This is a genomic window from Streptomyces sp. KL109B (assembly GCF_030766935.1).
Lineage (GTDB): Bacteria > Actinomycetota > Actinomycetes > Streptomycetales > Streptomycetaceae > Streptomyces.
The window spans coordinates 168,338-223,556 of record NZ_JASERL010000001.1 but is presented as its reverse complement, the minus strand read 5'-3'; the positions used below and the strand labels follow the sequence as shown (position 1 = coordinate 223,556).

Below are 55,219 nucleotides of genomic sequence, written 5' to 3'. Positions count from 1 at the left end.
AGCGGTCGGCCGCGACATGCAGCCCGTACCGGGAGAGCACCCGCGCCCGGCGCATGCCGAGCTCCTCGGCGACCGACGCGATCGAGCCACGGGTCGGGGCCACCGGCAGCGCCGCCACCGGGCCCTCGGTGACCTCGACGTCCTCGGCCTCGACGAGCTCCGCCATGTCCTCGGACACCGGCGAGTTCGGCGGCGGCGTGTCCTCGCCGGTGAAGCCGGGCTCCAGGCGCAGGTCGTCGGACTCGGTGGGGAGCAGGTCGCCGGGGCCCAGGTCGCCGGGGCGCAGCCGCTCGCTCCACGGCACCCACTCGGGGGCGAGGAGGGCGTCGGGCCCGGGAAGGAGGACGACCTCGTCCAGCGTCACGTAACGGGCACGCGAAGCCCGCGCCACCGTCGCCGCCCAGCGCCAGCCGCGGTAGCCGAATTCCTTGCACTCGAAGAGATGCGTGACCACGCGGTCGCCCTCGACGACCATGTCGACGTGCTCGCCGACCACCCCAGGCGCGGCGGCCTCTTCTGCCGCGGCCCGGGCGATGTCCACCGCCTCCGCGCACAGACGGTCAGGGGTGCGGCTTCGCGTTGTCGCTGCGCTCACAGGTATCGCTTCTCTCCTACGCCGTCTCACGGGTGCGCCGCTTGCTTGTGGCGGGAGCGCGGACGGAGCGGACCGGAGGGCCGCGTCGACGTTCGCGCCCGACGTTCCGGGCGCACCTACGCCATCCATTCTGCGGGATGGCCGAGAGGCGCGCGGCCGAGAACAACCGCCGCGGGCGCGCTACGCACGCTACCTCTTCTCACGCCCTGCGCCCACACCGACGTACGAGCCGCACCTGGCCGGAAAGCCGACCAGCCTGTCCATATCCGCACTAGTACGCCCGAACAAGGGGCACCATGGCGGGGTGACAGCCGGTGGGTCGTCGTCCCGTTCGCCCCGTTCGTCGGTGCGCGCGTCTTCGCGCACGACGGACGCGCCGACGGCCGTCCGCAGAATCGGCCGCGCCCTGCACCTCCCTTTCACCGGCACCGCACGTGGCATCCGCAAAGCGACGCACGCGCACGGCGCGGGCGAGTCGGGGCTCGGGAAACTGATCGAACTGCACGCGCTGAACGGCGCGGGCGACGTCATGGTCACGGTCGCCCTCGCCTCGACGGTCTTCTTCGCCGTGCCGACGGACGAGGCGCGCGGCCGGGTCGCCCTGTACCTCGCGATCACGATGGCCCCCTTCACGCTCCTCGCCCCCGTCATAGGTCCGCTGCTCGACCGGCTGCCGCACGGGCGGCGCGCCGCGATGGCCGCGTCGATGCTGGCGCGGGCGCTGCTCGCGCTCGTCCTCGCGGGCGCCGTGGCCGGCGGCGGGCTCCAGCTGTATCCGGCGGCGCTCGGCGTCCTCGTCGCGTCGAAGGCGTACGGCGTGGTGCGCTCGGCGGTCGTGCCGCGCCTGCTGCCGCCGCGCTTCTCACTCGTGAAGGCGAACTCGCGGGTGACGCTCGGCGGGCTGCTCGCCACGGGCGCGGCGGCGCCGGTCGGCGCGGGCCTCCAGGCGATCGGACCGCGCTGGCCGCTGTACGGGGCGTTCGTGCTGTACGTGTGCGGGGTCTTCCTCTCGTACTCGATGCCGCCCAAGGTGGACTCGGCGCGCGGCGAGGCGAAGGCGCTGCTCGCGGCGGACGAGGCGCATCTGCACGGGCCGGTCAAGCGGCAGCGCAAGCCGGGGCTGCGGACGGTCGGCCCGGCCGTCACCCACGCGCTCGCCGCGAACGCCGCGCTGCGCTGCCTGTCCGGATTCCTGATCTTCTTCCTCGCGTTCCTGCTGCGCGAGCACCCGCTGAGCGGGCAGAGCGCGGCCGTCTCGCTCGGCCTCGTCGGGGTGTCGGCGGGGGCGGGGAACGCGCTGGGCACGGCGGTCGGGGCGTGGCTGAAGGCGCGCGCCCCCGAGGTCATCATCGTGACCGTGGTCGCGGTCGTGCTCGGTGTGGCGATCACGTCCGCCGTCTTCTTCAGCGCGTACATGACGGCGTGCCTGGGCGCGGTCGCCGGCTTCGCGCAGGCGCTGGCCAAGCTGTCCCTCGACGCGACGATCCAGCGGGACGTCCCGGAGGCGGTGCGTACGTCGGCGTTCGCGCGTGCGGAGACGTTGTTGCAGATGGCGTGGGTGGTGGGCGGGGCGATCGGGATCGCGCTGCCGCTCAACGGAGTGCTCGGGCTCTCGGTCGCGGCGGCGATCGTGGCGGCGGGCTGGCTCACGACGGTCCGCGGTCTGCTCGCCGCCGCCCGGCACGGCTCGCCCGCGCCCCGGGCCCGTGTCGCCTGAGCCGCCCAAGTCACCTGAGCCGCCTGAGCCGCCTGAGCCGCCTGAACCGCCTGAGCCGCCCAAACGCGACACCCGCTCCCCCACCCTGAGCCGGACGGGCGCCGCCAGATAGCCTTCCGCCATGACCTCCCAGCGTTTCGTTGCGCGCCACCGCCGCGCCCTGGCCGCCGTCGGTGCCGTAGGCGCCGGACTGCTCGTCCTCTCCGCCTGCGACAAGCCGACTCCGCTGGCCACCGTCACGGTGGACCGCAACTCGGTGAACTCCGAGGCCAGCTGCTACAACGACGGCGACGCGCTCAAGCCGACCTCGCTCCAGGGCTGCCTGAAGGACGCGAAGGACGCCAAGTCCATCAAGGTGGACCCGGACGCCACGGTCCGCTTCGGTGTCGACCCGGAGATCGCCGACAAGGGCTGGACGCTCCTGATGAACGGCCAGCCGCTCACGGACTCCAGCAAGAAGACCTACCGCACCGTTCCGGGCAGCGTCTTCTTCAATCAGCAGTACGGCGCCTCGGGTGGTGCGACCACCGTCACCATCCTCGAGGGCGGCAACTCCAAGGCGTACGGCCTGTGGTCGTTCAAGCTCGAGAAGGACTCCTGACGAACACCGACGCACCCCGCGTGCTCATCGCCACCGCCGTCCCGGCCGAACGGGACGCGGTGGCGGGCGCGCTGCACGACCATCCGGCCCTCGATGTCGTGGCCGTCGGCGTGGGCCCCGCCGCCGCGGCGGCCGGCACCGCGACCGCCCTCACGAAGGCCGAACTCGCGGGCTCCCCCTACACGCTGGTCGTCTCGGCCGGTATCGGCGGCGGCTTCACCGCGGCCCCCGGCGCGGTCCTGGTCGCGGACGCGATCACCGTCGCCGACCTGGGCGCCGAGACCGCCGAAGGCTTCGTCCCGGTCACCGAACTCGGCTTCGGCACCGTCACCCACACGCCGCCCGAGTCCCTCGTACGAGAACTCGCCGCGGCCTCCTCCGCCACCGTCGGCACCGTGCTCACCGTCTCCACGGTGACCGGCACCGCCGACCGCGCCGCGCTGCTCGCCCAGCGTCACCCGGGCGCCGTGGCCGAGGCGATGGAGGGCTTCGGGGTCGCCGAGGCCGCCGCCGCGCACGGGGTGCCGGTGGCCGAGATCCGCACCGTCTCCAACGCCGTGGGACCGCGCGACCGCGACGCCTGGCGCATCGGTGACGCACTCGCCGCGCTGGCCTCCGCCTTCGGGAAGACCGCGCCCGTACTGGAGAGTTGGAAGAACACATGACGGACACCACGGATACGACGGGCACGACGGGCACGACGGCCCCCACCCGTATCGCCTTCTCGCCCTGCCCGAACGACACCTTCGTCTTCGACGCCTGGGCCCACGGCCGCGTCCCCGGCGCCTCCGCGCTCGACGTGACCTTCGCCGACATCGACATCACCAACGGCGTCGCCGAACGCCGCGAGGACGCGTACGAGCTGCTCAAGGTGTCGTACGCGGTGCTGCCCTACGTCCTCGACGACTACGCGCTGCTGCCGTGCGGCGGCGCGCTCGGCCGGGGCTGCGGACCGCTGGTCCTGACCCGCGAGCCGGGCGTGGACCTGAGCGACAAGCGGGTCGCGGTGCCGAGCGAGACCTCCACCGCGTACCTGCTGTTCCGCCTGTGGGCGGCCGATGTCGTGCCCGGTGGCGGGGTCGGCGAGATCGTCGTCATGCCGTTCCACGAGATCATGCCCGCCGTGCGCGACGGCAAGATCGACGCCGGACTCGTCATCCACGAGGCCCGCTTCACGTACCAGGACTACGGCCTGCACAAGCTGGCCGACATGGGCGAGCACTGGGAGGCCACGACGGGCCTGCCGATCCCGCTCGGCGCGATCATCGCCCGCCGCTCGCTGGGCGCGGAGAAGCTGCGCGGCTACGCGGACGCGGTGCGCACCTCGGTGCGGATGGCCTGGGAGGACCCCGAGGCCAGCCGCCCGTACGTCATGGCGCACGCGCAGGAGATGGACCCGGCCGTCGCCGACCAGCACATCGGCCTGTACGTCAACGAGTTCACGGCCGACCTCGGCGAGGACGGGTATGCGGCGATCCGCGGTCTGCTGACGCGGGCTGCCGCGGAGGGGTTGGTTCCGGCCCTTGCGCCGGATGCGCTCGCGTTCCCGTAACGGCGGGCCCCAACGGGGCTGAGGTCCGGGGCTCTGCCCCAGACCTCGCTGCTCAATCGCCGCAGGGGCTCAAAAGGCGGATGGGACGGCTCAGACGTCCAACTGGTCGGCCACCGCCCGCAGTAGACCGGCGATCTTCTTGCCCGCCGCCTTCTCCGGGTAGCGGCCGCGCTCCAGCATCGGCGTGATGTTCTCGAGGAGTGTCGTCAAGTCCTGGACGATCGACGCCAGTTCGTCCGGCTTGCGGCGCTGCGCCGCAGCGATCGACGGCGTCGGGTCCAGGATCGTGACCGAGAGCGCCTGGTCGCCGCGCTGCCCCGCGACCACCCCGAACTCCACCCGCTGACCGGGCTTGAGGGCGTCCACGCCTGCGGGAAGTACGGAGGAATGCACGAAGACGTCACCGCCGTCGTCGCGGGAGAGGAAGCCGAAGCCCTTCTCGCTGTTGAACCACTTGACCTTGCCGGTAGGCACGTGAAGTCCTCGTCCTCGTACTAGAAGAAATCGCCGGGATAAACGGGGTGAAGGGGTCTGGATAGCAGGACAGCGGGCCGTGGTCCGACCCGCCGTCACCAAGACTATTGGTCTCGGGCCGGGTGACAAGATGCGGTCTGCGCTTGGCCCGTGGTTGTCTCTCTGCGCTGGGAACTACCCTGGCTGGGTGCGCGACAAAACCCAAGCCAATTCCGCGGCGGCCGAGACCGGCCCCGGCGACGGCCTCGTGAAAGCCGGCGGCATCGTCTTCATCGTGGGGGCGATCGCCACCCTGGTCACGGTGGCGCCGCTGTTCCTCCACACCGACCCGTTCCCGCCCGTCGCGTACGCGGTGTGCATGCTGATGGGCGTCGGGTTCCTCATCGCCGCGGCGGGCGTCCTACGGGGCGTCGCCGCGCAGCGCCGTCAGGCGCGCTCCGCCACGTAACCCGCCAGCCAGGCCGGGAACCCGGTCAGGTCGTCCAGCACCACGTCGGCGCCGGCTTCCCGCAGCTCGGCGGCGTCGCAGGGCCCTGTCGTGACACCCACGGACAGGGCGTTCGCGGTGCGGGCTCCGCGGACGTCGCCGACGTGGTCGCCGACGTAGACGCTCGCGCCGTGCTCGCGCAGCGCGTGCCCCTTGCCCTCGGCCCACAGGTCGCCGATGACGGCGTCCGCGTCGATGCCGAGGTGCGCCAGGTGCAGCTTCGCGTTCGGCTCGTACTTGGCGGTGACGACGATGGCCCGGCCGCCCGCCGCATGCACGGCGTCGATGGTCTCGCGGACCCCCGGCATCGGCAGCGTCGGCTCGATGCCGTATGTGGGATACATCTCACGGTAGAGGTCGGCCATCGCCGGGATGTCCTCCGGCGGGCACCAGTACGCCAACTCCTCGGTCAGCGGCGGCCCCAGGCGCGAGACGATCAGATCCGGGTCGATCCGCAGCCCGGTGCGCTCGGACAGCGCGACCCAGGTGGCGCGGATGCCGGGGCGGGAGTCGATGAGCGTCATGTCGAGATCGAAGCCGACGGTGGGACCGGTGGGGGTGGCGGGGTCGGTGGGGTCTGTGTGGGGAGCCATGGGGATCATTCTCCCTCCCCGGTGACGGCTTCCCCGAAGGCGATCCCAAGGGCACCATGGGCCCCCATGAACCACACCCGCCTCGCGATCGGCGCCGCGCTCGCCCTCTCGCTCACCCTCTCCGCCTGTAGCTCGGACGACGACGAGAACGCCGCCAAGCCCGCCGCCAAGGCGACCGGCAGCCATACGGTCAGGACCGCCATGGGCGACGTCAAGGTCAAGGACCACCCCGAGCGGGTGGTCGTCCTGGACGGCGCGGAGCTCGACTCGGCGGTCACGCTGGGGGTGCGGCCCGTGGGCGCGGCCTCCGTCCCCTCGTACCTGCCCACGTCGGAGACCAGCGGCATCAAGAAGGTCGGCGGGGCGGCGGGCGCCCCCGACCTCAAGAAGATCGCCGGGCTCAAGCCCGACCTGATCCTCGGTACCGAGGCCGCGAACGGGAAGCGCTACAAGCAACTCAGCGCCCTCGCACCGACGGTCCTCACGGGGAACGCCGGTGGCTCCGGTGGCTCCGGTGGCTCCGGTGGCTCCGCGTGGAAGGAGGACTTCCTCGTGCACGCCTCCGCGCTCGGGGAGCAGTCGCGGGCCGAGCAGGTGGCCGCCCAGTACAAGAGCCGGGTCGCCGCCGTCATCAAGGCCATCGGCGGCAAGAGCCGGGCGGCGCGGACCGACGTCAACTTCGTCCGGTTCGTCGCGGGCTCCGACATCCACGTGTACGGGAAGCAGACGCCTCTCGGCTCGATCCTGTCCGACGTGGGCGTCGGCGGCCACGGAGCCTCGTTCGAGGTGGGCGCCGAGCAGGTCGGCCGGGCGGACGCGGACGCCATCTTCACGTCCACGTACGGGAATCCGGGCCGCGCCCAGGTCACCGAGGCGACGACGAGCGCGCAGTGGCGCGGCATCAGGGCGGTGCGGGACAACCGGGTCTACACGGTCGACGACGAGCTGTGGGGTCAGGGGGCCGGGTACACGGCGGCGAAGCAGATCCTCGCGGAGATCGAGTCCGACCTGTCGCGGTGACCCGCGGGGGTCAGACGCGAGGTGAGCGCGCCCGCCACACCAGGTACAGCGCGGAGGCGAGCGCCGCGCAGCGCAGCACCCACGGCCATGTCTCGTCGAGCGCGCCGCTCAGCCGGCCGCCGGGTATCGGCTCGCCCCACCGCCCGTCGCCGCGCCCCCACAGCCAGACGATGCCGGTGATCGCGGCGATCCCCGGGAGGCCGAACACCGCCCACTTCTTCTGTCCGACGGTCAGCTGCCGGGAGAGGTAGACGACGGCCCAACCGATCAGCAGCACGAGTACGTTGCCGAGCACGGCGCCGACGACCAGGGCCGCGGCGGCGAGCAGGAGGAGCGGCTGGGTGAAGGACGTACGGCCTCCGAGGGCGGCGCGGGCGGCGCGGCGGGGAAGCAGCCGACGGGCCCCACGGGCGCGCCCGCCCTCTGCCTCCACCTCCCCTTCTTCCTCGTCTTCCTCGTCGTCGTCCACTGCAGCGACGGGTTCCGGGAGTGGGCGCTTACGGAGGTCGGGGCCGCCGGTGGCGGCGCCCGGCGGCCTGAGTATGTCCGGGATCTCCACGCCTCCGACGAACCCCGGCACGTCGTCGATCTCGGTGCCGGGCCGGCCGTCCGCCGCCCGCCACCAGTCGACGGGTTCGACCGTGCCGAGTTCGTCGGTGCCCGCGAGGTGCGGCGGCGCGGGGCCGTCGTCCTCGACGACGGTGCCCTCCAGGGGTTCGGGCGGGGGCGGTTTGCGCAGGGCGCGGGGGAGGCGGGGGACGCGGGCCTTGGGGACGACCCGGCCGAGGGTGCCCTTGCCCTTGCGCTGCTCGGGCTCCTCGGCCACGCCGCGGAAGTCGAAGGTGCCGTCGCCGCCGTCGGCGTCGGCGACGATCCGGTCGGGGGTGCCGAGGCGGCCGATCAGCTTGCGGACGGCGGCCGGGCTGTCGGCGGTGCCCGCTGCGCGGCGCCGGTCGATCTCGCCTCGCAGCTCCGCGACGAGGCGCATTCTTGTCGACGACGGCAGTTGCCGTGACTGGGCCAGGTCTCCGACCTTGCTCAGGTAGTCGAGGACGATCCGATCACTCTCGATCCCCACGAAGTCCCCTCCGGGGTGGCGCTGTTGACGTTCCGACGGTATCGCGGATGCGCGCGCCCGTCCGGTCCCCCGCCCCGGGGCTCTGCCCCGGACCCCGCTGCTCAATCGCCGCAGAGGCTTGATAAACCAACCTCCGCTCAAGCCCCACCGGCGCAATCAAGCCCCGCCGGCGATTGAGGCGCGGGGTCCGGGGCGGAGCCCCGAGGCCGTAACGACGGTGCGGGAGGCGAAGACCGCTACCGTGGGTGGGATGAGCAGCGACGAGCAGACGACCGCGGCAGCACCCCGCTCCCTCGCGGAAGCGCTCCGCGCATGGGACGACGCCTCCCTCGCACGCCTCCTGCGAGCCCGCCCCGACCTGCTCGGCCCCGTGCCGAACGACATGACCCAGCTCGCCACCCGCGCCGGCACCCGCGCCTCCGTCATCCGCGCCCTCGACCGCCTCGACCGCTTCACGCAGCAGGTGGCGCAGGCCCTCGCCGTGGCCCCGGACCCGACGACGTACGAGACCCTCCAAGGCCTCCTCCCCGGCGAGGACGCCGCCGCCGCGCTCCCCGGCGCCGTCGCCACCCTCCGCGACCAGGCGCTCGCCTGGGGCGGCGACGGCCAGCTCCGGCTCGTACGCACCGCGCGCGAACTGCTCACCCCCACCCCGCAGCACCCGTCCCCCACCGGCCTCGGCCCGACCGTCGCCGAGGCCACGTCCGGGATGTCGCCGGGACGTGTGCAGGAGATCGTCGCGGCGGCGGGCCTGCCGTCGACACACGACCCGGTCTCCGCCGTGGCCGCGCTCACCGCCCTGTTCACCGACCCGACCCGGATGTCGGCGCTGCTCGACGAGGCGCCGACCGACGCCCTCGACGTACTGAACCGCCTCGTGTGGGGACCCCCGTACGGCCAGATCACGGCCCAACCGGCGGCGCACCTGCGGTGGTTGCTCGACCGCGGCCTGCTCGTCCCGACCACCCCCGGCACCGTGGTGCTGCCCCGCGAGGCGGCGCTCCACCTGCGCGGCGGCCACGCGCACCGCGAGCTGGAACCGCTCGCACCGCCCGTACGCGAGAAGGCGACGCACCGTCCACAGGTTGTGGACGCCACCGCCGCCGCCGAGGCGTACACGGCGGTGGCGACCGTCGAGGAGCTGCTGAAGGACTGGGACGAGGGCGGCCCCGCCGTGCTCCGGGCCGGCGGCCTCAGCGTCCGCGACCTCAAGCGCACCGCCGTCGCCCTCGACAGCACCGAGCCGACCGCCGCGTTCTGGGTCGAACTCGCCTACGCCGCGGGCCTGTTGGCCTCCGACGGCGAGGCCGACGAGCGGTACGCGGCGACCCCCGCGTACGACGAGTGGGTGCTGCTGCCGCCCGCCCAGCGCTGGGAACGGCTGGCCGCGGCCTGGCTCCCGGCGACCCGCACGGCGGGCCTGGTCGGCGGCCGCGACGGCAAGGACCGGACGCTGTCGGCCCTCGGCCCCCACCTGGACCGTTCGGCGGCTCCCGAGGTACGCCACCGCGTCCTCACCCTCCTCGCCACCGAACTGCCCGAGGGCGCCGCCCCCGACCCCGACTCGATCACCGACCGCCTCACCTGGGAACGCCCCTCGCCCGCCTCCCTCGACCTCCGCACCCACCTCGCCCACTGGACCCTCACGGAGGCCGAACTCCTCGGCATCACGGGCCGCGGCGCCCTCTCGTCCCACGGCCGAGTCCTGCTCGAACCGCCTGTTTCAGGTGCCCCCACTTCGGGCGCCTCCGCTTTTGGAGCCCCTGCGGCGCTTGAGCAGCGGGGCCCGGGGCAGCGCCCCGCCTTTGAAGCCCCTGCGGCGATTGAGCAGCGGGGTCCGGGGCAGAGCCCCGAGACCGCAACCCCGGCCGCCCGCGCCGCACAGCTCCTCGCCCCTCTCCTCCCCGACCCCCTCGACCACGTCCTCCTCCAGGCCGACCTCACCGCCGTCGCCCCCGGCCCCCTCGAACGCCCCCTCGCCGACGCCCTCTCCGTCCTCGCCGACATCGAGTCGAAGGGCGGCGCCACGGTCTACCGCTTCACTCCCGGCTCGGTCCGCCGCGCCCTCGACGCCGGCCGCACCGCATCCGACCTCCAGACCTTCCTCGCCGAACACTCCCGTACGCCCGTCCCCCAGCCCCTCGCCTACCTCATCGACGACGTCGCCCGCCGCCACGGCCACCTCCGGATCGGCGCGGCCAGCGCCTACGTGCGCTGCGACGACGACGCCGTACTCGGCGAGATCCTGGCCGACAAGCGGGCCGCGCCGCTGCGCCTGCGCCGCCTCGCCCCCACCGTCCTCGCGGCGCAGGCCGACCCCGGCACGCTCCTCGAAGGATTGCGCTCCATGGGCTTCGCCCCGGCCGCCGAAACCCCGGAGGGCGACGTCCTGATCGCCCGCGCGCACGCCCACCGCACCCCGCCCCGCACCGCCCCGGAACCGGTCCCCGACGGCCCGCCGCTCCCCGACCCCACGCTCGTCGACGCGGCCCTGCGCGCCATCCGCGCGGGCGACGCCGCCTCCACGGCTCCCCGCAAACCGGCCCCCGCCCACCCCGGCAACGGCGAACTCCCCCGCACCACGTCCGCCGAGACCCTCGCCACGATGCAGGCCGCCGTCCTCACCGGCGAGGCCCTGTGGATCGGCTACGTCAACGCGGAGGGCGCCGCCAGCCAGCGCGTCATCGCCCCCGTCCGCGTCGAGGGCGGCTTCGTCACCGCCTACGACCACACGGCCGACGAGGTCCGCACGTATCCGCTGCACCGGGTGACGGGTGTGGCCGAGCTCTCGGAAACGTAGGCACGCGGGGATCACGCGGGGATGCGGCACACTGGACGTTTGGCCCGCGCCTTGTGCCGAAGCCTGTGCCGAAGGGATGTGCGTACGTGAACGGTCCACTCATCGTCCAGAGCGACAAGACCCTGCTCCTTGAGGTCGACCACGAGCAGGCCGACGAATGCCGCCGGGCGATCGCCTCGTTCGCCGAGCTCGAGCGTGCTCCCGAGCACATCCACACGTACCGGGTGACGCCGCTCGGTCTGTGGAACGCGCGGGCCGCCGGGCACGACGCGGAGCAGGTCGTGGACGCGCTCGTGCAGTTCTCCCGCTACCCGGTGCCGAACGCGCTGCTCGTCGACGTCGCCGAGACGATGGACCGCTACGGGCGGCTCACCCTCAGCAAGCACCCGGCGCACGGGCTCGTGCTCACGACCACGGACCGGCCGATCCTGGAGGAGATCCTCCGCTCGAAGCGGATCCAGCCGCTGGTCGGCGCCCGTATCGACGCCGACACCGTCGCCGTGCACCCCTCCGAGCGCGGCCAGATCAAGCAGACGCTCCTGAAGCTGGGCTGGCCTGCCGAGGACCTCGCGGGTTACGTCGACGGCGAGGCGCACACGATCGACCTCGACGAGTCCGAGTGGTCCCTGCGCCCGTACCAGAAGCAGGCGGTGGAGAACTTCTGGCACGGCGGGAGCGGTGTCGTCGTGCTGCCGTGCGGCGCCGGTAAGACGCTGGTCGGCGCCGGGGCCATGGCCGAGGCGAAGGCGACGACGCTGATCCTCGTCACGAACACCGTCTCGGCGCGGCAGTGGAAGCACGAGCTGGTGAAGCGGACCTCGCTGACCGAGGACGAGATCGGCGAGTACAGCGGTACGAAGAAGGAGATCCGGCCGGTCACCATCGCCACGTACCAGGTCCTGACGACGAAGCGGAAGGGTGTGTATCCGCACCTGGAGCTGTTCGACTCCCGTGACTGGGGGCTCGTGGTCTACGACGAGGTGCATCTGCTGCCGGCTCCCGTCTTCAAGTTCACCGCCGACCTTCAGGCGCGGCGGCGGCTCGGGCTCACGGCGACGCTCGTACGTGAGGACGGGCGCGAGTCGGACGTCTTCTCGCTCATCGGGCCGAAGCGGTTCGACGCGCCGTGGAAGGAGATCGAGGCGCAGGGGTACATCGCGCCCGCCGACTGTGTCGAGGTGCGGGTGAACCTGACGGACTCGGAGCGGCTCGCGTACGCGACCGCCGAGACCGAGGAGAAGTACCGGTTCTGTGCGACGACGGCGACGAAGCGGAAGGTGACCGAGGCGCTGGTGCGCAAGCACGCGGGTCAGCAGACGCTTGTCATCGGCCAGTACATCGACCAGCTCGACGAGTTGGGTGAGCACCTGGACGCGCCCGTCATCAAGGGGGAGACGACGAACGCGGTGCGGGAGAAGCTTTTCGACGCGTTCCGGGAGGGCGAGATCAACGTCCTCGTCGTGTCGAAGGTCGCGAACTTCTCCATCGATCTGCCGGAGGCGACGGTGGCGATTCAGGTGTCCGGGACGTTCGGGTCGCGGCAGGAGGAGGCGCAGCGGCTCGGGCGGGTGTTGCGGCCGAAGGCGGACGGGCACGAGGCCCGTTTCTACTCGGTTGTCGCCCGCGACACGATTGACCAGGACTTCGCGGCGCACCGCCAGCGGTTCTTGGCGGAGCAGGGGTACGCCTACCGCATCGTCGACGCGGACGACCTCCTCGCGGAAAGCTGACCGGGCTCCCTGTTCACGGTCACCCTCCCCCTACGCCACGGGGCTCCGCCCCGGACCCCGCGCCTCAAACGCCGGCGAGGCTGGAAAAGATCGGGGCTCCGCCCCGTGCCCCGCGCCTCAAACGCCGGCGAGGCTTGATTGTGGTCATCCACCACCGAGGCCCAAAAGATCGGGGCTCCGCCCCGGACCCCGCTGCTCAAACGCCGCAGGGGCTTGGTTTGGCCGGCCATCTCCCACCACCCGCCCCCTACCGCCTTGGGCAATCTGCCGCCTTGGGCGGCAGGGTGGGCAAGGCGGCCCCCGGTGCGGCGCACGCATCACGGCGGGGTCCGGCCGCGGCGTAGGCGAGGAGGAGGACGACGACGCCGAGCAGGGGGTACGGGGAGGCCAGGGGCTGTTGCCACCAAGGGAGGTGGAGGTCCAGGTTGCCGGTGTGGGGGAGGAGCCACATCGTGCGGGCCGTGAAGAGGGCCGCGGTCACGCACGCCGTCCGCCGCCACCCCTCCCCCCACAGCACCACGATCAACGGCACGCACCACACCCAGTGGTGCGACCAGCTGATGGGTGAGACCAGAAGCGCGGTGAGTGCCGCGAGGACCACCCCACTCGCCGGTGCGCGGCGCGCCGTGCGCACGGCCGCGTACAGGCCCACCACCCCGACCACCCCGGCCGGCACCAGCCACAACAGACCCGGCTGCTCGACGTGCAGCACCCGCCCGACCAGCCCCTGCAAGGACTGGTTGTCGACGATCCACGCCTTGCCGACCCGCCCCGTCTCGTAGAGCCTGCGCGTCCAGAACTCCCAGCTGGCGAACGGCAGGACGAGCGCCCCCACCGCGACCGTGCCGAGACAGCCACCCACCGCGTACGCGGCCTCCCGCCGTCGCCCCGCCAGGAACAGGTACACGATGAAGACGGCGGGCGTGAGCTTGATCCCGGTCGCGACGCCGAGCGCGAGGCCCTTGCCCGCCGCCCCGGCCGGCCGCGCCAGGTCCCAGAGGATCAGGCAGGCGAGGACGAGGTTGATCTGCCCGAACAGGACCGTCTGGAAGACCGGTTCGAGCCACAGCGCGAACGCCGCGCCCCCGCACACCACCGCCCACGACACCCGCCGCAGCCCCGCGAGACGAAACGACAGCCGGACCAGTACCACCACCAGCGCCACGTTGCCGAGCAGAAAGACCGCCTTGAGCACGGGCAACGGCACCCACGCCGCCGGCACGAACAGCAGCGCCGCGAACGGCGGATACGTGGCCGGCAACCGCCACTCCGTCACGGCGAACCCGTACAGATCCCCACCGTTGACGACCGCGGCCCCCTCGGCCCGGTACACGAGCACGTCCGCCATGGGCGTGGGCCGCGTAACGCAGAGGGCGAGGAGGCCGAGGAGGGAAAGAGCGAACAGGAGGCAAGAAAGGCGGACATAGAGTGTTCCAACGGTCACACCAGGCGACGCTAGCGCCACCTCACGCCCGGATAGCGTCTTTCCAGCCCCTGCGGCGTTTGACCAGCCCCTGCGGCGTTTGAGCAGCGGGGCCCGGGGCAGAGCCCCGCGACCCCAGCCACGTCGCCGCGCGCTCTAGTAACTCCCGCGGAACCTCCGCAGCCGCAGGCTGTTCCCCACCACGAACACCGACGAGAACGCCATCGCCGCCCCCGCGATCATCGGATTGAGCAGCCCCGCCGCGGCCAGCGGAATCGCCGCCACGTTGTACGCGAACGCCCAGAACAGGTTGCTCTTGATCGTGCCGAGCGTCCTGCGCGAGAGCCGGATCGCGTCGACCGCCGCCCGCAGATCACCTCGTACGAGGGTGAGGTCCCCGGCCTCGATCGCCGCATCGGTCCCCGTGCCCATCGCGAGCCCGAGGTCCGCCTGCGCGAGCGCCGCCGCGTCGTTGACGCCGTCGCCGACCATGGCCACCGAACGCCCCTCGCCCTGAAGGCGCTTGACGACGTCGACCTTGTCCTGCGGAAGGACCTCAGCGATGACGTCCGCCGGATCCGTGATGCCGACCTCCGCGGCGACGGAACGGGCCACGGCCTCGTTGTCCCCGGTCAGCAGCACCGGCCGCAGGCCGAGCCCGCGCAGCCGCTCGATCGCCTCGGCGCTGGTCTCCTTGACCGCGTCGGCGACCTCCAGGACCGCGCGTCCTTCGCCGTCCCAGGCCACGGCGATCGCCGTACGCCCGGCCTCCTCGGCCTCCCGCTTCACCTTCGCGAGCGCCTCGGGGAGGTGGATCTCCCACTCCTTCAGCAGCGCCTCGCGCCCGACGAGCACCGCGTGCCCGTCGACGACGCCCTGGACGCCGAGCCCGGCGACGTTCACGAAGTCCTCGGGAGTCGGGAGGGTACCGACCTCCTCGGCGGCGCCCGTCGCCACGGCCTGCGCGATCGGGTGCTCCGAGGCGTGCTCCAACGCGCCCGCGAGGCGCAGCACTTCGGCCCGCTCGACGCCTTCGGCGGTGTGCGCGCCGAGCAGCGTCATACGTCCCGTCGTCACGGTTCCGGTCTTGTCGAGGACGATCGTGTCGACCTTGCGGGTGGTCTCCAGGACCTCCGGGCCCTTGATGAGGATGCCGAGCTGGGCGCCGCGGCCGGTGCCGACCATGAGGGCGGTGGGGGTGGCGAGGCCCAGGGCGCAGGGGCAGGCGATGATCAGTACGGCGACGGCGGCGGTGAAGGCGGCCGTCAGGCCCTCCCCCTTCAGCAGCCAGAAGGCGAGCGTGGCGAGGGCGAGCCCGATGACGATCGGCACGAAGACGCCGGAGATCTTGTCGGCGAGCCGCTGGGCCGCGGCCTTGCCGTTCTGCGCGTCCTCGACGAGCTTGGCCATCCGGGCGAGCTGGGTGTCGGCGCCGACGCGGGTGGCCTCGACGACGAGGCGCCCGCCGACGTTCAGAGTGGCGCCGGTGACGGCGTCGCCGGCCTCGACCTCCACGGGCACGGACTCGCCGGTGAGCATGGAGGCGTCCACGGCGGAGGAGCCCTCGACGACGGCGCCGTCGGTGGCGATCTTCTCGCCGGGCCGTACGAGGAAGCGGTCCCCGACCTTCAACTCGCTTACGGGCACGGTCTCCTCGCGACGACCGCCGTCCCCCGCGTCCCGTACGACGGTCACGTCCTTGGCGCCCAGGTGCAGCAGCGCCCGGAGCGCGGCTCCGGCCTTCCGCTTGGAGCGGGCCTCGAAGTACCGGCCGGCGAGGATGAACGCGGTGACGCCCGCCGCGGCCTCCAGGTAGATGTTCCCGGCGCCGTCGGTGCGGGCGATGGTCAGCTCGAAGGGGTGCGTCATGCCGGGCATGCCGGCCGTGCCGAAGAACAGCGCCCACAGCGACCACAGGAACGCGGCGGAGACGCCGACCGAGACCAGGGTGTCCATCGTCGCGGCGCCGTGCCGCGCGTTGGTGAAGGCGGCCTTGTGGAAGGGCCAGGCGGCGTAGACGACGACGGGCGCGGCGAGCGTCAGGGACAGCCACTGCCAGTACTCGAACTGGAGGGCCGGGATCATCGACATCGCGATGACGGGGACGGCGAGCACGACGGCGGTGATGAGCCGCTCGCGCAGCGTGCGCAGTTCGCGGCTGTCCCCCTCGGAGTCTTCCCTGTCCTCCTGATCGCTGCCGCCCGCCCCGGACGTGGCCGGGGGCTCGGGCTCGCGCGCCGTGTAGCCGGTGGCCTCGACGGTGGCGACGAGGTCCGCGACCTCGATCCCCTCCGCGTAGCTGACCTTGGCCTTCTCGGTCGCGTAGTTGACGGTCGCCTCGACGCCGTCCATGCGGTTCAGCTTCTTCTCGACACGTGCGGCGCACGACGCGCAGGTCATGCCGCCGATGGTGAGTTCCACCTCTGCGGGCGGGACGACGGTATGCGCCGACATGATGCCTCCTCGGTTGACGGGAGCGAGATTCGAAATTCCTCCGAGTACCCCCTATGGGTACCTTCTCACGAGATCCATTTATACCCCTAGGGGGTATGCAATGCAAGGGGGCCACCGAGGGTCGGACAGCGGTATCGGAAGTCGCGTCGCGCTCGCCCCGCGCGCGGCGTAAAGTGAGCAGGCGGACCATTGGACTAGACCTGTCTGGAGACCCATGAGCGAGCGTGCAGTCCTGGAGGTGATCGCCCTCGACGCCGAGGACGCGGTCGCCGCTCAGGCCGGAGGTGCGGACCGGCTCGAGCTGGTCACGGACATGGCCGCGGACGGGCTCACGCCTTCCGTGGAGACGTTCACGGCGATCCGGTCCGCCGTGGACATCCGGCTGCGCGTGATGCTGCGACTGGCCGACGGGTTCGCGGCCGGGGACACGGGGGCGCTGGTGCGGGCGGCACGGGAGCTGCGGGCCGCGGGAGCGGACGAGTTCGTGCTCGGCTTCCTCGACGAGCAGGGTGGGCCCGACCTGGCCGCCGTGGAGGAGCTCGTGGCCGAGCTCGACGGCTGCCGTTGGACCTTCCACCGGGCCATCGACCGGGCCGCCGACCGGGACGCGCTGCGCAAGCAGCTCGCCGATCTGCCGGGGCTCGACACGTACCTCACGGCCGGGTCGGCGGACGGGGTGGACGCGGGGCTCGACGTACTCCTCGCGGAGGCGACCCGCTCCGCGTGCGGCGACCCCGGTTACACGCAACAAATCCTTGTGGGCGGGGGGCTCCGCCTCGACCACGTGCCGGGGTTGCGGGCGGCGGGTGTCTCCGCGTTCCACATCGGCGGAGCGAGTCGCCCCGCGGGTTGGTCGGCCCCCGTTTCGGCGGACGCGGTCCGGGTGTGGCGAAACGCCCTGGACACCTAACCCGCCCCCACGCCTCGGGGCTCCACCCCGGACCCCGCGCCTCAAACGCCGGCGAGGCTGAAAACCGGGGCTCCGCCCCGAACCCCGGTCCTCAATCGCCGGACGGGCTTGATCGGGTCTGATTCCCGCCCGCATCCCAAGACCGCCGGTCCGGCAAATCCAGCCCCGGGGGGCGTAACGACGGTTCGGCATATCAAGCCTCGCCGGCGATTGAGGCGCGGGGTCCGGGGCGGAGCCCCGAGGCCGTAACGACGGTGCCGGTTACACCAGTTGCGGGGGGAGCGGCGCCGCGTGGGTCACCACTAGGCCCGACACGGCACGCGTGAGCGACACGTACAGGCGCCGCAACCCCGTCCGCTCATCCGGCTCCCCATCCACCACAGCCGCCGGCTCGTCCAGGACCACGTAGTCGTACTCCAACCCCTTGGCGAGCGACGCCGGCACCAGCGTCAGACGCGCCTCCGCCGTCGTCTCCTCACCGGGAGCGAGATACCGCAACCCCGCCCCGTCCAACTCCGCCCCCAGCGCCCCGCACCGCGCATCCGCCGCGATGAGCCCGACCGACCCCTCCCCGCGCAACGCCTCCACACACGCCGCCACCACCTCCCCCTCCCCGGAAACCTCCCGCACCTCGAACGCCCCCGGGTTCTCCCGCACCGACGCCACCGGCGCGAGCCCCGGCGCGATGTCCGGAAGCAGCCGGGACGCGTACGCGATGACATCCGTCGGCACACGGAAACCCGCCGTCAGCTCCTCCACCACCGCGTCCGCCTTGCCCAGATGCGCCAGCGCCTCGTCCCAACTCCGCGTCGCCCACGGCGTCGTACCCTGCGCGAGATCCCCGAGCACGGTCACCGAACCCGTCGTGGCGCGCCGCCCCACCGCCCGGTACTGCATCGGCGACAGGTCCTGCGCCTCGTCGAGCACCACGTGCCCGAGCGAGTGCGTCCGCTCGATGAGGTCCCGCGCCTCGTCGATCAACACCGCGTCCGCGGCCGACCACTTGGCGGTCTTGACGCTCCGCGCCGGCTTCGCCCACAGCACGGCCTTCTGCTCGTCCTCGCTCAGCACACCCTCCGCGTGCTCCGCCAGGAACTCCCCGTCCGACAGCAGCCGCAGCACCAGCTTCGCCGGATCGACCGCCGGCCAGACCTCCTTCACCACGGCCTTCACGGCGGTGTTCCGCGCCACCGCGTTCTGCACCCGGTCGTCCGGCGCCTCGCCCGCCCGCTCCATCTGTACGAGGACGGCGTGCGCGATCCGCTGCGGCAGCGCCTCACGCGCGGCCCCGTACCGCATGTCGCGCGCCATCAACTCCCGTACGATCTCCTCCAGTTCGCACGAAGCGACTCGCCAGCGCCGCGAACCCCGCACCACCACGACGCCCTCCCCCGGCAGCGTGATGTGCGAACGCAGCGCGCGCCGCAGCACCTCCGCCATCCGTGCGTCGCCCTTGACGAGCGCGGCGCCCGGCTCGTCGACGCCCCGCACCTCGACATCCTTCGCCACGAGGTCGTCGACCGTCGCCTGCTTGACCTCCAACTCGCCTAGCGCGGGCAGGACTTGCTCGATGTAGTGGAGGAAGGAGGCGTTCGGCCCGATGACGAGGGTGCCGGTGCGGGCGAGCCGCTCGCGGTGCGCGTACAGCAGATACGCGACGCGGTGCAGGCCGACGGCCGTCTTACCGGTGCCGGGCCCGCCCTGTACGCACACGGAGCCGGCGAGCCCGCTGCGTACGATCTCGTCCTGCTCGGGCTGGATCGTCGCCACGATGTCGCGCATCGGGCCGACGCGCGGGCGCTCGATCTCCTGCTGGAGCAGCTTGCTGGTCTGCTCGGCCTCGGTGGGGTCGGTGAGGTGTTCGTCCTCGTACGCGGTGAGGTCGCCGCCCGTGTAACCGAAACGGCGGCGCAGCGCGACGTCCATCGGGTCCTTCTTCGAGGCCCGGTAGAAGGGCTGGGAGACCGGGGCGCGCCAGTCGATGACCATGGGGTCGCCGTCGGCGTCGTGCACGTGCCGCCGCCCGATGTAGAACTTCTCGCCCTCGGCGCCTTCGGCCTGGTCCGCGCCGGGGGTGTGCAGGTAGTCGAGCCGTCCGAAGAAGAGCGGGGTGTGGCTGAGGTCGGCGAGCGCCTTGATGCGCTCGTCGATCTGGTGCTGCAGCACCTCGGCGTTCACCCAGTTCGCGGTGACGTCGCGGATGTCGAGCGCCTGCGCGTCCTCGCGCATCGCGCGGAGGGCGGCGCGGGACGAGACGAGGTGCGTGCGCTCGCGGTCGAGCGGCGAGGACGCGGGCGTGGGCGTGGGCGTGCTCACGGGGGGCTGCCTCCGGTTCCGGGTACGCGTGAGTGGGTCCCGGCCGGTTTCCGTCCGGTCGGCGGGCGCTCCTGCCGTCCGGCGGGGCGGGCGGGGAGGCGGGCAGACGCGCGAGTGTACGTGACACCTACCGGTGGGGCCACCGGTTTTCCCTCCCCCGGCACCGCGGTTGCACCCACGGGGCTCCGCCCCGGACCCCGCGCCTCAAACGCCGGCGAGGCTGGATTTGCCGGGGCGCGGTCAGCCGAAGAGGTTCAGTTCGGGTTCAGCGGCGCCGGCCAGTTCGTAGCGGGTGCCCACCACTGGTCGGCCCGCGTACAGCCGTACCAACGTCGCCGCACCCCCGATGTACCTCGCCGGAGGCGCCCCCGGCGCGCCGAGGAGCAGCGGCTCGTCCAGGTCGTCCACATCCGCGTGGAGCGGCACGCTCCCCCGCTCCCGGCTGACCCGCACCATCAGCTCGAGCGCCATCGGCAACCCCACCCCCGCGTACGCCCCCGGCTCCCCGAACGCCTCCCGTACGTCCCCGGCGTGCACCCACTCGCCCAGCGCCACCCCGTCCAGCACTCCACCCGCCGCCGCGATCGCCGCACCGGCCCCCGTCATGCCGCGCTCCAGTTCGTCCACCACCTCCTGGTGGGACCACTCCGCCCGCTCGGCGATGTCCCGGTCGTTGGACTCGGGGCTGAACACCCCTTCCTCGAACCGGCCCTCCACCACCCGCGTCAACGCCGCCGAACAGTGCGCGAGCACATCCCGCACCGTCCACCCGGGACACGCGGTGCGCAGCTCGAAGTCCGCGTCCGGCCTGGACCTCAACAGCGGTACCAGCACGTCCCGTTCGGCGGTCAGCAGGCGGCCGGGCAGCTCGGGGTCACGCGCTTCGTCTCGTACGGCACCTGTAGTCATGGGCACACGGTAGTCGTGGGCGCACGGTAGTCCTGGGCGCACAGTGGTCAGGGGCCCTAGGGTCGATGTCATGACGCACGACGACCACCCGGCCGCCGAGGACCTGCGCGAGCGCTTCGCCCGCACCCTGCGCGCGGCATCCGGGCACGCGGACGCCCCCGCCGACCCGTACCCGTACGCCGACAACCTCCTGGCCCGGTGGTCCGAACCGCACCGCAAGTACCACACGGTCACCCACCTCGCGGCGGTCCTCGACCACATCGACGTACTGGAGGAGCACGCGGCACGGCCCGAGCTCGTACGGCTCGCCGCCTGGTTCCACGACGCGGTGTACCGGCCGGACCGCTCGGAGAACGAGGAGCGGTCCGCCGCGCTCGCCGAACGGGCGCTCACGGAGGCCGGGGTGGGCCCGGAGGGCGTCGCCGAGGTGGCCCGCCTCGTCCGCCTCACCGTCACCCACGACCCGGCCGACGGCGACGCCAACGGCGAGGCGCTGTGCGATGCCGACCTGGCGATCCTGGCCGCGCCGACTCCCGCGTACGCCGCTTACACGAAGGCCGTACGCGCGGAGTACGCCTTCGTTCCGGACGAGGCGTTCCGCGAGGGGCGGGCCGGGGTGCTGCGCCAACTCCTCGATCTGCCAAGGCTGTTCAGGACCTCGTACGGCAGGTCCCAGTGGGAGTCCGCCGCCCGCGAGAACCTGACGGCGGAGCTGGACCTGCTGACTCCCTGAGGCCCTGTGGCCCTGAGCCCGCGTGAACGGGGTGCGAACAAGTCGCGACAAGTCGCCACGACACACCCGTGCGGGAATGCCACTTCCCAAGTCCCAGTTGGCTCCTTACATGTCCCCACAGCCCACCCCCACCCCCACCCCTAGTTCCCCACGCACCCGCATGCCCCTGGCCGTCTACATCCTCGGCCTCAGCGTCTTCGCCCTCGGGACCAGCGAGTTCATGCTCTCCGGGCTGCTGCCCGCGGTCGCCGACGACATGGACGTCACGATCCCGCAGGCCGGGCTGCTGATCTCGGCCTTCGCGATCGGCATGGTGGTCGGCGCCCCGCTGCTCGCCGTCGCCACCCTGCGGCTGCCGCGCCGGACCACGCTCATCTCGCTGATCACCGTCTTCGGCCTTGGCCAGGTCGCGGGCGCGCTCGCCCCGACGTACGCGGTCCTGTTCGCCTCCCGCGTCGTCTCGGCCCTCGCCTGCGCGGGCTTCTGGGCGGTCGGCGCGGCCGTCGCCATCGCGATGGTGCCGGTGAACCAGCGGGCCCGCGCCATGGCCGTGATGATCGGCGGCCTGTCGATCGCGAACGTGCTCGGCGTCCCGGCGGGCGCGTTCCTCGGTGACGGGCTCGGCTGGCGCTCGGCGTTCTGGGCGGTGGGCGCGGCCTCCGCGATTGCCCTCGTCGGCATCGTGACGCTCGTGCCGACCATTCCGGTACCGGCCGAACGTCCGTGCCTGAAGCGGGAGTTGAGCATTTACCGCGACCGTCAGGTGTGGCTGTCCATCGCCGTCACCGCGCTCGCCGCGGGCGGCGTCTTCTGCGCGTTCAGCTATCTGTCCCCGCTGCTCACGGACGTCGCGGGGCTGCCCGAGAGCTGGGTCCCGGCCGTTCTCGCCCTCTTCGGGATCGGCGCGCTCGCCGGTACGACGCTGGGTGGGCGGATCGCGGACGCGCACCTCTTCGGGGTGCTGCTGACCGGCATCACGGCGTCCACCGTCTTCCTCGCGGCGCTCGCCCTGCTCGGTCACTTCGAGATCGCGGCGGTGGCCCTGTCGTTCCTGCTCGGCTTCTCCGCCTTCTATACGGCGCCGGCCCTCAACGCGCGGATGTTCAACGTCGCGGGCGCCGCACCCACCCTCGCGGGTGCGACCACGACCGCGGCCTTCAACCTGGGCAACACGGGTGGGCCGTGGCTCGGTGGCACGGTCATCGACGCGGGGCTCGGTTACCCGGCCACGGCGTGGGCCGGTGGCGCGATGACGGTCGCCGCGCTCGCGTTGACGGTGGTGTCGTTGCGGTTGCACCGGCGTACGGGGGCGGGGTCGAAGGTCGTCACGGGGTCCGGTTCCGGGAGCGTGCCCCACGCCTCGGGGCTCCGCCCCGGACCCCGCGCCTCAAACGCCGGCGGGGCTTGATCTGGCCCACCGCACCTCAAGGGCCAGCGAGGCCTGAGGTCCAAGGTCGTCCCTTGGGGCGCCGCAACCCGGCCTCCGTAAGCCTGCGCACCAGTTCCTTCGAGCCGACCTCCACGGCCCCCGCCCGTACCGCGTCCGCGTACCGGTGCGACGGGAGGTCGTAGTGGTCGCGCTCGAAGGCGCGCGGCGGCACCCCCAACGTCTCGGCGAACGCGTGCAGTTCGTCGTACGACACATCACTGACCAGGTGCGACCACATCCGGTCGTGCCCCGGCCAGTTCGGCGGATCTATATAGACCGTCAACGCCCCGTCACCCCGCACCCACCGACCCGAGGCCGCCGACCGGCGCCACCACCACGCCCGCCTCCGAACACACCCAGTGCGGGTCCGCGCCCAGCTCCGGTTCGACGTCGAGCGCGTGCGGGGACCCGTCGGCCGTGTCCGGCCCGCACACCGGGCACAGCGGCCAGCGGCCGTGGTGCTCCAGGATCCCGTCCTTCACGTCCTGGGCGACGAGCCCGGTCACGAACTCCACCCCCTCCGGCCACTGCTCCACCCACCAGCGCCGCGAGACGATCGACTCCTCCACGAGCGAGACGATGTCCGAATCCGCGACGTCCCCCGCCTTCAAATCCTCGATCACGAGCGCACGGGCGGCGTGCAGGGCCTGCTCCAAGGGGCTGATGGTGTCCATACCCCAATTGTGCGCCCATCGAGAGCCCTGCTTTCGAGCCCCTGCGGCGATTGAGCAGCGGGGTCCGGGGCAGCGCCCCGCAACCGCAACCCCATCTCCCGGGCCGAAGGACCCTTGACCCCACCCACCCCCGAAAATATCTTTCATTACGTGAGCAACGACGTGAAGGAAAGTTTCGCCGGGGAAGCGCCGCCGGCCCCCGCCGCCCTCGCCGCCAAGGTCCGCACCCTGGCCCCGTCCATGACGCGGTCCATGCAGCGCGTCGCCGAGGCGGTCGCGGGCGACCCCGCCGGCTGCGCCGCGCTGACCGTCACGGGCCTCGCCGAGCTCACCGGAACCAGCGAGGCCACGGTCGTCCGCACCGCCCGCATCCTCGGCTACCCCGGCTACCGCGACCTGCGCCTCGCGCTCGCCGGGCTCGCCGCCCAGCAGCAGTCGGGCCGGGCCCCCGCGGTGACGGCCGACATCGCCGTCGACGACCCGCTCACCGACGTCGTCGCCAAGCTCGCGTACGACGAGCAGCAGACCCTCGCCGACACCGCGGCCGGACTCGACACCGCGCAGCTCGGCGCCGCCGTGACCGCCATGGCCAGTGCGGGCCGCGTCGAGATCTACGGCATGGCGGCGTCCGGGCTCGTCGCCCAGGACCTCGCGCAGAAGCTGTTGCGCATCGGGCAGCACGCGTACGCGCACTCGGACCCGCACCTCGCCGTCCACAACGCGGTCACGCTCCGCTCGGGTGACGTGGCGGTGGCGATCACGCACTCCGGTACGACGGGGGACGTCATCGAGCCGTTGCGGGTGGCCTTCGAGCGTGGTGCGACGACGATCGCGATCACCGGGCGGCCCGGGAGCCCGGTCTCCCAGTACGCCGACCACATACTGACGACCTCCATCGCGCGCGAAAGCGAGCTCCGTCCCGCGGCGATGTCCTCCCGTACCAGCCAACTCCTCGTCGTGGACTGCCTCTTCGTGGGCATCGCGCAACGCACGTACGAGACGGCGGCGCCCGCGCTCTCCGCCTCGTACGAAGCGTTGGCCCACCGCCACCAATCCGCTCCGCGGGGAGCCCGCCCATGACACGCCGCACCACCCCAACCCCCCGGGGCTCCGCCCCGGACCCCGCGCCTCAAACGCCGGCGAGGCTGGATTTTTTCAACCCCCTCCGGCGATTGGGGAGCGGGGTATGAGGCGGAGCCCCAGCCTTTGAAGCCGCCCACCCTTCAAGCCCCTGCGGCGATTGAGCAGCGGGGTTCGGGGCGGAGCCCCGTGACCGTCATCCCACCCTCGCGCAACGGAAAGAGCCGACCCGCAATGACCGCCACCCCCGACGCCGACGCCACCTACGCCGACCTCCGCGCCCAACTGGCCACCCTCACGACGGAGGCGTTCCGCCCGGAACTCGCCGAGATCGACCAGCTCTCCACCCTGGAGATCGCCAAGCTGATGAACGGCGAGGACGCCACCGTCCCCACCGCGGTCGCCGCCCAGCTCCCCCAGATCGCCGCCGCGATCGACGGCATCGCCGACCGCATGTCCCGCGGCGGCCGCCTCATCTACGCCGGCGCCGGCACCGCAGGACGCATGGGCGTCCTCGACGCCTCCGAGTGCCCGCCCACCTTCAACACCTGGGACGGCCAGGTCGTCGGCCTGATCGCGGGCGGCCCCTCCGCCATGGTCAAGGCCGTGGAGGGCGCCGAGGACTCCAAGGAACTCGCCGCCGCCGACCTCGACGGAATCGACCTCACCGAGAACGACATCGTCGTCGGCATCTCCGCCTCGGGCCGCACCCCGTACGCGATCGGCGCCGTCGAACACGCCCGCACCCGCTACGGCGCCCTCACCGTCGGCCTCTCCTGCAACGCGGACAGCGCCCTCGCCGCCGCCGCGGACCACGGCATCGAGGTCGTCGTAGGACCGGAGCTGCTCACCGGCTCCACCCGCCTGAAGGCGGGCACCGCGCAGAAGCTCGTACTCAACATGCTGTCGACGATCTCGATGATCCGCCTCGGCAAGACGTACGGAAACCTCATGGTCGACGTGCGCGCCTCCAACGAGAAGCTGCGGGCCCGCTCCCGCCGCATCGTCTCCCTCGCCACCGGCGCCGACGACGCCGCCATCGAGGCCGCGCTCGCCGCGACCGACGGCGAGGTCAAGAACGCCATCCTCGTCGTCCTCGGCGACGTCGACGGCCCGACCGCCGAGCGCCTCCTCACGGAGTCCGACGGCCACCTGCGCGCCGCGCTCGCGGCAGCGGCGACGACCACCACCCCGTAAACCCCACCCTCCCCCTTCTCCCCGCACAGCAAGGCAACACGCACCATGGCTGAGAACAAGAACCGCGACGTGGCGGCCTCGATTCTGCCGCTCATCGGCGGTGCCACCAACGTCACCTCCGTAGCCCACTGCATGACCCGGCTCCGCCTGGGCATCGCGGACCGCTCGCTCGTCCAGGACGAGGCGCTCAAGGCACTTCCCGACGTCATGGGCGTCGTCGAGGACGAGACGTACCAGATCGTGCTCGGCCCGGGGAAGGTCGCCCGGGTCACGCCCGAGTTCGAGACCCTGGTCGAGGAGGGCAAGGCCGCCGCCCCGGCATCCGCGCCCGCCCCCACCGACGCTGACGCCGACGCCGACGCCGACCCCGCCTCGTCCGGTGGCTCCGCCGACGACCTCGCCGCGCAGGGCGCCGCGATCAAGGCGCAGCAGAAGGCGAAGAACGCCACCCCGTTCAAGCTCTTCCTGCGCAAGATCGCCAACATCTTCGTGCCGCTGATCCCGGCCCTGATCGGCTGCGGCATCATCGCCGGCGTCAACGGCCTGCTGATCAACCTGGACTGGCTGCCGGGTGTCACCCCGGCGCTCGCCGCCATCGCCTCCGGCTTCATGGCGCTGATCGCGGTGTTCGTCGGCTACAACACCGCCAAGGAGTTCGGCGGTACGCCGATCATCGGCGGCGCCGTCGCGGCGATCATCGTCTACCCGGGTGTCGCCGAGATCTCGGCGTTCGGCCACAAGCTGGCCCCCGGTCAGGGCGGTGTCCTCGGTGCGCTCGGCGCGGCCGTGCTCGCGGTCTACATCGAGAAGTGGTGCCGCAAGTGGGTGCCCGAGTCGCTGGACGTCCTGCTCACCCCGACGATCACCGTGCTGGTCTCAGGACTGGTCACGATCTTCGGCCTGATGTTCGTGGCGGGCGAGGTCTCCACCGCGATCGGTGAGGGCGCCAACTGGCTCCTGGAGAACACCGGCATCTTCGCGGGCGCGATCCTCGGCGGCCTGTTCCTGCCGCTGGTCATGCTCGGCCTGCACCAGGCCCTGATCCCGATCCACACCACGCTCATCGAGCAGAACGGCTACACGGTCCTGCTGCCCATCCTCGCGATGGCGGGCGCGGGCCAGGTCGGCGCGGCGATCGCCGTCTTCAAGAAGCTCAAGCACAACAAGTCGATCCGCAAGACCATCAAGTCGGCGCTCCCGGCAGGCTTCCTGGGCGTCGGCGAGCCTCTCATCTACGGTGTCTCGCTCCCGCTCGGCCGCCCCTTCATCACCGCGTGCATCGGCGGCGCGGCGGGCGGCGCGTTCATCGGCCTCTTCTCGATGCTGGGCATCCAGGTCGGCTCGACGGCCATCGGCCCGTCCGGCTGGGCCCTGTTCCCGCTGCTCGACGGCAACAAGGGGCTCGGCGTCACCGCCCTCGTCTACCTGGGCGGCCTGCTCGTCGGCTACATCGTCGGCTTCCTGGCGACGTACTACTTCGGCTTCACCAAGGAGATGATGCTGGAGTTCAACCAGGACGTGGACGCGGGTGAGTCCCCCGAGGCCCACGCGGAGGCGAACCCGGCCCCGGCGCCGAAGCCCGCCGCCGACGGCGCCGCTGAGACCGAACCGAAGGAACCGGCGAAGGTCTGACCCCGCCGCCCCTCATCCGGCCTGCGCACGGACGCCCTGACGGCCTCCGCCACACAGGCCCGGAGCCAGGTGTGCGCTCAGAAAAGTGTCGCAGTGTTACGTATAACTGCGACACTTTTCTGAGTCGTGGCCCCCTTCCCCCCCTCTCCCCCGCACCTCCCGGCGATAAGGCGCCCCCCATGTCCACCTCCGGCATCTCCCTCTACCTCGCTCACCTGGACGTCGCGGCGGCGGCCTGCGCCCAAGCCCAACGGCTCGGCGCCACCGAAGCCTTCGCCTCCCTCCACATGCCGGAGGACGACCCGGCCACCTTCGCCGCCGAGCTCCGCGACGTATCGGCCCTGGCGCACGACCACGGACTGCGCCTGACCGTCGACATCTCGCAGAACTCGCTGCCCGCCCTCGGCCTGACCCCGGAGACGGCCGACGGCCTCAAGGCGTACGGGGTGGACGCGATCCGCGTCGACTTCGGACTGCCCGACGAGGCGATCGCCGCGATCTCACGGGTGCTGCCGCTCCAGCTCAACGCGTCGACGATCGGCCCCGACTGGCTCGCCGCGCTCCTGAAGGCGGGCCTGCGCACGGACGCCCTCACGGCCTCCCACAACTTCTACCCGCGCCGCCACACCGGCATCTCCCGCGAACTCCTGGCCGCCCGCAACGAGATGTGGCACGCCCACGGCATCCCGGTCTCCGCGTTCGCCCCCGGCGACGGCGTGCTGCGCGCCCCGGTCCACGCGGGCCTGCCCACCCTGGAGGCGCACCGCGCCTGGCACCCGCTGGCCGCCGCCCTCGACCTGGCCGCGCTCGGCTGCGACACGGTGCACATCGGCGACCCGCTCCTCGCCGACCGCACGGTGACCCAGTGGCGGGCCTGGAACGAGGACGCGGAGATCGACCTGACGGTCCACCTCCGCCCCGGCACCCCGCCCCCGGTCCTCGCCCACCTCACGTCTTCGGACCCGGACCGCGAACGCACCGACCCCGCCGAGGAGTTGGTACGCCTGGAGAACTCCCGCCCGGCCCTGCGCGCCGAGCCGACCCCGGCCCACGACGGCCCGCCCGAACCCCGCCCGCGCGGCACCCTCACCCTCGGCAACGACGAACTCCCCCGCTACCGGGGTGAGTTGAGCCTCACCCGCACCGACCTCCCGCCGGACCCCACGGTGAACGTCCTCGGCACGGTCCCGCCCGCCGAACTCCCGCTCCTCGACCTGATCGGCCCCGGCACCCCGGTCCGCCTGACCCCGGCCTGACCGTCGTCTCCTGACACCTCAGGCTTCGTCGCCTGGCAGCGCCGTCTCGACCCGCAGCGCCTGCAACGTGTCGAGTTCGCGGTCGATATCGCGCCGCTTGGCCTCCAGCCGCTCGGCCTCCTGGGCGAACAGCTGCTCCATGACGCCGTTGCGCTCCTCGATCGGGGCCTCCATGCAGGGCAGCACCTGGTCGATGGTGGAGCTGCCGAGCCCGGCGGCGAACAGGTGCTGGATCATGACGACCCGCTCCACCATGGAGTCGTCGAAGTCGCGCCATCCGCCGGGAGTCCGCTCGGAGCGGATCAGCCCGTGCTGCTCGTAGTAGCGCAGGGACCGGGTACTGACGCCACTGGCGGCCGCCAGCTCTCCGATACGCATGTGACTCCTTGAAGTTGACACCGGCGTGAAGTTACACGATCTCCGTGTCGCACCCACCGGGGTGCGACGAAGAACCGGAGGTCACCGTGGTCGCCAAGCCCCACCTTCAGATCCCACACCTTCAGATCCATGTGTGGTCGGACTACGTCTGCCCGTTCTGCCTGATCGCGGACGAGCTGATCGAGCGCGCGATCTCCGGCCGGTCCGATACCGATGCCGACGTCGAAGTCGTCCACCACGCAAGCAAGTTGCGGCCCTCACCGAGCCCCACCCCGCGCCCTGAGAACCCGCACCCGCCGGAGGAGATCTGGCAGCGCGCCGTGTACCCGATGGCCCGCCACCACCAGGTGCCGATCCGATTGCCGACCGTATCGCCGCAGCCCCGCACCGAGTTGGCGTTCCGGGGCGCCCGGTACGCGGCGGAGCGGGGGCGGGCCCGCGCCTACCACCGCCGCGTGCTTACGGCCTTCTTCCGCGAGGACCTCGACATCGGGGACCGTACGGTCCTGACCCGCCTGGCCGAGGAGTCCGGCCTCGACCCGGCCGCCTACGCGGCGTCCCTCGACGCCCCGGAGTACGCGGCGGAGCACCGCCGGGAACTGGCCGAGTCGGCGCGGCTTGCCATCAACGTCGTCCCCACGATCGTCATCGGCACGGCACGCATCGACGGCGTCGCCACCGAGGACACGATCCGCCAGGCACTGGACCAAGCGTCCACCACCCACACGCAACCCACCCCTGCCATCTAAGGACACCGTCATGCACTGGCTCTACCTCTCCCTCGCCGTCGTCTTCGAGATCACCGTCGCCATCACCGCGGGCCGCGCCCAGGGCTTCACCAAGCCCGGCTGGACCGCCGCCACACTGCTCAGCGGCGGCATCGCCACCTACCTCCTCAGCCAGGCCCTGCTGACCTTCGAGGTCGGCGTCGGCTACGCGATCTGGACCGCGACCGCGGGTGTCGGAATCGTCGTCCTCGGCGCCCTCGTCTTCGGGCAGCGGCTGGACTGGCGCAAGTTCCTGGGCATCGCCGCCGTCATCGTCGGCGTCGTCGGCCTCCAGCTCAGCGGCGCGGCCTGACCCTCCCCCGGAATCCGCCCCACCTCCACCCTCACCCCACTCCACGAAAGGAACCCCCATGTCCACCACCACCGCCCCCACCACGCCCGCAACCACCACCGAGAACGCCACCGCCCACGGCAACAACCGCGCCCGCGCCTGGCTCACCCTCCTCCTCGCCGGAGCCTTCGAGATCGCCTACGCCCTTGCGGTGGGCGGCAGCCAGGGCTTCACCGTGCTCACCTGGTCGCTGGTCGCGGTCGTCTTCTTCCTGCTGACGCTCTTCGCCCTGAGCCTGGCCCTGCGCACCATCGACGTGGGCATCGGATACGCCGTGTGGGCCGGCGTCGGAGCCGTCGGAGCGGCGCTCCTTGGACCGGTCTTCTTCGACGAGACACTCACCCCGGTCAAGGCCCTCTGGCTCACCGTGATCATCGGCGGCGTCGTCTGGCTCAAGCTCTCGGACCGCCCCGAGCGGACGCAGACCGAGCAGTGACGAGCCACTGTCCACGAACACGAACACGAACACGGACACGACAGAGCGGCGCCGCCCGAAGCGGCGCCGCTCTCCCTCTCCCTCTCCGTCTCACCGATGCGCGGGCGTCTTCGTCGTACAGGTCAGCAACGACTCATCGGTCGGCACCAGCCGCTCCACCGACCCGGGTCGGCCGTCCGTCACCTTCAACTGCTCGGCGTTCAAGTAGCCGATGAAGAGCTGCTTGCCCTCCGGCATCGCGGACGGCGTGAAGATGAACGTCACCCGGTCGTCCGCCTCCCGCTCACCCCGCATCACCCGGTGGACGCCGGGCCCGATGCCACTCGGCCCGAGCTCCCCGTCCCCGGGCCCTTTGCAGAACTCGCCCTCCTTGATCAGCACCCTGAACCCGGCCCGGTCCAGGGCCTGTTCGAGCCCCGCGTGGTCGCTGAAGTAGCGGGCCTTGTCCCACGTCACGTGCACCGTGCCGTCCGCCTTCGAATCGACCGTGTACGCGGCCGTACGCACATGCACCGCGCCCGCACCGGTCGCGTCACCCGGCCCGGCGGACGGCGGCGACGCCCCTCCCCCGACACCCGGCACCGCCAGCGCGAGACCCGCCACCGCCGCGCAGCCGCCCACCGTGGTGAGCACCCGGCGCCTGCGCCGCCGCGCCCGCCCCATCGCCTCGATCCGCTCGACGGGCACACCCATGTCCACGTCGTCGAACGCTCCCCGCAGCGCGCCCCTGACCTCGCTCAGCCCGTTCGGCTCATCGGTCGTCATCGCTCGCCCTCCTCCGCTGTCACCGTCGGCACCAGTTGTCCGCGCAGGGTCGTGACGGCCCGCGACAGATGGGCGGTGACGGTGCCCTCGGCGATCCCGAGCGTCCGCGCGGTCGCCCGCGTATCCAGATCGAGAAAGACCCGCAAAGCGATCACCTCCCGCTGTCTGCGCGGCAGTTCACGCAGCGCGGCGAGCAGCGTGGGGTCGAGCCCGCCCACCGAGGGATCGTCCGGACCCGCGACGTCGGGCACCCCGCCGACGGCGACCTCCCGGCGCCGCCGACGCCACCACGACACCCGCGTGTTCAGCGCCGTCCGCACGATCCACGCCCGCGGTGCCGGATGCCGGCCCACCTTCGCCCACGACCCCCAGGCCGTCGCGTACGCCTCGGCGACCAGGTCCTCGGCGAGCTGCCGGTCTCCCGTGCACGCGAGCACGGCCCGCAGACAGTCGCCCTGACTGGCGCGGTAGAACTCCCTGAACTCCAGCTGCTCCACGCCCTCTCCACGTCTGAGGCCGGGCTTTCGCTTACTTCCCCTACGAAGATGGCAGCCACGCCCTCACAACTCCCGCCGCTCATCGGCCCGTTCACCCCGTAAGATCGTTTACGCACCGCACACGGAGGGCCCCGGTCCTCACCACGGCCGCTCGCGCCCTCACCACCCGGGCACCGGCCGCGCACCGCATGCCGCTGACCGGCGCCGCGTTCCTGGCCTTCGCCCCGCTCGCGCAGTACCTCGCCCTCGCCTGCCTCCGCCTGCCCGACCTGTCCACCGACCCGCTGAGCCGGGGCGACGCGGCGTACCAACTGTGGTGGGACGCGGCGGGCGGGCATCGGCCACGCGCTGCTCCTCGGCGCGGCCGGAGCGCTGGCGGCCTGGCTGCGCGGCTTCCCGGAACTGACCCGGGCCGCCGCCACCCTCCTCCCGGAGACGCCGACCAAGGCCCAGGCCCGCCGCTTCTTCGTCCGCCAGCTCCTGGGCCCCCTCGACACACTGCTCCGCAGGATCGGCGCGGCCCTGGCCGCCACGGCCGCCGCCGCGCTGGTCCTGACACTGTTCGACGTGGAGGTGCCTGGGCAGGTCGCCACCCCACTCCTACGACTGTGGTGCGGCCCCACGGAACACCCCGAACTCTGCGTCTCCACCCTGCGGCCGCAGCTCTCCAGCGGCCTGCCGACCCCGTCCTCGCCCCTCAACGACCAGCCCCTCCTCGACCGCCTCCTCCACCTCTACGCCTGGCAGGCCTTCGCGATCGTCTCCGCCCTCACCTACTTCATGGTCCGCCGCGTTACCCTGCACCTGCCCCGCGCCACCGGCGCCGCGTTCGCCGTCTGGTGCGCCAGCACGGCGGGCACCGTCCTGTACGCGACCGTCCTGCACATCGGCGAGAACTCGACGTCCGGGCCCCTGCCGTACGGCGCCCTGCCCGGCTACCTCCTGCCCCCGTCCGGCTTCGACCTGGCCCGCTACGCCGCCCCGGTGACGGCAGCCGCGCTGGCCCTCGCGATCCTCGCCGTCCAGCGCCTGCGCCGCGCCCACGGCAGGACCGGAGACGACGCATAGGACCGCAGCTCAGCCCCCTGCCTTCACTCTCCGGCCACCGCTCCGCATGCGCCCACGCCCGGCCTCCCGCATCCTGACCGCATGGCTGACAGCACCTTTTCGAAGATTTCCTGGACCGAGTTCCGCCCGGACCGGCGCCGCCTGACGGCCGGGGCCGCGCTCGCCGGCATCGGCACGCTCACCGCCATGGCGGGCGCCGGCTTCCTCGTCTACGAACTGGCCCGCGCGGGCCGCAACTGGACCGGCACCTGGGAGGTGCCGCCCTCCGAGCTGGCCACCCGCGCCCTCCACCAGGCCCAGGCGGCCGCCACCAGCGCGGGGCGCGCGGGCCGCGACACCTGGAAGTCCTACTCCGAGCAGCCCGCGGCCTGACCGCCACCACCCTCGCCAGGGGCGTACGCCGACCGCGTACGCCCCTCATGCAGTACGGCGACGATCCGCATCGCCGTATCGAAGTTCACGCACCCGAGGTCGACGAGCGGATACCCGACCTCCCCGGCCGCCGACACCGGATCCACCCGCAGCGACGGCAGCACGACCCCCAACTCCCCGGTCTCCACCCGCAGTTGCGCGACCACCTCCTCGACGACCCGCAACCGCTCCGCGCCCCGCACCACCATCACGTACTCCTCCACTCCGAGTTCCACTTTCGCCACCCAGAGTGACCGACTCCGCTCTACGCTGGCGAGGGGCAGCGGCCCAACAGACGCCGCTGCTGGACCGGGAGTTGATGCACGTGACCGGACCCAAGGACCTCGACCCGTCGTCGCGCCGCGTAATGATCGGCGAAGAACTCCGCCACGCCCGCGAAAGAGCGGGCCTCACCCAACAGGCCCTGGGCGAGCGCCTGTTCGTCAGCGGCTCCTACGTCGGCCAGATGGAAGCGGGCACGCGCCGCATCCTGCCGGACATGGCGAAATGCCTCGACGAGCAGCTGAACACGGGCGGCTTCTTCACCCGTAACTGCGAGAAGGCGAACAAGTCCCGCTTCCCCGACCACTTCGCGGAGGCGGCGGAGGCGGAGGCCATAGCGACGGCCATCCGGCAGTACGCGGGCATGCTCATCCCCGGCCTGCTCCAGACGCGGGCCTACGCGGAGGCGGTCTTCCACGCCTACCAGCCCACCGCGCCGGACGAGAAGATCGACGGCCTGGTCGCCGACCGCCTGGCGCGGGGGCGCCTGCTCGACAACCCAACAACACCGTTGTTGTGGGCGATCCTCGACGAGGCGGCACTGTGCCGTCCGGTCGGCGGCCCGCAGGCCATGGCGGAGGCACTGCAACACGTGGCGGACCTGGCGCGGCGCCATCGCGCGCTGGTTCAGGTACTGCCGTTCGGTGCGGGCGCCCACGCCTCGCTGGTCGGCCCCCTCAAGCTCATGGAGTTCGAGAACGCACCGCCGCTCTCCTTCGTCGACGGCCCCGACATGGGCAAACTCACCGACGATCCGGCCACTGTCGCTCGCCACACCTTCACCTTCAACCTCCTCCAGGCGACGGCTCTTCCACCCCATGATTCCCTGGTTCTGATCGACACGGTGGCGCAGAATTACGCCCATGAACAGCACCCCTGAGTACGGCCCGAACGGCGTCGCCGCCTGTAGCTGGCACAAGTCCAGCTACAGCGGCGGCGACGGCGGCGACTGCCTCGAATTCACCCGCGACCTTGACGGGATCGCCCCCGTCCGGGACTCCAAGAACCCCACCGGCCCGAAGCTCAAGTTCCGGGCGGACGCCTGGTCCGCGTTCGTCGCCGACCTGCGCCGCACCGCGTAACACTCGCCCCGAAGCTCAAGCGCCGAGACCCGAGACCTGCTTCTAAGGATTGGGAGGTGGGTTTCAACCCGCCCTCCCTCCCTGCGAGTTGGGAAATCCGGACACTTTTCGTCACCGACTTGCCACGCACGGTAATCGCGCTCTAACGTGCCCGATATACGAACGGCCCCCGCCGGTGCGCTAACACCTGCGGGGGCCTGTCCAACGAGATCTTGCAAAGGGAGATCCCGTGGCTGACACCCACTTTAGTGCTGCCCCGCATCCGATGGCGAACCCCGGCTACGGCAAACGCTCGGTACCGGACCAACTCCCCCGCACAGGGCACGACTTCACCCACCTCCCGGCCCGCGAAGCGCACATCGCCGGGTTCATCGACCGGTTGCCCGACGGCTCCGACATCTCGGTGAAACTGCTGGCCAGCTGCCTCCCGTACGGCCAGGCGGCCATGGGTACGGCCCTCAACAACCTTCAGGCGGCGGGCCACTTGAGGCGCGGCCGCGAACACCTCGCCGGATCGGGCAGCTCGCGCTGGGTGACGCGCAGCTGGTTCTCACGGACGGCACGCGACGACGCGTGGTGGACGGCGTACGTGAGAGGCGACGTACCCCAAGAGACACCGGATGAACCGGCCCGGAAAACGCCCCCCACCCGCAGCCGCGCACTCGTGCTCCTCACCGCCCTCGGCCGCACGGCGCCGTCCCTCGCCCTCTCGGCCGCCGAATGCGAGCAACTAGCACCCGCGGTGGAGCAATGGTTCGCGCACGGCGCCGAGGAACCCGGCATCCTCCACGCCCTCACGGCGGGCCTCCCGGTCCCGGTCCACAGCCCGGCCGCCCTCGTCCGCCGCCGCCTCACCGACAAACTCCCACCCCCGCCCGCGCCACGCCCGCCGCTCCGCGTCCTGGAGTGCGCGACCTGCGGCGCACCGGGCCGCCCGGAGTCCCTCCAGGGTGGCAAATGCGCCCCGTGCCGAGGCACCCACCCGGACCGCCGCCCGGCGGCCCCACTCACCCCGGAAGCCGTACGCGCCCGCGCCGCCGAGGCCCGCGCGGCGATGATCCCCCGCAGCGAAAGGACTCGCGTATGACCGCGCCGACGATCCGGTCCGGCACATCCGGGGCACGATGGAGGCGAGGAGGCACACCCATGTCCCCTGGCACCGCCGACCGCCCGCAGATGAGCATCGAGAACTTCGAGGAACTGAACCGCAGGGCTCCGGAGTCCCTGCGCAACAAGCTGGAGTTCTGGGACGGACGGCTGCTCGTGAAGCACGGCCCCATCGACGTCGAGGACTTCGAGGAACTCGCCCGTGTCGCGCCCGAGACGGTGACCTTGGAACTGCTCAACGGAAAGCTAGAGGACGGCGTCCTCATGGTGGTCGAAGTCGCCTCCAAGGACCGCGACACCCACCGCCGCGACCGCCAGGAGAAGCCCCACGCCTACGCGTACGCCGACATCCCCGTCTACCTCGTCGTCGCCCGCGACAACGGCACAGTCGTCGTGCACAGTTCCCCCGAGAACGGCGTCTACCAGAACCGCCGCCCGCACCACTACGGCGCCACAATCCGCATCCGCCTCAAGGACTACGCCTGACGAGCCCCGTCGGAGGGCAAATTCAAGCCCCGCCGGCGATTGAGGCGCGGGGTCCGGGGCAGAGCCCCGCGACCGCAACCCGGGCTACCCGCAAACAAAACACCCGAGGGCGACACCGTCTCCCGTAGAAGAGACGCCGTCGCCCTCGGGCAAAGACGAGCTGAACCGCTAACCGGCTCAGAAGTCCATGTCACCGCCCGGCATGCCGCCACCGGCCGGCGCGGCGCCAGCCTTCTCCGGCTTGTCGGCGATAACGGCCTCGGTCGTCAGGAACAGCGCGGCGATCGACGCGGCGTTCTGCAGCGCCGAGCGCGTCACCTTCGCCGGGTCGATGATGCCCTCGGCGATCATGTCGACGTAGTCGCCGGTCGCGGCGTTCAGGCCGTGGCCGACCGTCAGGTTGCGCACCTTCTCCACGACGACGCCACCCTCAAGACCACCGTTGACGGCGATCTGCTTGAGCGGAGCCTCCAGGGCCAGCTTCACGGCGTTGGCGCCGGTCGCCTCGTCACCCTCCAGGTCCAGCTTGTCGAAGACCGCGGAGGCCTGGAGGAGGGCCACGCCACCGCCGGCGACGATGCCCTCTTCGACGGCCGCCTTCGCGTTGCGAACGGCGTCCTCGATGCGGTGCTTGCGCTCCTTGAGCTCGACCTCGGTGGCCGCGCCCGCCTTGATGACGGCGACGCCACCGGCGAGCTTCGCCAGGCGCTCCTGGAGCTTCTCGCGGTCGTAGTCCGAGTCGCTGTTCTCGATCTCGGCACGGATCTGGTTGACGCGGCCCTGGACCTGGTCGCTGTCACCGGCGCCGTCGACGATCGTCGTCTCGTCCTTGGTGATGACGACCTTGCGGGCGCGGCCGAGCAGGTCGAGACCGGCGTTCTCGAGCTTGAGGCCGACCTCCTCGGAGATGACCGTGCCGCCCGTGAGGATGGCGATGTCGCCGAGCATGGCCTTGCGGCGGTCACCGAAGCCCGGGGCCTTGACGGCAACGGACTTGAAGGTGCCACGGATCTTGTTGACGACCAGGGTCGACAGGGCCTCGCCCTCGACGTCCTCGGCGATGATCAGCAGCGGCTTGCCGGACTGCATGACCTTCTCGAGCAGCGGAAGGAGGTCCTTCACGTTGCCGATCTTCGAGTTGACGATCAGGATGTACGGGTCCTCGAGCGAGGCCTCCATACGCTCCATGTCGGTGGCGAAGTACGCCGAGATGTAGCCCTTGTCGAAGCGCATACCCTCGGTGAGCTCGAGCTCCAGACCGAAGGTCTGGGACTCCTCGACGGTGATGACGCCTTCCTTGCCGACCTTGTCCATGGCCTCGGCGATGAGCTCGCCGATCTGGGTGTCGGCGGCCGAGATGGAGGCGGTGGAGGCGATCTGCTCCTTGGTCTCCACCTCCTTGGCCTGCTCGAGGAGGGCGGCGGAGACGGCCTCGGTGGCGCGCTCGATGCCGCGCTTGAGGGCCATCGGGTTGGCGCCGGCGGCTACGTTGCGCAGGCCCTCGCGGACCAGGGCCTGGGCCAGGACGGTCGCGGTCGTCGTGCCGTCACCGGCGACGTCGTCCGTCTTCTTCGCGACCTCCTTGACCAGCTCGGCGCCGATCTTCTCGTACGGGTCCTCGAGCTCGATCTCCTTGGCGATGGACACACCATCGTTGGTGATCGTGGGGGCGCCCCACTTCTTCTCGAGGACGACGTTGCGACCCTTGGGGCCCAGGGTCACCTTGACGGCGTCGGCGAGCTGGTTCATGCCGCGCTCGAGGCCGCGCCGTGCCTCCTCGTCGAACGCGATGATCTTGGCCATGTGAAGTGGTCCTCCCGGACGGGGTGGCTAACGCAAAAGGACCGTGCTGGTGCCCGCGACGGACGGCCTGCGGACCTCGTGGTTCCTTGCCCCACCCGGTCCCCGGACCTCACCGACCCGATCCAAGTTTTGTCACTCTCACTGGGAGAGTGCTAAGCCCAATGATTAGCACTCGACCCATGCGAGTGCAAGCGGCTACCACGGATCCGCTGCAAGCGCACGCAGCACGAAGGGCCCGCCCCCGGTCCACCCGGGAGACGAGCCCTCCATGACGTGCGACGTTCAAGCTTGCAGTCTGACGCGCGCGTTGTATCAGCCGGCGGCCACACGGACCATGTCGGCCTGCGGCCCCTTCTGGCCCTGCGAGATCTCGAATTCAACTCGCTGACCCTCTTCGAGGGTGCGGTAGCCGTCCATCTGAATCGCGCTGTAGTGGACGAAAACATCCGCACCACCGTCGACCGCGATGAAGCCGTACCCCTTCTCCGCGTTGAACCACTTGACGGTGCCCTGAGCCATGCCTAACTCCCCTATTACTGGCCCTTGCACAGGACCGCACTTCGCGGACCCGGGTCAGACCTCACGCCCCATTGGCTGGGGGTGTGCGCCGGAACGCGTCGACCGCGGCTGAATGTATCTGCCCGACTGCCGTCCGCAACAGGTCAATCGGACGAGAATTCTGGGCACGCCAGATCGGGGAAACCGGGCCAACTCACCGGATCCCAGGGCAAGTCGGGCTGCGTAAATGCCGTAAAAGGCCCGAAAGGGCTGGACACTTTGGCTACTTCTTGTCGGGCACCGGGCGAGAACTCATATGCGCCCGTCATGCACCGCGCCCGGAAACGCGGCGGGTTCCCCAACTGTACCGCGCTCAACCATGCAGAATTGCCCCCTCCGCTTCTCTCGCGGAGGGGGCAATTCAGACGACAGTGAGTAATCGATCAGCCGCCGGCGACGGCGGGAATGATCGAAACGCCCGCGCCGTCCGGCGTCGCCGTCTCCAGGCCCTGCTCGAAGCGGACGTCGTCGTCGTTCACGTACACGTTCACGAAGCGGCGCAGCTTGCCCTGGTCGTCGAGGACGCGGGCGGCGATGCCGGTGTGGTTCTTCTCCAGGTCGGCGATGACGTCGGCGAGGGTGGCGCCCTCGGCGGCGACCTCGGCCTGGCCGCCGGTGTAGGTGCGCAGGATGGTGGGGATGCGGACGTTGACGCTCATGGTGGTAACTCCCGTTGCTACAAGTTCGGTTGGGCTCGGTGGTCGGCCGGGCTCAGAGGTCGGCGGCGAGGCCGGCCTCGCGGAACGCGTCCAGGTTCGGCCGGATCGTGGCCGTGGCCTGCGAGGACTCGGCGACCGCGTCAAGCGTCTTGAGGCCGTCGCCGGTGTTCAGGACCACCGTGGTCAACGACGGGTCGATCTGGCCCGCCTCGATGAGCTTCTTCGTGACGCCAAGCGTCACACCGCCCGCCGTCTCCGCGAAGATGCCCTCCGTGCGCGCGAGCAGCTTGATCGCGTCGACGACCTGCTCGTCGTTCACGTCCTCCACGGCGCCGCCGGTGCGGCGCGCGATGTCGAGGACGTAAGGACCGTCGGCCGGGTTGCCGATGGCGAGGGACTTGGCGATCGTCGTCGGCTTCTGCGGGCGTACGACGTCGTGGCCGCCCTTGTACGCCACCGAGACCGGCGAGCAGCCCTCGGCCTGGGCGCCGAAGAGCTTGTACGGCTTGTCCTCGACGAGGCCGAGCTTGATCAGCTCCTTGAGACCCTTGTCGATCTTCGTGAACTGCGAGCCGGAGGCGATCGGGATGACCAGCTGGTCGGGCAGCTGCCAGCCCAGCTGCTCGCAGATCTCGTACGCGAGCGTCTTGGAGCCCTCGCCGTAGTACGGGCGGAGGTTGACGTTCACGAAGCCCCAGCCCTCGCCCAGCGGGTCGCCGATGAGCTCGGAGCAGAAGCGGTTCACGTCGTCGTAGTTGCCCTCGATGGCGACGAGGTCACCGCCGTAGACCCCGGCCATGACGACCTTGCCCTGCTCCAGGTCGTGCGGGATGAACACGCAGGAGCGGAAGCCGGCGCGGGCGGCGGCGGCGCCGACGGCGCCCGCGAGGTTGCCCGTGGAGGAGCAGGAGAGGGTCGTGAAGCCGAAGGCGCGGGCGGCCTCGATGGCCTGCGCGACGACGCGGTCCTTGAAGGAGTGCGTGGGGTTGCCGGAGTCGTCCTTGACGAACAACTTGCCCTCGGCGACGCCCAGTTCACGGCCCAGGTTGTCGGCCTTGACGAGCTTGGTCCAGCCGGGGTTCAGGTTCGGCTTCTCGGCGACGTCGGCCGGGACGGGCAGCAGCGGGGCGTAGCGCCAGATGTTGGCGGGGCCCGCCTCGATCTGCTTGCGCAGGGCCTCGGGGTCGCCGACGGGCAGGTCGTACGCGACTTCCAGCGGGCCGAAACACTCGACGCAGGCGAAGACGGGGCCGAGCGGGACGACGTTGCCGCACTCGCGGCAGGAGAGGCCGGAGGCCGGACCGAGGTCGACAGCGTCCGTAGCGGAGGCGGCGGTTTCGGTTGCGACAGTCTGTACAGCCATGAGAGGCGAGGCCCTTTCTCCTCATCTTTCTCGCGACGCATCTCGCCGCGAGACGGATTTGGCACCTTCCCTAGCCGGGAGCCTCGCGGTGTCGACAGTGACAGTCGCACGAGACCGGCTGGAGGGTTGCCGGGGCTTCAACGGGCCGTATCCCTCTGCCCCTCTGGATGAGCGGTATTCGGTTGTGTGGATTCAGTTGTGGACGGCAGGCGACCCCCGACATGCGATGGTCATCGGCCTTGTTCAAGACTGTAACCGACGGCCCTGACCCTTGAGATAGTCGTCCGAACCGCGAGATGGATCACAGTTAAGGAGCGGCAGACCGTGCTGGAAGAGGTCGAGCGCTGGCTGGGCAGGCGCTCCTGGTCCGTGGCCGAGCACCCGCTGCACCGGGTGGTCGCCGCGAAGCACGCGTCGGGGCAGACGGTGAGCGTCGTGCTGCCCGCCCTGAACGAGGAGGAGACGGTCGGCGAGATCGTCGCCGAGATCCGGCGGACGCTGATGACGGAGGCCGTGCCGCTCGTCGACGAGCTGGTCGTGGTCGACTCCGGCTCCACGGACCGCACCTCCGAGGTCGCGGCGGCGGCCGGGGCGCGCGTCGAGCACCGGGACACGATCCTGCCGCGGATCCCGGTCAGGGCCGGCAAGGGTGAGGTGCTGTGGCGTTCGCTGTTCGTCACTTCCGGTGACATCGTCTGCTTCGTCGACGCCGACCTGAAGGAGTTCTCCGCGGACTTCGTCTCCGGGATCGTCGGGCCGCTGCTCACGGAGCCGGACGTGGACTTCGTGAAGGCGATGTACGACCGGCCGCTGGCGGGGGCCGCCGGGCAGGGCGGCCGGGTGACCGAGCTGATGGCGCGCCCGATCCTGAACCTCCACTGGCCGCAACTGGCCGGATTCGTCCAGCCGTTGGGCGGCGAGTACGCGGCGCGGCGGACGCTGCTCGAACAACTCCCGTTCCCCGTCGGGTACGGCGTGGAGATCGGCCTGCTCGTGGACGCGCTGCACACCGTGGGCCTGGACGGGCTGGCGCAGGTCGATGTGGGCGTGCGCAAGCACCGGCACCAGGACGGGCAGGCGCTCGGCAGGATGGCGGCGGCGATCTACCGCACCGCGCAGCTGCGGCTCGCGCGCGGGCACCTCATAAGGCCGGTGCTCACGCAGTTCGAGCGGGGCGCGGAGGGCTTCGAGCCGCGCGTCCACGCGGTGGACACGGAGGAGCGGCCCCCGATGATCGAAATCAGTGAGTACGCGGAGCGTCGCGTGGCATAAGCGCGGCACAATCATCCGTTTTGCATAAGTTGCCCTTTATGTGGCTTAGATATCTCAAGGGCAGGCTCAAGGGCAGGGCGGCGTGCGCCGCCACCGCCACCCTCGCCATCACCTGCGCGGCGGGCCTCACCCCGAGCCCCGCATCGGCCGACGTGGTCTCCCCCTTCGCCAAGCGCTACGACGAATCGATCTACGGCGACTTCAAGACCATCGGCAACACCGTCATGGGCTGCCCGACGGACGACGCCTCCATGGCCGCACGCTGCGCCGTCGCCGCGAACGGCGAGGGCAAGGACAACAACAACACGTTTGTCATGCAGCGGATCAACACCGCCGGGACGACGGACGGCTACGGATCGAGCACCGGCCGCGTCGCGATCCCGCCCGGCGCGAAGGTCGCCTACGCCCGCCTCTTCTTCGGCGGCAACGACGGCACGTACAAGGGTCCGAGCGGCGCGCAGCTGAAGCGCTGCGACATCTCCGGCGCCGATGTCGACCGCTCGCCCGGCGACCCATTGGACGCGGTGCCCGCGGTCGGCGTGAACGGCACGACCCCGTCCAAGGTCACCCCTCAGAACCTGGTCCAGGACCCCGCCTCCACCAGCGGCCCGCACTACTACACGGGCGAGGCCGACGTCACGGACCTGTTCAGCGGCGTCACCGGGACCGGGGCCCCGATCCCGGTCTCGGTCGGCGACATCTGGGCGCCCACCGGGAAGGGCTGTGTGGGCGGCTGGTCGATGACCGTCGTCTACAAGTACGACGCCCCGAACGAGACCTACGCGCCGGACCGCCGCAACGTCTACATCTACGGCGGCCACGTGCTGCAACGCTCCACCTCCCCCGCCACCCGGGTCACGGTCGACGGCTTCTACCGGACCTCGGGCACCCCGCGGGCCAGCGTCACCGCGTACGAGGGCGACTGGAACACGCCGGGCGACAAGTTCGCCGTGGGCGGCAAGAACATCCCCGAGTCGCACACCGGCAACACCAACAACTTCTTCATCTCCGAGGACGACGGCGCCCTCGACCCGAAGATGATCAACAACCTGAGCATCGACGCGAAGGAGTTCGACGTCACGGGCGGCTCCTCCACGCGGGCCGCGGGGAACACGCGGGCCGCGGGGTCCGATCCCATCCCGGTCGGCTCGACCTCCACCACGCTCGACTTCTCCACCAAGGGCGACACGTACGTGCCCTCGGCGCTCGCCCTGTCCGTCCCGGTCCCCGACCTGGAGATCACCAAGACGGCGAGCCCGGCGAAGGTGGAGCCGGGCGACACGGTGACGTACACGGTGAAGGCGAAGAACGTCAGCCGACTCCCGTACCCGAACGCCAAGTTCACCGACGACCTCACCGAGAACCTCGACGACGCGACGTACAACGACGACGCAGAGGCGAGCATGGGCGACGTCTCCTACACCGAGCCGAAGATCAGCTACACGGGTGACATCCCGGCCGGGAAGACGGCGACCGTGAAGTACAGCGTGAAGGTCAACGACCCGGTCAGCGGCGACGGCAAGCTCACCAACAGCGTCACCGCCGACACCCCGCGCACCAACTGCGAGGAGGGCTCCGAGGACGCGCGGTGCGGCATCGCGCCCACCATCGAGCGGGAGGCCCCGTCCCCGTCCCCGACGTCCCCGAAGCCGACGTCCCCGAACCCGACCGAGCCGGGTGAGCAGACGCCGAAGCCCGAGCCGACGCCCACCGACTCCGCGAGCGGCGAGAGCCCGCAGGCCCGGCCCACCCCGCCGAACCCGCCGAGCAGCGGTGAGATGGCCCGGACCGGCTCGGACTCGCACCTGCCGCTGTACGGCGGTCTCGCCGCCGCGCTGTGCGTGCTCGGCGCGCTGGCCGTCGCCGCGGCCCGGATCCGCGGCCGCAAGGACTGACACCCGCGACCGACCTGCTCACAGGCGTTGTATACGGCCGGGCCCCCGACGGGGCCCGGCCTTACGTTTGAACGTTTCCGGGCCGGGCTAGCGTGCCCGTATGGGTTCCACGACGCATGGTGCTGCTGAGGTTCTCGTCGCGTCCAACCGCGGCCCGGTCTCGTACGTCGTCGACGACGACGGTGAGATCGCGGCCAAGCGCGGCGGGGGCGGTCTCGTGTCGGCGCTGAGCGCCGTCGAGGACAAGCTGTGGGTGTGCTCGGCGCTGGGCGAGGGCGACCGGGAGGCGGTGCGGCGCGGGATCACCGAGCCCGGCGTACGGATGCTGGACATCGACGCGGACGTCCACACGGACGCGTACAACGGGATCGCGAACTCGGTGCTGTGGTTCGTGCACCACATGCTGTACCAGACGCCCCTTGAGCCGTCGTTCGGCCCGGAGTTCCGGCGGCGCTGGGCCTCGTACGAGGCGTACAACCGGGCCTTCGCACAGGCGCTGGCGGAAGAGGCGGCACCGGGCGCGACCGTCGTCGTGCAGGACTACCACCTGACGCTGGTGCCGGGCATGCTGCGCGAGCTCCGCGACGACCTGCGCATCGGGCACTTCTCGCACACCCCGTGGGCGCCCGTCGACTACTTCCGGATGCTGCCCGACGACATCGCCGAACAGGTGCTGCGGGGCATGCTCGGCGCCGACCGCTGTGCGTTCCTGACCCGGCGCTGGGCGGACGCGTTCACCGACTGCTGTACGCATCTCGTCGGCGGCACGTCCGGAACCCGGATCGGGGTGCACGGCCTCGGCGCCGACGGCGACTTCCTGCGCGAGCGCGCCCACGAGGACGATGTGGAGGAGCGGCTCACGGCGCTGCGCGGGCAGGTGGGCGAGGGCCGCAAGGTGATCGTGCGGGTGGACAGGACCGAGCTGTCGAAGAACATCGTGCGGGGCCTTCGGGCGTACGAGCTGCTGCTGGCGGAGCGGCCGGAGTGGCGGGAGCGCGTGGTGCACGTCGCGTTCGCGTACCCGTCGCGGCAGGACCTGGCGGTGTACCGGGACTACACGGATGAGGTGGCGCGGGTCGCGGAGGACATCAACTCCCGGTTCGGGAGGGCTGATTGGACTCCCGTCGTGCTCCACGTGAAGGACGACTTCGCGCGCTCGCTCGCCGCGTACCGGCTCGCCGACGTGACCCTCGTGAACCCGATCAGGGACGGCATGAACCTCGTCGCCAAGGAGGTCCCGGTCGTCTCCGACGAGGGGTGCGCGCTGGTGCTCTCGCGGGAGGCGGGGGCGTACGAGGAGCTGGCCGAGGACGCGTTGACCGTCAACCCCTATGACGTGACCGGCACTTCGCGGGCGCTCGCGGAGGCGCTGGCCATGCCGGAGGACGAGCGGGCGGAGCGGACGAAGCGGTTGGCGGCGGCGGGGACGGCGTTGCCGCCGGGGCAGTGGTTCCTGGACCAGCTAGAGGCGCTGCGCCAGGACTGAGAGGAACTCGGCGAGTTCGACGGGTCCTTCCACCAACAAGTCGGCTCTGTCGGCGAGTTCGGGGACGACGTCGTCCGCCGCCACCAGAAGCCCCGGCACCCCGTCGGAGCGCAGCTTCTCCACCGCCGCGAAGGCGGGGAGGTCACCGAGGTCGTCGCCCGCGTAGAGGACGGCTTCCGCACCCACCTCCCGTACGTACTCGGCGAGTGCCACACCCTTGTCGACGCCGGGCGGGCGCAGCTCCAGGACCAGGCGGCCCGGCTCCACGATGAGGCCGTGCCGGGCGGCGAGCTCCGCGAGGGGGGTACGGAGGGCGTCGAAGGCGCCTTGCGGGTCGGATGCGCGGCGGGTGTGGACCGCGACGGCGCGGCCCTTCTCCTCGACGTACGTGTCGTGCCAGAGGTTCAACTCGGCGAGTACGCCCGGGAGTTCGGCCCTGACGGTGGCTACGCCGGGGTGGGGCGCGGGGGCGGTGACCGTGCCGGTGGCGGCGTCCCAGCGTTCCGCGCCGTAGTGGCCGAGCACCACGAGGTGTTCCAGCCCCGGCACCCCCGCGAAGCCGCCCTGACGGACGGCGACACCGGCGGGGCGCCCGGTGACGACCGCGATGGCGGCGACCTTGGGGGCGAGGGCGGTGAGGGCGGGCAGGACGGTGGGGTGGGGGCGGGCGTGGTCGGGGTCGGGGACGATGGGGGCGAGGGTGCCGTCGAAGTCCAGCGCGATGACGCTCCGCTGGGGGCGGGTGATGATCCTGGCCAGGGCGTCGCGGCCGGCGGGGGTTCGGGGGGCGTACGGGTGGCTGGCCATGGTGATGACTGTAGCCGCGCCCACCAAGCCCCTGCGGCGATTGAGCCGCTCCCCACCAAGCCCCTGCGGCGATTGAGCAGCGGGGTTTGGGGCAGAGCCCCAAGCCCGGCCACGACTAGCCGGTGAGCGCCCCGGGGCTCCGCCCCGGACCCCGCTGCTCAATCGCCGCAGGGGCTCAAATGCCCGCCTACCGTTCCGCCCGGCGGGCAGCCCTTACGCGGCGGAGGCGGTTGACCGTTACCGGGGCGAACTGAAGCGCTCTCGGGTCGTCGAGGAGGGCGTTGAGGAGTTGGTAGTAGCGGACCGGCGCCAGGTCGAGCTCCTCACGGATCGCCCGCTCCTTCGCACCCGGCGACGCCCACCCACGCCCCTCGAACGTGAGCACCGCGCGCTCGCGGTCGCCTAGGGAGGACATACCCGTCACGCTACTCGGCGGACTCCGCCGCCGCCGCGTCGTTCTGGATCGAGCCGAGCGTGCCCGCGGCGCTGCCCTGCGACGTGACGGTGGAGCCGATCTGCTTCTTGATCTCGGCGCTGACCTCGGGCCAGGACGTCTTGTTCGCCGGGTAGTAGGTGGCACCCGCGAGTTCGTTGATGAAGGGGCGCAGGGCCTTGTCCTTCGGCGACGCCGTCATGGCGTCGGACGCGGAGACGGTGACCGGTGCGACGGTGTACTCGCGGGAGAAGTCGAGGACGTTCTTCTTGTCGTAGACGTAGTCGAGGAACTCGCCGGTCTCGCGCGGGTGGCCGCCCTGCTTGAACGCCATCATCCAGTCCGTCACGCCCATCGTGGACTTGGGCGTGCCACCGGGTCCGGGGATCGCCACGTCGCCGTAGTCGACGCCCTTCGCCTTGGCCATGTTCATCAGCGTGGGGTGTCCCGACAACATGCCGACCTGGCCCTTGGCGAAGGCCTGGAAGGCGGGGGTGCGGTTCAGGTTCCCGGGGGACGTGGGGCCGGTCAGACCCTTGGTGACCAGGTCGTTCTTGAGCCAGGACAGGGCTTCGACGTTCTTCTTGTCGTCGATGGCGTAGGTGCCGACGTTGTCGGTGTAGCCGCCGCCGTTGCTGAGCATCCAGATCATGGTCTCGGCCTGCGCCTCCTCGGTGCCGAGCGGCAGCGCGAAGGGGTAGCGCACGCCCTGCGCCTTGAGCGCCTTGGCGTCGGCGACGAGGTCCGCCCAGGTCTTCGGCGGCGTGATGCCGGCCTCGGCGAAGAGCTTCTTGTTGTAGAAGAGGCGGCGCGTGGAGGCGGCGAACGGCATGCCGTACTGCGCGCCCTTGATCTCGCCTGCCTGGCTCATCTGGCCGACGAAGTCCGCCTGGACCGGCACGGACAGCAGCTTGTCGACGGGGTAGAGCTTGCCCGCCGCCGCGTAGTCGGCGTACGCGCCGATCTGCGCCATGTCGGGCGCCTTGCCCGCGGCGACCATGTCCTTGACCTTCTTGTCGACGACGTCCCAGGAGTAGACGTCGACGTCGACCTTGATGTCCGGGTGCTTGACCTCGAAGGCGGAGGCGAGCTTGTCCCAGTACTTCTGGGAGGTGTTGGCCTGGGAGTCGCCGTAGTCGGCGGCGACGAGGCGCAGCGTGACCGCGTCGTCGGAGCCTCCGCTTCCACAGGCTGTGAGCAGCGACGATGCCGCCACCACTCCGAGCGCGGCCGCCACGGTCAGCGTCGTCCTCCCCTTGCGCACTGCCGCACCCCACCCTTGTCCGTCGCGTGTCCGTCGCGCCATGGGACTGTCCCACGGTCCAAACGGAAGGTCTACACCACATGGGCGCCGGAGCGGAAACGAGGGCCCGACTGGACTAGACCTCTCGCGGGTGGACGCGCGACACTGTCCCCCGTGAAACATGTCATCGCCCTGGACGTGGGCGGCACCGGGATGAAGGCCGCCCTGGTCGGGGCCGACGGCACACTGCTGCACCAGGCGCGCCGGGCGACCCAGCGCGAGCGCGGCGCCGACGCGGTCGTCGAGTCGATCCTCGGCTTCGCCGCCGACCTGCGCGCGTACGGCGAGAAGCACCTCGGCGAGCCCGCCCGCGCGGCCGGGGTCGCGGTGCCCGGCGTCGTCGACGAGACGAACGGGATCGCCCTGTTCGCGGCCAACCTCGGCTGGCGCGACGTACCCATGCGGGAACTGCTCAGCGAGCGGCTCGGCGGCATCCCGGTCGCGCTCGGGCACGACGTGCGCACCGGCGGCCTCGGCGAGGGGCGGCTCGGCGCGGGCAAGGACGCCGACCGGTTCCTGTTCATGCCGCTCGGCACCGGGATCGCGGGCGCCATCGGCATCGACGGGCGCATCGAGCCCGGCGCGCACGGCTCCGCGGGCGAGATCGGCCATGTCGTCGTCCGCCCCGGCGGCATCGACTGCGGCTGCGGCCAGCGCGGCTGCCTGGAGCGGTACGCCTCCGCCTCCGCGGTCACCCTCGCCTGGCAGGAGGCGAGCGGCGACGAGAAGGCGACCGCCGCGGACTGCGCGAAGGCCGTCGACGGGGGCGACGAGAAGGCGGCCCGGGTCTGGCAGGACGCGGTGGCCGCGCTCGCCGACGGGCTCGTGCTCGCGCTCACTCTGCTGGACCCCCGCACGCTCATCATCGGTGGCGGGCTCGCCGAGGCGGGGGAAACCTTGTTCACACCCCTGCGTGCGGCCGTCGCGGAGCGTGTGACCTTTCAGGCGCTCCCCACGATCGTCCCGGCCGTCCTCGGGGACAGCGCCGGATGCCTGGGCGCGGGACTCCTCGCCTGGGACCTGCTGGCCGACGAGACCGACGGCAACGACGACACCGACGGCGACAACGAAGCCGTCGACAACACGGAGGTAACCGCCTGATGGCCACAGCGAAGGTGCTCACCGGCGCCGAGGTGGTGCTCCCCACCGGGACCGTCACCGACGGCCGCGTCATCGTCGACGGCACGTCGATCGCCGGGGCCGCCCCGGACGGCGCCGAGACCGTCGACCTGACCGGTCACTGGGTGGTGCCCGGCTTCGTCGACATGCACAACCACGGCGGCGGCGGCGCGTCCTTCACCTCCGGCTCGATCGACGAGATCCTCACGGGCGTCCGTACGCACCAGCAGCACGGCACGACCACGATCGTCCCGTCCTTCGTCACCGGCGACATGGACTTCCTCGTGCAGCGCGCGGGGCTGCTCTCCGAGCTGGCCGAGCACGGCGAGATCGCGGGCATCCACTTCGAGGGCCCGTTCATCTCCCCGTGCCGCAAGGGCGCCCACGACGAGACGCTCCTGCGCGACCCCGACCCGGCCGACGTCCGCAAGCTGATCGACGCCGCCCGCGGCCAGGCCAGGATGGTCACCCTCGCCACCGAGCTGCCCGGCGGCATCGACTCCGTACGCCTCCTCGCCGAGCACGGCGTGATCGCCGCGATCGGCCACACCGACGCGACGTACGAGCAGACGGTCGAGGCCATCGACGCGGGCGCCACCGTCGCCACGCACCTCTTCAACGCGATGCCGCCGCTCGGCCACCGCGAGCCGGGGCCGATCGCGGCGCTCCTGGAGGACGAGCGGATCACCGTCGAGCTGATCAACGACGGCACGCATCTGCACCCGGCCGCCCTTGAGCTGGCGTTCCACCACAAGGGCGCGGGGAAGGTCGCCTTCATCACCGACGCGATGGACGCGGCCGGCTTCGGCGACGGGCGCTACATGCTCGGCCCGCTGGAGGTCGAGGTGAAGGACAGCGTGGCGCGCCTCGTGGAAGGCGGCTCCATCGCCGGCTCGACGCTCACCCTCGACCGGGCCTTCAAGCGCGCGGCCACCATCGACAAGCTGCCCGTCGAGGACGTCGTCCGGGCGATCTCCGCCAACCCGGCGCGGCTGCTCGGGATCTACGACAAGGTGGGCTCGCTGGAGCCCGGCAAGGACGCCGACCTGGTGGTCCTGGACGCGGAGTTCGACGTCAAGGGCGTCATGCGCAAGGGCGAATGGCTCGTAGAGCCGTAACTCTCCCGTACGGAAAGGCGGTTGACCCGAGGTCTGGGCCAACCGCCTTGACTTTGGCATGATCAGCCCCCGTTACTGAAAGTACGTAAGGGGGGTGAGGTCCTGTGATCCTCACGGTCACGCTGAACACCGCACTCGACATCACGTACCGCGTGCGCGCGCTGCGCCCGCACACCTCGCACCGCGTCACCGAGGTCACCGAGCGGCCGGGCGGCAAGGGGCTGAACGTGGCACGGGTGCTCGCCGCGCTCGGCCACGAGGTGACCGTCACGGGGTTCGCGGGCGGCGCCACGGGGCGCACGCTCCAGGACCAACTGCTCGACGTACGGGGCGTTTCGGACGCCCTCGTCCCCGTCACCGGTTCGACCCGCCGCACGATCGCCGTCGTCGACGCCGCGTCCGGCGACACGACGCAGCTGAACGAGCCGGGTCCGACGATCACGCCCGCGGAGTGGGCCGCCTTCCAGGAGGCGTACGCGGATCTGCTGCGGTCCGCGTCCGCGGTGGCGCTGTGCGGGAGCCTGCCGCCGGGGGTGCCGGTGGGGGCGTACGCGACGCTGGTGCGCGCGGCGCGGGCCGCCTCCGTGCCGGTGTTGCTGGACACGAGTGGCGAACCGCTGCGGCGGGGTGTCGCCGCCCGGCCCGACCTCGTGAAGCCGAACGCGGACGAGTTGGCCGAACTCACGGGTTCCCACGAGCCGTTGCAGGCCATGAAGGACGCGCGGCGGCGCGGCGCCCACGCGGTGGTCGCTTCGCTCGGTCCTGACGGGCTGTGTGCGCTCACCCCGGACGGCGAGTGGCGCGCGCCCGCGCCGGGGCGCCTGTCCGGCAACCCCACGGGGGCCGGGGACTCGGCGGTGGCGGGGCTGTTGTCGGGCCACGTGGAGCACCTGCCGTGGCCGCAGCGGCTCGCCCGGGCGGTGGCACTCTCCGCCGCGACGGTGGTGTCCCCGGTGGCCGGCGAATTCGACCCGGCCACCTACGACGACCTGGTGGGCCGCATCACGGTCGCCCCCCACTCCGGCGCGGCGTAACCCGGCCGGGTCCGGCCGATCAAGCCCCCGCCGCAACTGCGCGGCTGGGTCCGGCCGATCAAGCCCCTGCGGCGATTGAGCAGCGGGGTTCGGGGCGGAGCCCCGGGCGTCAGGAACGGAGCCGGTGTTACGGCCTCGGGGCTCCGCCCCGGACCCCGCGCCTCAATCGCCGGCGAGGCTTGATTTACCCGAACCGGCGTTACGCCAGCGAAGCTGGATCTACCGAACCGGCGAGGCGGAAATCGGTCAGCCCTGGGTGAGCCACATGCGGTCGAAGTTGGCGTCGCATTTGTTGCCCTGCTCGCAGGAGACCGTAATCGCGTTCGTACCCTTGGTGAGCTGGACGATGGCCCACGTATTGGTCCACCCCGACTCCCAGTCACCTTCCTTCGCCCCGGCGAAGTTCTTCATGTTCAGCGGGCGCGACTGCTTCTTCCCGTTGACGTCGATCGTCGCGTCGGAGTCCTTGCCGGGCACCCCGTAGTCGACGTGCAGCTTGTACGCGCCGTCCTTCGGGATGTCGCTGACGGTCCAGGTCAGGCTCGCGCCGACCTTGTTGAACCCGGCGACGTACTGCCCGCCGTCCGCCTTCGCGCCCTGCACGTCGGTCGCGACGGACGTGCCGCCGGACAGCTGCAGCGCCTTCGCGTCGGTCTTCGGCAGGTCGACGGGCGCGGCGGAGGCCGACTTGGAGGGCTTCTCGCTCGGCTGCACCGACTGCGAACCGCCGGAGGCCGCGCTGCCGGCCTCGCCGCCCTTGTCGTCACCGGTGTCGTTGCTGAGCATGGCGACGCCGATGCCGATGACGACGGCCGCGACGACCGCGACCGCGCCGATCAGCAGCGCCTTCGTGTTGGGGCCACCGCCCCGGCCGCCCCCGCGCATGGGCGCCGTCGGCGGACCCGGCTGGCTGGGCACGCCGCCGCCGGGCATCGTCTCGGGCGCCTGGTAGTGGGCGTTCGGCTGCTGGTACGCCTGGGTCGGCTGGGTCTGCCCGTACTGGCGCTCCCCGACCGTGCGGATCTGGTTGGCCCGGACCGGGTTGTAGGAGGGCCGCGGATTCGGGTAGCCGTAGCCGCCGCCCGCGCCCTCGGGCGGGGTCGCCCCGGCCGCCTGCCCGTCGGCGTACAGATAGCCGAACGGGTCGTCGTCCTCGGGCGTGGTGCTCCCGCCGTTGTTGCCGGGCGCCATCCCAGATCACTCCCTACACGTTGCTTACCTCGGCGAGGGTACCCGCTGCGAGTGACCCCTCGACGTGGCCTTGACCTCACGGGGGACGCGGAACCACGCCCAATGTAGGGCCTTTCCGGGACCGGTACAGAAGCTATCCGGCCCGCCTGTGCTGCTTACTACGCGATCTTTTCTCTACGTACATGCGCTGGTCAGCGGATTGCAGCACTTCCTCGGCCGTCATCCCGCAGTGGGCCCAGCCGATACCGAAACTGGCCCCCACCCGGACCGCCCTGCCGTCCACCCGAATCGGCGGAATGATGGCGTTCCGCAATCTGACGGCGAGGTCCTGGGCGTCCTCGCGGCCGAGCCCGTCGGCGAGCACCACGAACTCGTCGCCGCCGAGCCGGGCGACCGTGTCCCCGTCCCGTACGACGCTGGTGAGGCGGCGCGCGACCTCGATGAGCACGGCGTCGCCCGCGTTGTGCCCGAAGCGGTCGTTGATCGACTTGAAGCCGTCGAGGTCGCAGAAGAGGACGGCGAGGCCCTTCGTGCCGTTGTCGGCGCCGGAGTTCTCGTCGTGCTCGGGCGCCACGACGTGCACATGGTGGTCGAAGCCGTCGAACCCCTCGTAGAGATTCGACTGGTGCGGGACCGGGGCCCCGAAGTCGTACCCGATCCCGGCGGCGTCGGGGGCGGCGCGGTGGTCGCCGTACGCGGCGTCGAGGGAGTCGATGGCGCTGGGGCCCGGCTCCTGGGGGCGGCGGCAGAGGCGGGCGGCGAGGCGGGCGCGCAGCTCCGCGGAGTTCGGCAGGCCGGTGAGGGAGTCGTGCGAGGCGCGGTGGGCGAGCTGCAGCTCGCGGCGCTTGCGCTCCTCTATGTCCTCGACGTGGGTGAGCAGGAAGCGCGGCCCGTCGGCGGCGTCGGCGACGACCGAATTGCGCAGGCTGACCCAGACGTACGTGCCGTCGCGGCGGCACAGGCGCAGCTCCGCGCGGCCGCCCTCGGCGGAGGTGCGCAGCAGCGTGCCGATGTCCTCGGGGTGCACGAGGTCGGAGAAGGAGTAGCGGCGCATGGCGGAGGCGGGGCGGCCGAGGAGGCGGCACAGCGCGTCGTTGGTCCGCAGGATGCGGCCGTGCTGGTCGCCGCCCATCTCGGCGATGGCCATGCCGGAGGGCGCGTACTCGAAGGCCTGCCGGAAGCTTTCCTCGCTGGCGCGCAGCGCCTGCTGCTCGCGCTCCAGGCGGACGAGGGCGCGCTGCATGTTGGAGCGCAGCCGGGCGTTGCTGATCGCGATGGCGGCCTGGAAGGCGTACATCTGGAGGGCCTCGCGGCCCCAGGCGCCGGGGATCCGGCCGTTGCGGGGGCGGTCGACGGAGATCACGCCGAGGAGTTCGCCGCCGGAGGATCCGGTCGCGTACATGGGGGCGAAGAGGCGGTCGGCGGGGTGCCACTCGTCCTCGAAACGGGGCGGCGGTCCCGCGGTGAACCACTGCGGCACGTCGTCCTCGTCGAGGATCCAGCCCTCGGTGTGCGGTATGAAGCGCAGCTCGCCCCACTGCTTGCCCATGGAGAGGCGGCGGTCCCATGATTCACGGGAGCCGACGCGTCCGGTGATCAGGGCCTCGGCCGCGGAGTTGCCGGAGAAGGCGGCGACGACGAGATCACCGTCGGGCCGTACGAGGTTCACGCATGCCAGCTCGTAGCCGAGTCCGCTCACCACGCCGTCCGCGACGGTCTGCAGGGTGTCGGCCAGACTGCGGGCGGTGTTCATGTCCGCCATCACTTGGTGCAGCTGACGCAGGGTCGCAAGACGGACGTACGGCTCCGACTCGGTCTCCATGCTCAGTTCTCCCCGAGACCTCGACAGCACTCCAAAATTCTGATCGTTCTGATCTGCTCGCTCAGCTTCGCTTCGCACGTGCAGCAGCACGTTCATTCGCAGTGTCGACCGCCACTGAATCACAGCGAGCTGTGCACCCGGTACACAGGGTCAACAAAATATGGCTCCTGTGACTCAAGTCACAGCAGGAGATGAAAGATTGAGTCGTGTTGGCGGGTGGATTCTGTGCGTTTCCTGAACACGTACCGCGCCCTTGGTCCTAGGACCGGCCTCGGTCATCGGCCCGATGCGGGGCGCGCGGGGGCGCGGCTAGCGTTTGAGGCGTGTTGAACGTGCTGAAGACGTCCCCTGCCACTTCCGTCCCCTCCCCCACATCGGCCACGGCATCCCCCACCGCGTCCGCCGGGCATGCTGAGGGGGTGAGCAACGACGAGTTCCGCGCCGCCCTGTCCCGTCTGGCCGCAGGGGTCGTCCTGCTGACCTCCCACGAGCCGCAGCTCGACCCCGACGGGCCGGCCGGCGAGGACGCGGGCATGACGGCGACCGCCTTCATGTCCGTCTCCCTCGACCCGCCCCTGGTGATGGTGTCGCTGCGCAACGGCTCCCGCATGGACGACCTCCTCGACGAGCAGCCGCTGTGGGCGGTATCGGTCCTCTCCGAATCCCAGAGCCACATCGCGGGCCGCTTCGCCATGAAGGGGCGGCTCAGCGACCGGCTCCTGTTCCAGGACATCCCGTACGTACGGGGTGAGCACACGGGGGCGCCGTTGGTGGGTGGGGCGCTTGCGACGCTGGAGTGCCGTACGGAGAACCGGGTCCTTGCGGGTGACCACACGTTGGTGATCGGGCGGGTCCTCGGGGCGGCCCTGCCGAGTACGGAGGGCGGTCCCCTGACGTACTTCCGCGGCCGGTACCGGGGCCTGGGCAGGTAAGCCCCTGCCGCCACCGGGCGACTGGGTCCGACCCATCCAAGCCCCCGCCGCCACCGGGCGACTGGGTCCGACCCATCCAAGCCCCCGCCGCCACCGGGCGACTGGGTCCGACCCATCAAGCCCCCGCCGCCAC

At 71.5% G+C, this 55,219-nt stretch carries 54 protein-coding genes and 1 riboswitch (1 of these 55 only partly in view); of the genes, 31 read left to right on the top strand and 23 right to left on the bottom strand.

The genetic code is table 11. The features are described 5' to 3' along the window. Nucleotides 1-595 carry the 5' portion of a DUF3027 domain-containing protein gene (locus RBJ65_RS01095; protein ID WP_306322895.1) on the bottom strand. Its footprint begins 335 nt before the window's first position, so the window shows 595 of its 930 coding nt (coding positions 1-595); the start codon lies at nucleotides 593-595; its stop codon lies off the left edge, out of view. Between the two features lie 346 nt (nucleotides 596-941). On the opposite strand from RBJ65_RS01095, the gene RBJ65_RS01090 reads away from it, so the two are divergent. The 4 genes from RBJ65_RS01090 (at nucleotide 942) to RBJ65_RS01075 (ending at nucleotide 4,465) form a co-directional block, all read left to right on the top strand. Continuing rightward, entirely contained in the window at nucleotides 942-2,312 is a 1,371-nt protein-coding gene (locus tag RBJ65_RS01090; RefSeq protein ID WP_306322896.1) for an MFS transporter, read from the top strand. A 121-nt stretch (nucleotides 2,313-2,433) separates the two neighbouring features. After that, nucleotides 2,434-2,913: a DUF2771 domain-containing protein gene (locus RBJ65_RS01085; protein WP_306322897.1), complete on the top strand. Its 480-nt coding sequence runs from the start codon at nucleotides 2,434-2,436 to the stop codon at nucleotides 2,911-2,913. Beyond that, nucleotides 2,883-3,578 (top strand): futalosine hydrolase, encoded by a 696-nt coding sequence (locus RBJ65_RS01080; RefSeq protein ID WP_306322898.1) that lies wholly within the window; start codon nucleotides 2,883-2,885, stop codon nucleotides 3,576-3,578. The genes RBJ65_RS01085 and RBJ65_RS01080 overlap by 31 nt, the downstream gene beginning before the upstream one ends. Next, nucleotides 3,575-4,465 carry a 1,4-dihydroxy-6-naphthoate synthase gene (locus tag RBJ65_RS01075; RefSeq protein ID WP_306322899.1) on the top strand — a complete coding sequence of 297 codons (891 nt, stop codon included), beginning with the start codon at nucleotides 3,575-3,577 and terminating at the stop codon, nucleotides 4,463-4,465. Before RBJ65_RS01080 ends, RBJ65_RS01075 begins: the two co-directional genes overlap by 4 nt. A 90-nt stretch (nucleotides 4,466-4,555) precedes the next feature. On the opposite strand, the gene RBJ65_RS01070 is transcribed toward RBJ65_RS01075, so the two are convergent. Beyond that, on the bottom strand, nucleotides 4,556-4,939 hold the full coding sequence (locus RBJ65_RS01070; protein ID WP_306322900.1) for a cold-shock protein: 384 nt from the start codon (nucleotides 4,937-4,939) through the stop codon (nucleotides 4,556-4,558). Between the two features lie 154 nt (nucleotides 4,940-5,093). On the opposite strand from RBJ65_RS01070, the gene RBJ65_RS01065 reads away from it, so the two are divergent. Beyond that, complete coding sequence (locus tag RBJ65_RS01065) at nucleotides 5,094-5,387, top strand: hypothetical protein (RefSeq protein ID WP_372341425.1); 294 nt, start codon at nucleotides 5,094-5,096, stop codon at nucleotides 5,385-5,387. Here the strand turns inward: RBJ65_RS01065 and RBJ65_RS01060 are convergent. Beyond that, the gene (locus RBJ65_RS01060) at nucleotides 5,366-6,019 is read right to left on the bottom strand and encodes an HAD family hydrolase (RefSeq protein WP_306322902.1); all 654 of its coding nucleotides are present in this window, start codon (nucleotides 6,017-6,019) and stop codon (nucleotides 5,366-5,368) included. The two genes, RBJ65_RS01065 and RBJ65_RS01060, sit on opposite strands and share 22 nt — an antisense overlap. Nucleotides 6,020-6,085: 66 nt before the next feature. On the opposite strand from RBJ65_RS01060, the gene RBJ65_RS01055 reads away from it, so the two are divergent. Then, nucleotides 6,086-7,039, top strand: coding sequence for an iron-siderophore ABC transporter substrate-binding protein (locus RBJ65_RS01055; protein WP_306322903.1), 954 nt, complete (start codon nucleotides 6,086-6,088; stop codon nucleotides 7,037-7,039). Nucleotides 7,040-7,049: 10 nt separating this feature from the next. On the opposite strand, the gene RBJ65_RS01050 is transcribed toward RBJ65_RS01055, so the two are convergent. Next, the gene (locus RBJ65_RS01050) at nucleotides 7,050-8,117 is read right to left on the bottom strand and encodes a hypothetical protein (protein WP_306322904.1); all 1,068 of its coding nucleotides are present in this window, start codon (nucleotides 8,115-8,117) and stop codon (nucleotides 7,050-7,052) included. Nucleotides 8,118-8,367: 250 nt separating this feature from the next. Between RBJ65_RS01050 and RBJ65_RS01045 the strand changes: the two genes are divergently transcribed. Together RBJ65_RS01045 and RBJ65_RS01040 are read left to right on the top strand one after the other, a co-directional pair. Beyond that, nucleotides 8,368-10,917 (top strand): helicase C-terminal domain-containing protein, encoded by a 2,550-nt coding sequence (locus RBJ65_RS01045; protein WP_306322905.1) that lies wholly within the window; start codon nucleotides 8,368-8,370, stop codon nucleotides 10,915-10,917. Between the two features lie 86 nt (nucleotides 10,918-11,003). Continuing rightward, on the top strand, nucleotides 11,004-12,647 hold the full coding sequence (locus tag RBJ65_RS01040; RefSeq protein WP_306322906.1) for a DNA repair helicase XPB: 1,644 nt from the start codon (nucleotides 11,004-11,006) through the stop codon (nucleotides 12,645-12,647). 247 nt (nucleotides 12,648-12,894) lie between these two features. Here RBJ65_RS01040 and RBJ65_RS01035 read toward each other — a convergent pair whose 3' ends face one another. Both RBJ65_RS01035 and RBJ65_RS01030 read right to left on the bottom strand, forming a co-directional pair. Next, a complete protein-coding gene (locus RBJ65_RS01035) occupies nucleotides 12,895-13,995 on the bottom strand; it encodes a glycosyltransferase 87 family protein (protein ID WP_306322907.1) in 1,101 nt (366 codons plus the stop codon). A 231-nt stretch (nucleotides 13,996-14,226) separates the two neighbouring features. Next, entirely contained in the window at nucleotides 14,227-16,524 is a 2,298-nt protein-coding gene (locus tag RBJ65_RS01030; protein WP_306322908.1) for a cation-translocating P-type ATPase, read from the bottom strand. 214 nt (nucleotides 16,525-16,738) lie between these two features. Between RBJ65_RS01030 and RBJ65_RS01025 the strand changes: the two genes are divergently transcribed. Next, nucleotides 16,739-17,434 (top strand): copper homeostasis protein CutC, encoded by a 696-nt coding sequence (locus tag RBJ65_RS01025; protein ID WP_306322909.1) that lies wholly within the window; start codon nucleotides 16,739-16,741, stop codon nucleotides 17,432-17,434. Between the two features lie 261 nt (nucleotides 17,435-17,695). Here RBJ65_RS01025 and RBJ65_RS01020 read toward each other — a convergent pair whose 3' ends face one another. Both RBJ65_RS01020 and RBJ65_RS01015 read right to left on the bottom strand, forming a co-directional pair. Beyond that, on the bottom strand, nucleotides 17,696-19,663 hold the full coding sequence (locus tag RBJ65_RS01020; RefSeq protein ID WP_306322955.1) for an AAA family ATPase: 1,968 nt from the start codon (nucleotides 19,661-19,663) through the stop codon (nucleotides 17,696-17,698). 327 nt (nucleotides 19,664-19,990) lie between these two features. After that, the gene (locus tag RBJ65_RS01015) at nucleotides 19,991-20,659 is read right to left on the bottom strand and encodes a maleylpyruvate isomerase family mycothiol-dependent enzyme (RefSeq protein WP_306322910.1); all 669 of its coding nucleotides are present in this window, start codon (nucleotides 20,657-20,659) and stop codon (nucleotides 19,991-19,993) included. A 70-nt stretch (nucleotides 20,660-20,729) separates the two neighbouring features. On the opposite strand from RBJ65_RS01015, the gene RBJ65_RS01010 reads away from it, so the two are divergent. Together RBJ65_RS01010 and RBJ65_RS01005 are read left to right on the top strand one after the other, a co-directional pair. Beyond that, complete coding sequence (locus tag RBJ65_RS01010; protein ID WP_306322911.1) at nucleotides 20,730-21,392, top strand: hypothetical protein; 663 nt, start codon at nucleotides 20,730-20,732, stop codon at nucleotides 21,390-21,392. Nucleotides 21,393-21,552: 160 nt separating this feature from the next. Beyond that, nucleotides 21,553-22,800: a Cmx/CmrA family chloramphenicol efflux MFS transporter gene (locus RBJ65_RS01005; protein ID WP_306322912.1), complete on the top strand. Its 1,248-nt coding sequence runs from the start codon at nucleotides 21,553-21,555 to the stop codon at nucleotides 22,798-22,800. Between the two features lie 16 nt (nucleotides 22,801-22,816). On the opposite strand, the gene RBJ65_RS01000 is transcribed toward RBJ65_RS01005, so the two are convergent. Both RBJ65_RS01000 and RBJ65_RS00995 read right to left on the bottom strand, forming a co-directional pair. After that, entirely contained in the window at nucleotides 22,817-23,104 is a 288-nt protein-coding gene (locus RBJ65_RS01000) for a DUF4031 domain-containing protein (RefSeq protein WP_306322913.1), read from the bottom strand. Between the two features lie 7 nt (nucleotides 23,105-23,111). Beyond that, the gene (locus tag RBJ65_RS00995) at nucleotides 23,112-23,495 is read right to left on the bottom strand and encodes a hypothetical protein (RefSeq protein WP_306322914.1); all 384 of its coding nucleotides are present in this window, start codon (nucleotides 23,493-23,495) and stop codon (nucleotides 23,112-23,114) included. Nucleotides 23,496-23,645: 150 nt separating this feature from the next. Here RBJ65_RS00995 and RBJ65_RS00990 point away from each other — a divergent pair, with 150 nt between their 5' ends. From RBJ65_RS00990 to RBJ65_RS00975, 4 genes are all read left to right on the top strand, one after another. After that, nucleotides 23,646-24,575 carry a MurR/RpiR family transcriptional regulator gene (locus RBJ65_RS00990; protein ID WP_306322915.1) on the top strand — a complete coding sequence of 310 codons (930 nt, stop codon included), beginning with the start codon at nucleotides 23,646-23,648 and terminating at the stop codon, nucleotides 24,573-24,575. Between the two features lie 234 nt (nucleotides 24,576-24,809). Next, the gene (gene murQ, locus RBJ65_RS00985) at nucleotides 24,810-25,772 is read left to right on the top strand and encodes an N-acetylmuramic acid 6-phosphate etherase (protein ID WP_306322916.1); all 963 of its coding nucleotides are present in this window, start codon (nucleotides 24,810-24,812) and stop codon (nucleotides 25,770-25,772) included. Nucleotides 25,773-25,817: 45 nt separating this feature from the next. Beyond that, the gene (locus RBJ65_RS00980) at nucleotides 25,818-27,404 is read left to right on the top strand and encodes a PTS transporter subunit EIIC (protein ID WP_306322917.1); all 1,587 of its coding nucleotides are present in this window, start codon (nucleotides 25,818-25,820) and stop codon (nucleotides 27,402-27,404) included. A gap of 179 nt (nucleotides 27,405-27,583) precedes the next feature. Next, entirely contained in the window at nucleotides 27,584-28,660 is a 1,077-nt protein-coding gene (locus RBJ65_RS00975; RefSeq protein WP_306322918.1) for a MupG family TIM beta-alpha barrel fold protein, read from the top strand. Between the two features lie 18 nt (nucleotides 28,661-28,678). Here RBJ65_RS00975 and RBJ65_RS00970 read toward each other — a convergent pair whose 3' ends face one another. Further along, nucleotides 28,679-29,038: a MerR family transcriptional regulator gene (locus RBJ65_RS00970; RefSeq protein WP_306322919.1), complete on the bottom strand. Its 360-nt coding sequence runs from the start codon at nucleotides 29,036-29,038 to the stop codon at nucleotides 28,679-28,681. A 44-nt stretch (nucleotides 29,039-29,082) separates the two neighbouring features. On the opposite strand from RBJ65_RS00970, the gene RBJ65_RS00965 reads away from it, so the two are divergent. From RBJ65_RS00965 to RBJ65_RS00955, 3 genes are read left to right on the top strand one after another with little or no spacing between them, the layout of a single operon-like run. Beyond that, entirely contained in the window at nucleotides 29,083-29,787 is a 705-nt protein-coding gene (locus tag RBJ65_RS00965) for a DsbA family protein (protein ID WP_306322920.1), read from the top strand. Nucleotides 29,788-29,797: 10 nt separating this feature from the next. Next, entirely contained in the window at nucleotides 29,798-30,118 is a 321-nt protein-coding gene (locus RBJ65_RS00960; protein WP_306322921.1) for a multidrug efflux SMR transporter, read from the top strand. 58 nt (nucleotides 30,119-30,176) lie between these two features. Next, the gene (locus RBJ65_RS00955) at nucleotides 30,177-30,593 is read left to right on the top strand and encodes a multidrug efflux SMR transporter (RefSeq protein ID WP_306322922.1); all 417 of its coding nucleotides are present in this window, start codon (nucleotides 30,177-30,179) and stop codon (nucleotides 30,591-30,593) included. 90 nt (nucleotides 30,594-30,683) lie between these two features. Here RBJ65_RS00955 and RBJ65_RS00950 read toward each other — a convergent pair whose 3' ends face one another. After that, a complete protein-coding gene (locus tag RBJ65_RS00950) occupies nucleotides 30,684-31,358 on the bottom strand; it encodes a hypothetical protein (RefSeq protein ID WP_306322923.1) in 675 nt (224 codons plus the stop codon). Further along, nucleotides 31,355-31,855, bottom strand: coding sequence for a sigma factor-like helix-turn-helix DNA-binding protein (locus RBJ65_RS00945; protein ID WP_306322924.1), 501 nt, complete (start codon nucleotides 31,853-31,855; stop codon nucleotides 31,355-31,357). The genes RBJ65_RS00950 and RBJ65_RS00945 overlap by 4 nt, the downstream gene beginning before the upstream one ends. A gap of 567 nt (nucleotides 31,856-32,422) precedes the next feature. On the opposite strand from RBJ65_RS00945, the gene RBJ65_RS00940 reads away from it, so the two are divergent. Beyond that, entirely contained in the window at nucleotides 32,423-32,923 is a 501-nt protein-coding gene (locus RBJ65_RS00940; RefSeq protein WP_306322925.1) for a hypothetical protein, read from the top strand. 81 nt (nucleotides 32,924-33,004) lie between these two features. Further along, nucleotides 33,005-33,295, top strand: coding sequence for a hypothetical protein (locus RBJ65_RS00935; protein ID WP_306322926.1), 291 nt, complete (start codon nucleotides 33,005-33,007; stop codon nucleotides 33,293-33,295). On the opposite strand, the gene RBJ65_RS00930 is transcribed toward RBJ65_RS00935, so the two are convergent. Then, on the bottom strand, nucleotides 33,271-33,570 hold the full coding sequence (locus RBJ65_RS00930; RefSeq protein ID WP_306322927.1) for a hypothetical protein: 300 nt from the start codon (nucleotides 33,568-33,570) through the stop codon (nucleotides 33,271-33,273). The genes RBJ65_RS00935 and RBJ65_RS00930 overlap by 25 nt on opposite strands. A gap of 83 nt (nucleotides 33,571-33,653) precedes the next feature. Between RBJ65_RS00930 and RBJ65_RS00925 the strand changes: the two genes are divergently transcribed. The 4 genes from RBJ65_RS00925 (at nucleotide 33,654) to RBJ65_RS00910 (ending at nucleotide 36,291) form a co-directional block, all read left to right on the top strand. Then, on the top strand, nucleotides 33,654-34,496 hold the full coding sequence (locus RBJ65_RS00925) for a helix-turn-helix domain-containing protein (protein WP_372341426.1): 843 nt from the start codon (nucleotides 33,654-33,656) through the stop codon (nucleotides 34,494-34,496). Beyond that, nucleotides 34,480-34,698, top strand: coding sequence for a DUF397 domain-containing protein (locus RBJ65_RS00920; RefSeq protein WP_306322929.1), 219 nt, complete (start codon nucleotides 34,480-34,482; stop codon nucleotides 34,696-34,698). The genes RBJ65_RS00925 and RBJ65_RS00920 overlap by 17 nt, the downstream gene beginning before the upstream one ends. Nucleotides 34,699-34,963: 265 nt before the next feature. Then, nucleotides 34,964-35,785, top strand: coding sequence for a hypothetical protein (locus RBJ65_RS00915; protein ID WP_306322956.1), 822 nt, complete (start codon nucleotides 34,964-34,966; stop codon nucleotides 35,783-35,785). 59 nt (nucleotides 35,786-35,844) lie between these two features. Next, entirely contained in the window at nucleotides 35,845-36,291 is a 447-nt protein-coding gene (locus RBJ65_RS00910; RefSeq protein WP_306322930.1) for a Uma2 family endonuclease, read from the top strand. Between the two features lie 177 nt (nucleotides 36,292-36,468). Here the strand turns inward: RBJ65_RS00910 and groL are convergent, their stop codons facing one another. From groL to thrC, 4 genes are all read right to left on the bottom strand, one after another. Further along, nucleotides 36,469-38,094, bottom strand: a complete 1,626-nt coding sequence (gene groL, locus RBJ65_RS00905) for a chaperonin GroEL (RefSeq protein ID WP_306322931.1) — start codon at nucleotides 38,092-38,094, stop codon at nucleotides 36,469-36,471. A 312-nt stretch (nucleotides 38,095-38,406) separates the two neighbouring features. Beyond that, nucleotides 38,407-38,613, bottom strand: coding sequence for a cold-shock protein (locus RBJ65_RS00900; protein ID WP_030576453.1), 207 nt, complete (start codon nucleotides 38,611-38,613; stop codon nucleotides 38,407-38,409). Between the two features lie 422 nt (nucleotides 38,614-39,035). After that, nucleotides 39,036-39,311 carry a ubiquitin-like small modifier protein 1 gene (locus RBJ65_RS00895; RefSeq protein ID WP_306322932.1) on the bottom strand — a complete coding sequence of 92 codons (276 nt, stop codon included), beginning with the start codon at nucleotides 39,309-39,311 and terminating at the stop codon, nucleotides 39,036-39,038. Between the two features lie 52 nt (nucleotides 39,312-39,363). After that, a complete protein-coding gene (thrC, locus tag RBJ65_RS00890) occupies nucleotides 39,364-40,674 on the bottom strand; it encodes a threonine synthase (RefSeq protein WP_306322933.1) in 1,311 nt (436 codons plus the stop codon). Nucleotides 40,675-40,692: 18 nt separating this feature from the next. Then, nucleotides 40,693-40,848: riboswitch (SAM riboswitch) on the bottom strand. Between the two features lie 150 nt (nucleotides 40,849-40,998). On the opposite strand from thrC, the gene RBJ65_RS00885 reads away from it, so the two are divergent. The 3 genes from RBJ65_RS00885 to RBJ65_RS00875 all read left to right on the top strand — a co-directional run bounded on the left by RBJ65_RS00885 (nucleotide 40,999) and on the right by RBJ65_RS00875 (nucleotide 45,327). Beyond that, nucleotides 40,999-41,946 (top strand): glucosyl-3-phosphoglycerate synthase, encoded by a 948-nt coding sequence (locus RBJ65_RS00885; protein ID WP_306322934.1) that lies wholly within the window; start codon nucleotides 40,999-41,001, stop codon nucleotides 41,944-41,946. A 38-nt stretch (nucleotides 41,947-41,984) separates the two neighbouring features. Continuing rightward, nucleotides 41,985-43,841 carry a hypothetical protein gene (locus RBJ65_RS00880; RefSeq protein WP_306322935.1) on the top strand — a complete coding sequence of 619 codons (1,857 nt, stop codon included), beginning with the start codon at nucleotides 41,985-41,987 and terminating at the stop codon, nucleotides 43,839-43,841. Between the two features lie 100 nt (nucleotides 43,842-43,941). Further along, nucleotides 43,942-45,327: a trehalose-6-phosphate synthase gene (locus tag RBJ65_RS00875; protein ID WP_306322936.1), complete on the top strand. Its 1,386-nt coding sequence runs from the start codon at nucleotides 43,942-43,944 to the stop codon at nucleotides 45,325-45,327. Here the strand turns inward: RBJ65_RS00875 and otsB are convergent. The 3 genes from otsB to RBJ65_RS00860 form a co-directional block, all read right to left on the bottom strand. Next, on the bottom strand, nucleotides 45,304-46,134 hold the full coding sequence (gene otsB, locus RBJ65_RS00870; protein ID WP_306322937.1) for a trehalose-phosphatase: 831 nt from the start codon (nucleotides 46,132-46,134) through the stop codon (nucleotides 45,304-45,306). The genes RBJ65_RS00875 and otsB overlap by 24 nt on opposite strands. A gap of 187 nt (nucleotides 46,135-46,321) precedes the next feature. Then, nucleotides 46,322-46,549, bottom strand: coding sequence for a DUF3263 domain-containing protein (locus RBJ65_RS00865; protein ID WP_306322938.1), 228 nt, complete (start codon nucleotides 46,547-46,549; stop codon nucleotides 46,322-46,324). A gap of 10 nt (nucleotides 46,550-46,559) precedes the next feature. Then, nucleotides 46,560-47,831: an ABC transporter substrate-binding protein gene (locus RBJ65_RS00860; RefSeq protein ID WP_306322939.1), complete on the bottom strand. Its 1,272-nt coding sequence runs from the start codon at nucleotides 47,829-47,831 to the stop codon at nucleotides 46,560-46,562. 153 nt (nucleotides 47,832-47,984) lie between these two features. On the opposite strand from RBJ65_RS00860, the gene RBJ65_RS00855 reads away from it, so the two are divergent. The 3 genes from RBJ65_RS00855 (at nucleotide 47,985) to RBJ65_RS00845 (ending at nucleotide 51,141) form a co-directional block, all read left to right on the top strand. Further along, the gene (locus tag RBJ65_RS00855; protein ID WP_306322940.1) at nucleotides 47,985-48,971 is read left to right on the top strand and encodes an ROK family protein; all 987 of its coding nucleotides are present in this window, start codon (nucleotides 47,985-47,987) and stop codon (nucleotides 48,969-48,971) included. Then, nucleotides 48,971-50,107: an N-acetylglucosamine-6-phosphate deacetylase gene (nagA, locus tag RBJ65_RS00850; RefSeq protein ID WP_306322941.1), complete on the top strand. Its 1,137-nt coding sequence runs from the start codon at nucleotides 48,971-48,973 to the stop codon at nucleotides 50,105-50,107. Before RBJ65_RS00855 ends, nagA begins: the two co-directional genes overlap by 1 nt. A gap of 104 nt (nucleotides 50,108-50,211) precedes the next feature. Next, a complete protein-coding gene (locus RBJ65_RS00845) occupies nucleotides 50,212-51,141 on the top strand; it encodes a 1-phosphofructokinase family hexose kinase (RefSeq protein ID WP_306322942.1) in 930 nt (309 codons plus the stop codon). 246 nt (nucleotides 51,142-51,387) lie between these two features. On the opposite strand, the gene RBJ65_RS00840 is transcribed toward RBJ65_RS00845, so the two are convergent. Together RBJ65_RS00840 and cdgB are read right to left on the bottom strand one after the other, a co-directional pair. Next, nucleotides 51,388-52,332: a carbohydrate-binding protein gene (locus tag RBJ65_RS00840; protein ID WP_306322943.1), complete on the bottom strand. Its 945-nt coding sequence runs from the start codon at nucleotides 52,330-52,332 to the stop codon at nucleotides 51,388-51,390. A gap of 133 nt (nucleotides 52,333-52,465) precedes the next feature. Next, nucleotides 52,466-54,154 (bottom strand): diguanylate cyclase CdgB, encoded by a 1,689-nt coding sequence (gene cdgB, locus RBJ65_RS00835; RefSeq protein WP_306322944.1) that lies wholly within the window; start codon nucleotides 54,152-54,154, stop codon nucleotides 52,466-52,468. Between the two features lie 335 nt (nucleotides 54,155-54,489). Here cdgB and RBJ65_RS00830 point away from each other — a divergent pair, with 335 nt between their 5' ends. Beyond that, on the top strand, nucleotides 54,490-55,086 hold the full coding sequence (locus RBJ65_RS00830) for a flavin reductase family protein (RefSeq protein WP_306322957.1): 597 nt from the start codon (nucleotides 54,490-54,492) through the stop codon (nucleotides 55,084-55,086). Nucleotides 55,087-55,219 lie beyond the last annotated feature (133 nt).

What these genes read in the sequence shown, in the direction of transcription:
- RBJ65_RS01085 (WP_306322897.1), top strand. Translation starts at nt 2,434, where the DNA reads ATGACCTCCCAGCGTTTCGTTGCGCGCCACCGCCGCGCCCTGGCCGCC.
- RBJ65_RS01075 (WP_306322899.1), top strand. Translation starts at nt 3,575, where the DNA reads ATGACGGACACCACGGATACGACGGGCACGACGGGCACGACGGCCCCC.
- RBJ65_RS01060 (WP_306322902.1), bottom strand. Translation starts at nt 6,019, where the DNA reads ATGGCTCCCCACACAGACCCCACCGACCCCGCCACCCCCACCGGTCCC.
- RBJ65_RS01055 (WP_306322903.1), top strand. Translation starts at nt 6,086, where the DNA reads ATGAACCACACCCGCCTCGCGATCGGCGCCGCGCTCGCCCTCTCGCTC.
- RBJ65_RS01045 (WP_306322905.1), top strand. Translation starts at nt 8,368, where the DNA reads ATGAGCAGCGACGAGCAGACGACCGCGGCAGCACCCCGCTCCCTCGCG.
- RBJ65_RS01035 (WP_306322907.1), bottom strand. Translation starts at nt 13,995, where the DNA reads ATGGCGGACGTGCTCGTGTACCGGGCCGAGGGGGCCGCGGTCGTCAAC.
- RBJ65_RS01030 (WP_306322908.1), bottom strand. Translation starts at nt 16,524, where the DNA reads ATGTCGGCGCATACCGTCGTCCCGCCCGCAGAGGTGGAACTCACCATC.
- RBJ65_RS01025 (WP_306322909.1), top strand. Translation starts at nt 16,739, where the DNA reads ATGAGCGAGCGTGCAGTCCTGGAGGTGATCGCCCTCGACGCCGAGGAC.
- RBJ65_RS01020 (WP_306322955.1), bottom strand. Translation starts at nt 19,663, where the DNA reads ATGCGCGAGGACGCGCAGGCGCTCGACATCCGCGACGTCACCGCGAAC.
- RBJ65_RS01015 (WP_306322910.1), bottom strand. Translation starts at nt 20,659, where the DNA reads ATGACTACAGGTGCCGTACGAGACGAAGCGCGTGACCCCGAGCTGCCC.
- RBJ65_RS01010 (WP_306322911.1), top strand. Translation starts at nt 20,730, where the DNA reads ATGACGCACGACGACCACCCGGCCGCCGAGGACCTGCGCGAGCGCTTC.
- RBJ65_RS01005 (WP_306322912.1), top strand. Translation starts at nt 21,553, where the DNA reads ATGCCCCTGGCCGTCTACATCCTCGGCCTCAGCGTCTTCGCCCTCGGG.
- RBJ65_RS00995 (WP_306322914.1), bottom strand. Translation starts at nt 23,495, where the DNA reads ATGGACACCATCAGCCCCTTGGAGCAGGCCCTGCACGCCGCCCGTGCG.
- murQ (WP_306322916.1), top strand. Translation starts at nt 24,810, where the DNA reads ATGACCGCCACCCCCGACGCCGACGCCACCTACGCCGACCTCCGCGCC.
- RBJ65_RS00980 (WP_306322917.1), top strand. Translation starts at nt 25,818, where the DNA reads ATGGCTGAGAACAAGAACCGCGACGTGGCGGCCTCGATTCTGCCGCTC.
- RBJ65_RS00975 (WP_306322918.1), top strand. Translation starts at nt 27,584, where the DNA reads ATGTCCACCTCCGGCATCTCCCTCTACCTCGCTCACCTGGACGTCGCG.
- RBJ65_RS00970 (WP_306322919.1), bottom strand. Translation starts at nt 29,038, where the DNA reads ATGCGTATCGGAGAGCTGGCGGCCGCCAGTGGCGTCAGTACCCGGTCC.
- RBJ65_RS00960 (WP_306322921.1), top strand. Translation starts at nt 29,798, where the DNA reads ATGCACTGGCTCTACCTCTCCCTCGCCGTCGTCTTCGAGATCACCGTC.
- RBJ65_RS00955 (WP_306322922.1), top strand. Translation starts at nt 30,177, where the DNA reads ATGTCCACCACCACCGCCCCCACCACGCCCGCAACCACCACCGAGAAC.
- RBJ65_RS00950 (WP_306322923.1), bottom strand. Translation starts at nt 31,358, where the DNA reads ATGACGACCGATGAGCCGAACGGGCTGAGCGAGGTCAGGGGCGCGCTG.
- RBJ65_RS00935 (WP_306322926.1), top strand. Translation starts at nt 33,005, where the DNA reads ATGGCTGACAGCACCTTTTCGAAGATTTCCTGGACCGAGTTCCGCCCG.
- RBJ65_RS00925 (WP_372341426.1), top strand. Translation starts at nt 33,654, where the DNA reads ATGCACGTGACCGGACCCAAGGACCTCGACCCGTCGTCGCGCCGCGTA.
- RBJ65_RS00920 (WP_306322929.1), top strand. Translation starts at nt 34,480, where the DNA reads ATGAACAGCACCCCTGAGTACGGCCCGAACGGCGTCGCCGCCTGTAGC.
- RBJ65_RS00915 (WP_306322956.1), top strand. Translation starts at nt 34,964, where the DNA reads ATGGCGAACCCCGGCTACGGCAAACGCTCGGTACCGGACCAACTCCCC.
- RBJ65_RS00910 (WP_306322930.1), top strand. Translation starts at nt 35,845, where the DNA reads ATGTCCCCTGGCACCGCCGACCGCCCGCAGATGAGCATCGAGAACTTC.
- groL (WP_306322931.1), bottom strand. Translation starts at nt 38,094, where the DNA reads ATGGCCAAGATCATCGCGTTCGACGAGGAGGCACGGCGCGGCCTCGAG.
- RBJ65_RS00900 (WP_030576453.1), bottom strand. Translation starts at nt 38,613, where the DNA reads ATGGCTCAGGGCACCGTCAAGTGGTTCAACGCGGAGAAGGGGTACGGC.
- RBJ65_RS00895 (WP_306322932.1), bottom strand. Translation starts at nt 39,311, where the DNA reads ATGAGCGTCAACGTCCGCATCCCCACCATCCTGCGCACCTACACCGGC.
- thrC (WP_306322933.1), bottom strand. Translation starts at nt 40,674, where the DNA reads ATGGCTGTACAGACTGTCGCAACCGAAACCGCCGCCTCCGCTACGGAC.
- RBJ65_RS00880 (WP_306322935.1), top strand. Translation starts at nt 41,985, where the DNA reads ATGTGGCTTAGATATCTCAAGGGCAGGCTCAAGGGCAGGGCGGCGTGC.
- RBJ65_RS00875 (WP_306322936.1), top strand. Translation starts at nt 43,942, where the DNA reads ATGGGTTCCACGACGCATGGTGCTGCTGAGGTTCTCGTCGCGTCCAAC.
- otsB (WP_306322937.1), bottom strand. Translation starts at nt 46,134, where the DNA reads ATGGCCAGCCACCCGTACGCCCCCCGAACCCCCGCCGGCCGCGACGCC.
- RBJ65_RS00865 (WP_306322938.1), bottom strand. Translation starts at nt 46,549, where the DNA reads ATGTCCTCCCTAGGCGACCGCGAGCGCGCGGTGCTCACGTTCGAGGGG.
- nagA (WP_306322941.1), top strand. Translation starts at nt 48,971, where the DNA reads ATGGCCACAGCGAAGGTGCTCACCGGCGCCGAGGTGGTGCTCCCCACC.
- RBJ65_RS00840 (WP_306322943.1), bottom strand. Translation starts at nt 52,332, where the DNA reads ATGGCGCCCGGCAACAACGGCGGGAGCACCACGCCCGAGGACGACGAC.
- cdgB (WP_306322944.1), bottom strand. Translation starts at nt 54,154, where the DNA reads ATGGAGACCGAGTCGGAGCCGTACGTCCGTCTTGCGACCCTGCGTCAG.